At 72.4% G+C, this 49112-nt stretch carries 45 protein-coding genes and 1 riboswitch (1 of these 46 running past the window's edge); of the genes, 16 read left to right on the forward strand and 29 right to left on the reverse strand.

The window, feature by feature from the left end; translation table 11 throughout:
- From ACFWW8_RS01520 to ACFWW8_RS01540, 5 genes are all read right to left on the reverse strand, one after another.
- Window positions 1-184, reverse strand: partial view of an ROK family glucokinase gene (locus ACFWW8_RS01520; protein WP_386522063.1) — the beginning only. Its footprint begins 758 nt before the window's first position; only the first 184 of its 942 coding nucleotides appear in the window; its start codon is at window positions 182-184; the stop codon falls past the left edge of the window.
- 61 nt (window positions 185-245) lie between these two features.
- Window positions 246-701 (reverse strand): DUF5304 domain-containing protein, encoded by a 456-nt coding sequence (locus ACFWW8_RS01525; protein WP_386522066.1) that lies wholly within the window; start codon window positions 699-701, stop codon window positions 246-248.
- A 75-nt stretch (window positions 702-776) separates the two neighbouring features.
- The gene (locus tag ACFWW8_RS01530) at window positions 777-1991 is read right to left on the reverse strand and encodes an ArsA-related P-loop ATPase (protein WP_386522069.1); all 1215 of its coding nucleotides are present in this window, start codon (window positions 1989-1991) and stop codon (window positions 777-779) included.
- Window positions 1992-2420: 429 nt separating this feature from the next.
- Window positions 2421-2861: an SRPBCC family protein gene (locus ACFWW8_RS01535; protein WP_386522072.1), complete on the reverse strand. Its 441-nt coding sequence runs from the start codon at window positions 2859-2861 to the stop codon at window positions 2421-2423.
- Window positions 2862-3016: 155 nt separating this feature from the next.
- Window positions 3017-3802 carry a metallophosphoesterase gene (locus tag ACFWW8_RS01540; RefSeq protein WP_386522075.1) on the reverse strand — a complete coding sequence of 262 codons (786 nt, stop codon included), beginning with the start codon at window positions 3800-3802 and terminating at the stop codon, window positions 3017-3019.
- Window positions 3803-4030: 228 nt separating this feature from the next.
- Between ACFWW8_RS01540 and ACFWW8_RS01545 the strand changes: the two genes are divergently transcribed.
- Entirely contained in the window at window positions 4031-5827 is a 1797-nt protein-coding gene (locus tag ACFWW8_RS01545) for an AMP-dependent synthetase/ligase (protein ID WP_386522077.1), read from the forward strand.
- Between the two features lie 416 nt (window positions 5828-6243).
- Here the strand turns inward: ACFWW8_RS01545 and ACFWW8_RS01550 are convergent, their stop codons facing one another.
- The 6 genes from ACFWW8_RS01550 to ACFWW8_RS01575 all read right to left on the reverse strand — a co-directional run bounded on the left by ACFWW8_RS01550 (window position 6244) and on the right by ACFWW8_RS01575 (window position 12813).
- Window positions 6244-7386, reverse strand: coding sequence for a glycosyltransferase family 4 protein (locus tag ACFWW8_RS01550; protein ID WP_386522078.1), 1143 nt, complete (start codon window positions 7384-7386; stop codon window positions 6244-6246).
- An 11-nt stretch (window positions 7387-7397) separates the two neighbouring features.
- Entirely contained in the window at window positions 7398-8549 is a 1152-nt protein-coding gene (locus ACFWW8_RS01555; RefSeq protein ID WP_386522081.1) for a hypothetical protein, read from the reverse strand.
- Window positions 8550-8600: 51 nt separating this feature from the next.
- A complete protein-coding gene (locus ACFWW8_RS01560; RefSeq protein ID WP_386522084.1) occupies window positions 8601-9653 on the reverse strand; it encodes an NlpC/P60 family protein in 1053 nt (350 codons plus the stop codon).
- A 237-nt stretch (window positions 9654-9890) separates the two neighbouring features.
- Complete coding sequence (locus ACFWW8_RS01565) at window positions 9891-10916, reverse strand: NlpC/P60 family protein (RefSeq protein ID WP_386522085.1); 1026 nt, start codon at window positions 10914-10916, stop codon at window positions 9891-9893.
- A 252-nt stretch (window positions 10917-11168) separates the two neighbouring features.
- Window positions 11169-12533, reverse strand: coding sequence for an NYN domain-containing protein (locus tag ACFWW8_RS01570; protein WP_386522238.1), 1365 nt, complete (start codon window positions 12531-12533; stop codon window positions 11169-11171).
- Window positions 12534-12573: 40 nt separating this feature from the next.
- On the reverse strand, window positions 12574-12813 hold the full coding sequence (locus ACFWW8_RS01575; protein WP_008738811.1) for a hypothetical protein: 240 nt from the start codon (window positions 12811-12813) through the stop codon (window positions 12574-12576).
- A gap of 124 nt (window positions 12814-12937) precedes the next feature.
- Here ACFWW8_RS01575 and ACFWW8_RS01580 point away from each other — a divergent pair, with 124 nt between their 5' ends.
- Window positions 12938-13672, forward strand: a complete 735-nt coding sequence (locus ACFWW8_RS01580; RefSeq protein ID WP_386522088.1) for a rhomboid family intramembrane serine protease — start codon at window positions 12938-12940, stop codon at window positions 13670-13672.
- Window positions 13669-13950, forward strand: coding sequence for an Lrp/AsnC family transcriptional regulator (locus ACFWW8_RS01585; protein ID WP_267720853.1), 282 nt, complete (start codon window positions 13669-13671; stop codon window positions 13948-13950). Before ACFWW8_RS01580 ends, ACFWW8_RS01585 begins: the two co-directional genes overlap by 4 nt.
- Before the next feature lie 398 nt (window positions 13951-14348).
- Here ACFWW8_RS01585 and ACFWW8_RS01590 read toward each other — a convergent pair whose 3' ends face one another.
- The 6 genes from ACFWW8_RS01590 to ACFWW8_RS01615 form a co-directional block, all read right to left on the reverse strand.
- Entirely contained in the window at window positions 14349-15761 is a 1413-nt protein-coding gene (locus tag ACFWW8_RS01590; protein WP_386522091.1) for an aminotransferase class V-fold PLP-dependent enzyme, read from the reverse strand.
- Window positions 15762-15977: 216 nt separating this feature from the next.
- A riboswitch (SAM riboswitch) is annotated at window positions 15978-16094 on the reverse strand.
- Window positions 16095-16200: 106 nt separating this feature from the next.
- Window positions 16201-17265 carry an anthranilate phosphoribosyltransferase gene (gene trpD / locus ACFWW8_RS01595; protein WP_386522094.1) on the reverse strand — a complete coding sequence of 355 codons (1065 nt, stop codon included), beginning with the start codon at window positions 17263-17265 and terminating at the stop codon, window positions 16201-16203.
- A 162-nt stretch (window positions 17266-17427) separates the two neighbouring features.
- Complete coding sequence (locus ACFWW8_RS01600; RefSeq protein ID WP_386522096.1) at window positions 17428-19083, reverse strand: cytochrome bc complex cytochrome b subunit; 1656 nt, start codon at window positions 19081-19083, stop codon at window positions 17428-17430.
- Window positions 19080-20138 carry a Rieske 2Fe-2S domain-containing protein gene (locus ACFWW8_RS01605; protein WP_386522098.1) on the reverse strand — a complete coding sequence of 353 codons (1059 nt, stop codon included), beginning with the start codon at window positions 20136-20138 and terminating at the stop codon, window positions 19080-19082. Before ACFWW8_RS01605 ends, ACFWW8_RS01600 begins: the two co-directional genes overlap by 4 nt.
- Window positions 20135-20944: a c-type cytochrome gene (locus tag ACFWW8_RS01610; RefSeq protein WP_383922182.1), complete on the reverse strand. Its 810-nt coding sequence runs from the start codon at window positions 20942-20944 to the stop codon at window positions 20135-20137. The genes ACFWW8_RS01605 and ACFWW8_RS01610 overlap by 4 nt, the downstream gene beginning before the upstream one ends.
- Window positions 20945-21020: 76 nt before the next feature.
- Window positions 21021-21641 carry a heme-copper oxidase subunit III gene (locus ACFWW8_RS01615; RefSeq protein ID WP_386522100.1) on the reverse strand — a complete coding sequence of 207 codons (621 nt, stop codon included), beginning with the start codon at window positions 21639-21641 and terminating at the stop codon, window positions 21021-21023.
- Window positions 21642-21866: 225 nt separating this feature from the next.
- Here ACFWW8_RS01615 and ACFWW8_RS01620 point away from each other — a divergent pair, with 225 nt between their 5' ends.
- Complete coding sequence (locus ACFWW8_RS01620; RefSeq protein ID WP_386522102.1) at window positions 21867-22271, forward strand: hypothetical protein; 405 nt, start codon at window positions 21867-21869, stop codon at window positions 22269-22271.
- A 112-nt stretch (window positions 22272-22383) separates the two neighbouring features.
- On the opposite strand, the gene ACFWW8_RS01625 is transcribed toward ACFWW8_RS01620, so the two are convergent.
- From ACFWW8_RS01625 to coxB, 4 genes are all read right to left on the reverse strand, one after another.
- Window positions 22384-23631: an Ig-like domain-containing protein gene (locus tag ACFWW8_RS01625; protein ID WP_386522105.1), complete on the reverse strand. Its 1248-nt coding sequence runs from the start codon at window positions 23629-23631 to the stop codon at window positions 22384-22386.
- A 123-nt stretch (window positions 23632-23754) separates the two neighbouring features.
- Window positions 23755-24153 carry a cytochrome c oxidase subunit 4 gene (locus tag ACFWW8_RS01630; protein ID WP_267720843.1) on the reverse strand — a complete coding sequence of 133 codons (399 nt, stop codon included), beginning with the start codon at window positions 24151-24153 and terminating at the stop codon, window positions 23755-23757.
- Entirely contained in the window at window positions 24150-25886 is a 1737-nt protein-coding gene (gene ctaD / locus ACFWW8_RS01635) for a cytochrome c oxidase subunit I (protein WP_383922173.1), read from the reverse strand. Before ctaD ends, ACFWW8_RS01630 begins: the two co-directional genes overlap by 4 nt.
- Window positions 25883-26908, reverse strand: coding sequence for a cytochrome c oxidase subunit II (gene coxB, locus ACFWW8_RS01640; RefSeq protein ID WP_386522109.1), 1026 nt, complete (start codon window positions 26906-26908; stop codon window positions 25883-25885). The genes ctaD and coxB overlap by 4 nt, the downstream gene beginning before the upstream one ends.
- 283 nt (window positions 26909-27191) lie before the next feature.
- Between coxB and ACFWW8_RS01645 the strand changes: the two genes are divergently transcribed.
- Entirely contained in the window at window positions 27192-28571 is a 1380-nt protein-coding gene (locus ACFWW8_RS01645; protein ID WP_386522112.1) for a cysteine desulfurase/sulfurtransferase TusA family protein, read from the forward strand.
- Between the two features lie 78 nt (window positions 28572-28649).
- On the opposite strand, the gene ACFWW8_RS01650 is transcribed toward ACFWW8_RS01645, so the two are convergent.
- Window positions 28650-29624 (reverse strand): carbohydrate kinase family protein, encoded by a 975-nt coding sequence (locus ACFWW8_RS01650; protein WP_386522114.1) that lies wholly within the window; start codon window positions 29622-29624, stop codon window positions 28650-28652.
- Window positions 29625-29755: 131 nt separating this feature from the next.
- Here ACFWW8_RS01650 and ACFWW8_RS01655 point away from each other — a divergent pair, with 131 nt between their 5' ends.
- Window positions 29756-29995 carry a hypothetical protein gene (locus ACFWW8_RS01655; protein WP_386522116.1) on the forward strand — a complete coding sequence of 80 codons (240 nt, stop codon included), beginning with the start codon at window positions 29756-29758 and terminating at the stop codon, window positions 29993-29995.
- Window positions 29996-30077: 82 nt separating this feature from the next.
- Window positions 30078-31538: a hypothetical protein gene (locus ACFWW8_RS01660; RefSeq protein ID WP_386522119.1), complete on the forward strand. Its 1461-nt coding sequence runs from the start codon at window positions 30078-30080 to the stop codon at window positions 31536-31538.
- An 83-nt stretch (window positions 31539-31621) separates the two neighbouring features.
- Here ACFWW8_RS01660 and ACFWW8_RS01665 read toward each other — a convergent pair whose 3' ends face one another.
- The gene (locus tag ACFWW8_RS01665; RefSeq protein WP_267720836.1) at window positions 31622-31978 is read right to left on the reverse strand and encodes an iron-sulfur cluster assembly accessory protein; all 357 of its coding nucleotides are present in this window, start codon (window positions 31976-31978) and stop codon (window positions 31622-31624) included.
- A 301-nt stretch (window positions 31979-32279) separates the two neighbouring features.
- Between ACFWW8_RS01665 and nadA the strand changes: the two genes are divergently transcribed.
- On the forward strand, window positions 32280-33467 hold the full coding sequence (gene nadA / locus ACFWW8_RS01670; RefSeq protein WP_386522122.1) for a quinolinate synthase NadA: 1188 nt from the start codon (window positions 32280-32282) through the stop codon (window positions 33465-33467).
- Between the two features lie 93 nt (window positions 33468-33560).
- Here the strand turns inward: nadA and ACFWW8_RS01675 are convergent, their stop codons facing one another.
- The 3 genes from ACFWW8_RS01675 to ACFWW8_RS01685 all read right to left on the reverse strand — a co-directional run bounded on the left by ACFWW8_RS01675 (window position 33561) and on the right by ACFWW8_RS01685 (window position 38434).
- Complete coding sequence (locus tag ACFWW8_RS01675; RefSeq protein ID WP_386522125.1) at window positions 33561-36692, reverse strand: efflux RND transporter permease subunit; 3132 nt, start codon at window positions 36690-36692, stop codon at window positions 33561-33563.
- A 142-nt stretch (window positions 36693-36834) separates the two neighbouring features.
- Window positions 36835-37554, reverse strand: a complete 720-nt coding sequence (locus tag ACFWW8_RS01680) for a response regulator (protein WP_386522128.1) — start codon at window positions 37552-37554, stop codon at window positions 36835-36837.
- Window positions 37555-37612: 58 nt separating this feature from the next.
- Window positions 37613-38434 carry an adenosylcobinamide-GDP ribazoletransferase gene (locus ACFWW8_RS01685; protein ID WP_386522130.1) on the reverse strand — a complete coding sequence of 274 codons (822 nt, stop codon included), beginning with the start codon at window positions 38432-38434 and terminating at the stop codon, window positions 37613-37615.
- A gap of 101 nt (window positions 38435-38535) precedes the next feature.
- On the opposite strand from ACFWW8_RS01685, the gene ACFWW8_RS01690 reads away from it, so the two are divergent.
- Window positions 38536-39315 carry a hypothetical protein gene (locus ACFWW8_RS01690; RefSeq protein ID WP_386522133.1) on the forward strand — a complete coding sequence of 260 codons (780 nt, stop codon included), beginning with the start codon at window positions 38536-38538 and terminating at the stop codon, window positions 39313-39315.
- A 92-nt stretch (window positions 39316-39407) separates the two neighbouring features.
- Here the strand turns inward: ACFWW8_RS01690 and ACFWW8_RS01695 are convergent, their stop codons facing one another.
- The gene (locus ACFWW8_RS01695) at window positions 39408-39686 is read right to left on the reverse strand and encodes a hypothetical protein (RefSeq protein WP_386522135.1); all 279 of its coding nucleotides are present in this window, start codon (window positions 39684-39686) and stop codon (window positions 39408-39410) included.
- A 13-nt stretch (window positions 39687-39699) separates the two neighbouring features.
- Entirely contained in the window at window positions 39700-40494 is a 795-nt protein-coding gene (locus tag ACFWW8_RS01700; RefSeq protein ID WP_386522137.1) for a PspA/IM30 family protein, read from the reverse strand.
- 269 nt (window positions 40495-40763) lie between these two features.
- Between ACFWW8_RS01700 and ACFWW8_RS01705 the strand changes: the two genes are divergently transcribed.
- Window positions 40764-41363, forward strand: coding sequence for a DUF3043 domain-containing protein (locus ACFWW8_RS01705; RefSeq protein ID WP_386522140.1), 600 nt, complete (start codon window positions 40764-40766; stop codon window positions 41361-41363).
- A 107-nt stretch (window positions 41364-41470) separates the two neighbouring features.
- Window positions 41471-42178 carry a class I SAM-dependent methyltransferase gene (locus ACFWW8_RS01710; RefSeq protein ID WP_386522241.1) on the forward strand — a complete coding sequence of 236 codons (708 nt, stop codon included), beginning with the start codon at window positions 41471-41473 and terminating at the stop codon, window positions 42176-42178.
- Window positions 42179-42263: 85 nt separating this feature from the next.
- Here ACFWW8_RS01710 and ACFWW8_RS01715 read toward each other — a convergent pair whose 3' ends face one another.
- The gene (locus tag ACFWW8_RS01715; RefSeq protein WP_267720825.1) at window positions 42264-42476 is read right to left on the reverse strand and encodes a hypothetical protein; all 213 of its coding nucleotides are present in this window, start codon (window positions 42474-42476) and stop codon (window positions 42264-42266) included.
- A gap of 109 nt (window positions 42477-42585) precedes the next feature.
- Between ACFWW8_RS01715 and ACFWW8_RS01720 the strand changes: the two genes are divergently transcribed.
- The 5 genes from ACFWW8_RS01720 (at window position 42586) to ACFWW8_RS01740 (ending at window position 48911) form a co-directional block, all read left to right on the forward strand.
- Window positions 42586-43791 (forward strand): bifunctional adenosylcobinamide kinase/adenosylcobinamide-phosphate guanylyltransferase, encoded by a 1206-nt coding sequence (locus ACFWW8_RS01720; protein ID WP_386522143.1) that lies wholly within the window; start codon window positions 42586-42588, stop codon window positions 43789-43791.
- 73 nt (window positions 43792-43864) lie between these two features.
- Entirely contained in the window at window positions 43865-44929 is a 1065-nt protein-coding gene (gene cobT / locus ACFWW8_RS01725) for a nicotinate-nucleotide--dimethylbenzimidazole phosphoribosyltransferase (protein ID WP_386522146.1), read from the forward strand.
- Between the two features lie 84 nt (window positions 44930-45013).
- Window positions 45014-46909, forward strand: a complete 1896-nt coding sequence (locus ACFWW8_RS01730) for a phosphatidylglycerol lysyltransferase domain-containing protein (RefSeq protein WP_386522149.1) — start codon at window positions 45014-45016, stop codon at window positions 46907-46909.
- 53 nt (window positions 46910-46962) lie between these two features.
- Window positions 46963-47619, forward strand: coding sequence for a hypothetical protein (locus ACFWW8_RS01735; protein WP_386522152.1), 657 nt, complete (start codon window positions 46963-46965; stop codon window positions 47617-47619).
- A gap of 59 nt (window positions 47620-47678) precedes the next feature.
- Entirely contained in the window at window positions 47679-48911 is a 1233-nt protein-coding gene (locus tag ACFWW8_RS01740; protein ID WP_386522155.1) for a sensor histidine kinase, read from the forward strand.
- Window positions 48912-49112 lie beyond the last annotated feature (201 nt).

Here is a 49112-nt window from a genome sequence, read left to right on the forward strand (position 1 = left end):
TGCCGACGGCGTCGATGGTGTGACTGCTGCTGACCTCGGAGACGGCGGCACAGATCGCGTCCGTCACCCCGTCCGCGGTCGGCGGGGTGGGCACCTTGTACGTCTCAAGGATGGTGCCCTCTTCGTCGACCACGCCCGCCGCGATCTTCGTGCCGCCGATGTCGACGCCGATGGTGAGTCCCATTAGTCCCTCGGTTTCCGGTCAAACCCCGCCACGGGCAACCGTACCCGAGGGTGGCGGAGGTTCAGTCGAGATCGATCCGCTCGGCCGGGCCCGCGTCGGGGCCGTCGTCGCGGGGGTCGGACTCCCGGCGCGGCGCCGGGGGCTCGTTCCGCGTCCAGCGGGCCTCGTGGCCCCCGACCGCGGAACGGTAGGCGGCGAGCAGCTCGGAGCCGGCGGCCGCGAGGTGGTCGAAGACCTCGGGGTTGCGCTCGATGACGGGCTGGGCGGCGGTCTTGGCCTGGTTGACGAACTGGCGCACGGCGCCCTGCGCGGCGACGCCGAGGAGCGGGTTGTTCAGCCCGGACACCTTGTCGGCGACGGCGTCGAAGAGTTTGAACAGCTCTTCGGCGGCGGTCCCGGTGGTCCCCGCGCGGGTGCCGTCCTGCCCGCGCAGGCGCTCCTTCTCCGCGGCGAGGTCCTCGGCGCAGGCCTTGGCCCAGGCGTCGTCGTCGGTGGGGCGGTCGGTGGCCTCGCTCATGGCGGACTCTCCTGCTGCGACTGCGGGGCGGCGGTACTGGTCACCTTCGACGTTACCCGAACGGCGGTACGGGTTTCAGGACGTACGCGGCCACTGGCCCGGATCCGGGGTGAACCGGATGCGGAGCACGTCCTCGGCCAGGGCGGCGCCGGAGACGGTGCAGCGGCGCAGCGCGGACGGCAGCGGAACGATCCTGCGGTACGGGCCCACGGTGAGCAGCAGCTCGTCGCCGCGGCGGATCAGGTCGAGGTCGTCCTTGCGGGCGTGGGGCAGCCGTACGGCCCAGACGAGTACGCCGTCCTCGGCGAGCCGGTCCTCCACGGGCCAGGCCCGGTGCTCCCGGCCCGGCCGCCCCGGGGCGAGGCCTCCGCCGCCGGCCCGGGCGCTGAGCTCCGCCAGGTCGTCCGGGCCCTGCGGGTCGCGGCCCAGGTGGGGCAGCTCCCGGAGCGGGACGGCCGGGTCCCGCTCGCGCAGGAACGCCTGCTGCTGGGCGGCGACGGACGCCGCCCACGGGTCGGCGGAGTCCGCCGGGGCGAGCCGGTTGGCGACGAGGTCGTCGGTGCCCAGCTGGTGCAGGGCGAGGCCGAGGGCTCCGGTGCGCAGGGCGGCGCCGGCGGCCGGACCCGGCTCGGCGACCAGCCGGACGGAGGTGGTGCCGGCCTCGACGACGGCCTGGACGGCGGCCAGCTCCTCGTCCCAGCGGGCGGCGGCCTCGTAGAGCCACTGGGCGGGCATGGGGACGCCGGCCAGCTGGGCCAGTACGGGGCGCAGGGCGCGGGCCGCCTGCCGCTCGGCGGGGAGCAGCCGGGCGAGGTAGCGGCGCAGCTGGGCGGGGAGGGCGAGGGTGGCGACCGTCTGGTGCAGCGGCGGCATGTCGACGACGACGAGGTCGGTGCCGGGAGCGGCGGCGGCCCGGCGCAGGGCGCGGAGCAGGGCGAACTGTTCGGCGCCGGGCAGTTCGGTGAGCTCCTCGGCCCCGAGGGGGCGGGCACCGACCATGCCGAGCAGGGCGGAGCCGCGGTCCTGGAGGGCGACGAGTTCGTCGCGGAACTCCTCGCCGGAGTCCACCCGGGCCACGCGGAACCCGGCGGCCACGGGGACCGCCCGCAGTCCGGGCACGACCTCGGCGGACGGTCCGGCCGGTGCGCCGACCAGGGCGGCCACCGGGTCGCCGGGGTCCCCGGACAGCAGCAGCACCCGCTGCCCCTGCCGGGCGGCGGCGAGGGCGGTGGCCGCGGCCACGGTGGTACGCCCGGCCCCGCCGGGGCCGGTGATCAGCAGGGTGCGCATGGTGCGGCTACTCCGGTTCGGTGGTCATCGGCGGCGCCGCGGCTTCCCGGGGCTCCGCCCCGTACCCCGCGCCTCAAACGCCGGCGAGGTGTCATTCCCCCACCGCCGGCCACATCCAGCCCCGCCGGCGGCCGAGGCGCGGGGCCCGGGGCACGGAATCCGCGGCGAAGCCCGAGAGCCTGCGCCGGCCACATCCAGCCCCGCCGGCGGCCGAGGCGCGGGGCCTGGGACACGGAATCCGCGGCGAAGCCCGAGAGCCTGCGCCGGCCACATCGAGCCCCGCCGGCGTTTGAGGCGCGGGGTCTGGGGCGGAGCCCCAGGGCGCGGTACCCCCGCCGCGCAGGGCGCAGGGCCCGGGGCGGAGCCCCGGCTGCGCGGAGCCCCGGGCCCGGGGGCGGTACCCCCCGGCGGACGCGTCCCCGCAGGGGGTCAGGTGGACTCGACCCGCTTCTTCAGCCCCGCCAGCGCGCGGTCGATGATGACCTTCTCGGCCTTCCGCTTGATCATGCCCAGCATCGGGATCTTGACGTCCACGGTCAGCTGGTAAGTGACCTCGGTGCGCGTGCCGCCGTCCACCGGGGCCAGCCGGTAGGAGCCGTCGAGCTGGCGCAGCATCTGCGACTTGTCGAGGGTCCAGCTGACTTCGTCCGCGCCCTTCCAGGTGTAGGCGAGGGTGTGGTCGTCCTTGATCGCGCCGGCGTCCAGCAGCAGCCGGACCCTCTCGGCGCGGCCCTCGGCGTCGGTGGCCAGCACCTCGGCCTCCTTCACCTCGCCGGTCCACTCGGGGTAGCGGGCGAAGTCGGCGATCACGGCCATCACGGCGGCCGGCGAGGCCTCGATCGTGATGCTTGAGCTGGTGTGTTCCGCCATCGCGGTCGCTCCTCCGGGGAGTGTTCGAGGAAGTGTGCGGCCTCGGGCCGCCGCTCGAAGGCTACCGCGCGTGCGGGCGCCGCCACTCCAGCACCTCCCCTACCGGCCACCCGCCGCGGCGCACACCGTGCGGCCCCGCCACCCGCGCGCCCCGCTCACCACTCCAGGGCCCAGGGCCGCCCGGTCGCGGCGAAGTGGCCGACGTTCACGCACTCCGTGCCCCCGATCCGCATCCGCCGCGCCAGGGGCTGGTGCACGTGCCCGAAGAGCGCGTACCGGGGGCGGGTGCGGCGGATGGCGGCCAACAGGGCCTCGCTGCCGCGCTCGAAGCGCCGCGCGACGGTGTCGTAGCAGAGCTCCGGCACCTCGGGCGGGATGTGCGAGCACAGCACGTCCACCTCGCCCAGCGCCTCCACCTTGGCCGCGTACTCCTCGACGTCCACCTCGTACGGGGTCCGCAGCGGCGAGGGGAGCCCGCCGCCCACGAAGCCGAAGACGCGGCCGCCGATCTCGACCCGCTGCCCGTCCAGCACGGTGAGGCCGGGGCGGTCGGCGTACTCCGGCCACAGACCGGGGATGTCGACATTGCCGTAGGTGGCGTACGTGGGGGTGGGGAACGCGGCGAACATTGCTGCGTACTGGCGGCGCACCGCGTCCTCGATCAGTTGTTCGCGGTCCAGCCCGGCCCACAGCTCACGGCCGAACGCCCGGGCCTCCTCGAAGCGGCGTGCGGTGCGCAGCTCGACGATCCGGTCGGCGCTCTCGACGCCGAAGAGGTCGGGGAGGATGCCGCGCGAGTGGTCGGCGTAGTCGAGGAAGAGCACGAGGTCACCGAGGCAGATCAGCGCGTCGGCGCCGTCCCCCGCCCGGGCGAGGGCCTCGGTGTTGCCGTGGACGTCACTGACGACGTGGACTCGTGTACCGCTTTTCCTGCCACCCATGCCGCCACCCTAGGGGCGCCCGGGGGTGCGGGGCAGGGGAACCGGCGGAGGGGCCGGACCTGCGGTTACTTCCGAGTCCTCAGGGGGGTCGACTACTGTCGGCAGGGCACGTGCGCGTCATGTGACGCAGGGAACATCTGGCCGGTTCCCTCTATCCGGAACCCACTACCGGTGGGTAACGTCCGGTCGGTCCACACGGTGGCGATGGCGCCCAGAGGAGCAGCAGTCTTGCGCGAGTTCAGTCTTCCGGCCCTGTACGAGGTCCCGTCGGACGGGAACCTGACGGATCTCATCCGCCGCAACGCCGCTCAGCATCCCGACACCGCCGTCATGAGCCGCAAGGTCGACGGCCGGTGGCAGGACGTGACCGCGACCGAGTTCCTCGCCGAGGTCCGGGCGACGGCCAAGGGCCTGATGGCGGCCGGCATCCGCCCGGGCGACCGGGTCGCCCTGATCTCCCGCACCCGCTACGAGTGGGTGCTGATCGACTTCGCGATCTGGAGCGCGGGCGGCGTGACCGTCCCCGTGTACGAGACCAGCTCCGCCGAGCAGATCCAGTGGATCCTCGGCGACTCCGGCGCCGTCGCGGCGGTCGTCGAGAGCCCCGGGCACAGCGACGCCGTGGCCTCCCTGCGGGACCGGCTCCCGGAGCTGCGCGAGGTCTGGGAGATCGAGCGGGGCGACCTGGACGCGCTGAAGGCCGCGGGGACCGAGGTCTCCGACGCCGAGGCCGACGAGCGCAGCAGTCTCGCGAACGCCGACGACCCGGCCACCATCGTCTACACCTCGGGCACCACCGGCCGTCCCAAGGGCTGCGTGCTGTCCCACCGGAACTTCTTCGCCGAGTGCGGCAACGCGGTGGAGCGGCTGAGCCCGCTGTTCAAGACCGGCGAGTGCTCGGTGCTGCTCTTCCTCCCGGCCGCGCACGTCTTCGGGCGCCTGGTGGAGGTGGCGGCCGTGCTGGCGCCGATCCGGCTGGGCTGCGTACCGGACATCAAGAACCTGACCGACGAGCTGCAGTCCTTCCGGCCCACGCTGATCCTCGGCGTGCCGCGCGTCTTCGAGAAGGTCTACAACTCGGCGCGTGCCAAGGCCCAGGCCGACGGCAAGGGCAAGATCTTCGACGCGGCCGCCGAGACGGCGATCGCGTACAGCCGGGCGCTGGACACCCCGCGCGGGCCGTCGTTCGGGCTGAAGCTCAAGCACAAGCTCTTCTCCAAGCTCGTCTACAGCAAGCTGCACGCGGTCCTCGGCGGGCGCGGCGAGTTCGCGATCTCCGGCGGCGCCCCGCTCGGCGAGCGGCTCGGCCACTTCTTCCGCGGCATCGGCTTCACGGTGCTGGAGGGCTACGGCCTGACCGAGTCCTGCGCGGCCACCACCTTCAACCCGTGGGACAAGCAGAAGATCGGCACGGTGGGGCAGCCCCTGCCGGGCTCGGTGGTGCGCATCGCGGACGACGGCGAGGTGCTGCTGCACGGCGAGCACATCTTCACCGGCTACTGGAAGAACGAGACGGCGACCGCCGAGGCGCTGACCGACGGCTGGTTCCACACCGGCGACGTCGGCACCCTCGACGAGGACGGCTACCTCGCGATCACCGGCCGCAAGAAGGAGCTCATCGTCACGGCGGGCGGCAAGAACGTCGCCCCCGCGGTGATCGAGGACCGGATCCGGGCGCACGCCCTGGTCGCGGAGTGCATGGTGGTCGGCGACGCGAGGCCGTTCGTGGCCGCGCTCGTCACCATCGACGAGGAGTTCCTCGGCCGGTGGGCCGCCGAGCACGGCAAGCCGGCCGGCGTGACGGCCGCGGACCTGCGCGAGGACGCGGACCTGCTCGCCGCCGTCCAGCAGGCCGTGGACGACGGCAACGCGGCGGTTTCCAAGGCGGAATCGGTGCGGAAGTTCCGCATTCTGCCCTCCCAGTTCACGGAGGAGTCGGGCCACATCACGCCGTCGCTGAAGCTCAAGCGGAACGTGGTGGCGAAGGACTTCGCGGACGAGATCGAGGCGCTGTACCGGGGCTGAGGCCTCCTCGCCGGCGCGGGTCCTCGGCGAGGATCCGCGCCGTGTTCCGCTCCGCGGGGGCGCTGACGGTCACGAAGCGGCTGACCCCCGGCGGGCCGGGGATCGGGGAGCCGTCGGCGACGTACGGCCCCTGACGGCCCTTGGCGCGCCCGATGGGGTGTCACGGCCGCATGACGAGCGGATTCCGGCCGCCCGGCCATACGCGGCGCCGCCACCCGTCCGACAGACGGTCAGCCGTGGCTCCGGCCGCCAACCCCACACCGCTCCAGCGACAACTCCAGCCCCGCCGAAGCATCCGGCCCCGCCGGCGTTTGAGGCGCGGGGGTCCGGGGGCGGAGCCCCCGCAGCGGCGCCGCGGACGCGCCCGCCCACCCGCCGGAGCACCAACCCCGCCGAGCCCAGCGGCAGCGCAACGGCTACAGCAGCTCGCGCAACCGCTGCGCCAGCAGGTCCCAGCGCCACTTCTCCTCGACCCAGGCCCGGCCCGCCGCGCCCATCCGGCTCCGCAGCTCCGGATCCAGCAGCAGGGCCGTGATCCGGTCGGCCGCGTCCGCGGCGGAGCCGCCCCGGACCACCCAGCCGGTCTCGCCGTCCAGCACCGCGTCCGGGGCCCCGCCGGAGTCGCCCGCGACCACCGGCAGACCCGTCGCCGAGGCCTCCAGGTAGACGATGCCGAGCCCCTCCACGTCCAGCCCGCCCCGCCGGGTGCGGCACGGCATCGCGAAGACGTCCCCCGCCCCGTAGTGGGCCGGGAGCTCCGACCAGGGGACGGCCCCGGTGAAGACCACCGAGTCCGCGACCCCGGTGGAGGCGGCCAGCTTCCGCAGGTCGGCCTCGTACGGTCCGCCGCCCACGATCAGCAGGACCGCGTCCGGCACCGCCGCGAGGATCCGCGGCATCGCCTCGATCAGCGTGTCCTGTCCCTTGCGCGGCACCAGCCGGGACACGCACACCACCACCGGTCGCTCCGACAGCCCGAGCCGGGCCCGTACGGCCGCGCCGCCCGAGCCGGGGTGGAAGGTCTTCTCGTCGACCCCCGGCGGGAGTTGCACCATCCGGGCCGCCGCCCGGTCCGTCACCGCCGAGGCGATCCGCGAGCGCGTGTACTCCCCCAGGTAGGTCAGCGTGTCCGTGCCCTCGCCGATCCGCCGCAGCAGGTGCCGCGCCGCCGGCAGCTGGGCCCAGCCCGCCTCGTGCCCGTGGGTGGTCGCGACCAGCCGCCGCGCGCCCGCCCGGCGCAGCGCCGGGCCCATCAGCCCGAGCGGCGCCGCCGCCCCGAACCACACGGACTCGCAGCCGTGTTCGCGCAGCAGGCCGACGGCCCGCCGCGTCACGCGCGGGGTCGGCAGCAGCATCGTCGTCCGGTCCCGGACCACCCGGAACGGCTGCTCGGCGTCGAAGGCGGCCGTGGCCTCGCGACCCTCGGCTCCGTGCTTCCAGGTCGAGGCGTAGACGACGATCCGGTCGGGATCCAGCCGCAGCGCCATGTTGTGCAGGAAGGCCTGGATGCCGCCCGGTCGCGGCGGGAAGTCGTTGGTCACGATCAGCGTCTTGTGCATCGCCAGCGACCCTACCGGACCCTCTCCGGGGCCCCGCCGAGCTCGCTGTCCAGGGCCTCCCGCCAGGCCTTGAGCAGGCCCTCGCGATCGGTTCCGAGCACCTCCTCCAGAGCCGTCCCCAGCGGCTCGCGTCCCGCGCGCTCGTACAGGGCGACCAGCGCCGCGTCGCCCCAGCGCCGGGCGATCAGGCGGCAGGCCAGCCAGGCGCCCTCGTACCCGCGGGCCACCGCCTGCGGTTCGCCGCCGAAGGCGAAGGCCCCGTCCGGCGGGAGCTCCCCCGGCGGCCCGCCCCGGCGCACCTCCCGGGCCAGCGCCGGAGCCCCCTGCTCCGGGGTGGTGTCGCCGCCCCGGTACGCCGCCCAGTCCGCGAAGCCCTCCGAGAGCCACAGCGGGGTCGCGGCCGAGGTCGCCGCCCGGGTGGCGACGTGCGTGACCTCGTGGGTCAGCACGATCCGCCGGCCGGCCGCGCTCAGCTGCGCGTACCCCTCCGGGTTGACCACCACCCGGTCGGCGGGGGCCGCTCCCCCGCCCACCCGCCCGGTGGTGACGGCGCCGAGCCCGCGGTACGCGTCGGCCGGCCGGCCCAGCAGCTCCCCCATCCGCTCCAGCGAGCCGGGGACCAGCACCACCACCCGCCCCGCCCACGGCCGGGGCCAGGCCGCGCTCGCCGCGGGCACGGCCCGGTCGGCCTCGGCGGCGATCCCCCGCAGGGCGTCCGCGTCCTGCCCGGCGCCGCCCAGGACCAGCGCGTGCGCGCCCCGGACCACCGACACCGGCCCCTGGTCCCACAGCTGCCGCGGCGCGCCGGGGGCGGGCCGGTCGGCCAGCACCCGCCAGGTACCGCCGTCCCCGGCGAGTTCCAGTTCGCGGGCCGAGCCGTCCGGAGCCGGGTCGTAGCCGGCGATCCGGTAGCGCAGCTCCGCCCGTACCACGGCCCGGGCGCCGGCCGACCGCACCGAGCGGACCTCGTACGACCAGTCCTCCAGCGGGATCCCGGCCAGCCGCTCCGGCGGCACCCGCGACCAGTCGGCCACGGCCCGCAGGACGTCCCGCTCGGCGCCGCCGGCCGGCGGCCGACCGCCGCACCCGGCCGCCGGCGGAAGGCACAGCAGCAGGCACAGCAGGAGCGGCAGCACGCGGACGGCGCGGGGACCCGGGGACACCAGCCGATCGTACGCAGGGACCGCCCGCGCCCCCGGGCCGCCCGGGGCCGGTCAGGGGCGGGTCACCGAGGACACCGGCATCATGCCGACCGGGTCGTAGCGCACCCGGGCCCCGGGGTACGGGGCGTGCACCACCTGGCCGTTGCCCACGTACATGCCGACGTGGCTGGCGTCGGAGCGGTACGTCACCAGGTCGCCCGGCTGCGCCTGCGACAGCGGCACCTGCCGGCCGGCGTGCCGCTGGGCCTGCGAGGTGCGCGGCAGGGAGATCCCGGCCTGCCGGTACGACCACACCATCAGTCCGGAGCAGTCGAAGCCGGAGGGGCCGGTGGAACCCCACACGTACGGCCGGCCGACCGCCGCCCGGGCCGCCATCACGGCGGTCGCGGCGCGGCCCGAGGAGGGGCCGGCCGAGGACGGGTCGGGCAGCCCGTCGGCGCGCCCGCCCGAGCGCGAGGCCCGGTCGAAGTCGGCGCGCTCCCCGGAGGGCATGGCTTCGAGCAGCCGTCGGGCGGCCGCGAGCTTCGCCGTGACGGACCGCTTGTGCCGGGCCACGTCGGCCCGCAGCCCTTCGAGCTCGCCGAGCTTGCGCGAGGCCTCCCGGCGTTCCTGGCCGAGCCGGCGCTGCTCCTCGCGGAGTTCGTCGAGCTGGCGGGCCTGACGCCCGGTCAGCCGGTCCAGTACGGCGGCGCGGGCGAGGTAGTCGTCGGGGTCCTCGGAGAGCATCAGCCCGAGGGCGGGGTCGATGGAGCCGCCGCGGTACTGGGCCCCGGCGAAGGTGCCGAGGACGCCCCGCATGGTGTTGATGCGGTCCTGGCCGCGGGCGATCGCGTCCTGGGCCCGGCTGACCTCGGAGCGCAGCCGGTCGGCCTTCTCCCCGGCCTCGTTGAAGCGCTCGGTGGCCTGCTCGGCCTCCTCGAAGAGCCGGTCGAGTTGGGCGCGGCTGCCGGACGGGGGTTCGTGCGGGAGGCCCGGGGCCGCGCCGGCGGGGGCTCCGGTCAGGGCGACCGCGGCCGTCGCCGCGGCGGCGGTCAGGACGGTGGCCTTCGTGTTCCGTTCGAGGCCGGTGAGGCCGCTGGGGCCGGGCCGGCGATGGGACGCCACGTGAAACCGCTCCCTTCCGCTGAGCGGGGCCCGGGTCCGCCCCCCGTGGGCGGCCGCGTACCGGGTTCCGCGCTGGCAGACAGTAGCGGCGCGACCACGCACCGGCCAACGACCTCCGGAGGCCGCACATGGCGACGCCCCGCAGGAGACGCAGGTCACCGGCGGGGCGCGCGGTCGGGGCGGGACGTGGGAATTCGCCCGGATGGGCGGTCCGCGGCGCGTCCCCGGCCGGGAGGGTCAGATGCGGACGCCGAACTGGAACGGCATGTTGTCCATCGACTCGTACTTGATGCCGCCGCGCGGGTTGGAGGCGTGCAGCGTCATGTTGTTGCCCGCGTAGAGGCCCACGTGGTGCAGGTCTCCGTAGAAGAAGACCAGGTCACCGGGCTGGAGCTGGCTGCGGCTGACGCGCGTGCCGTCGTTGGCCTGGGTGTACGTGGTGCGGCTGATGCTGACGCCGGCCTGCTTGTAGGCCCACTGCGTCAACCCGGAGCAGTCGTACGCGCTCGGGCCGGTGGCGCCCATGACGTACGCGGTGCCCAGCTTGGTCTTCGCGGCGGCGAGGGCGGCCCCGGCCCGGCCGGAGGCCTTCACGTCGCCGAGCTCCACGCGCTCGCCGGCGCTGCGGCTGGCCTTGGTCTCCTCCTCCTTGAGCTGCGTGCGCTCCTGCGCCGTCAGCGTGTTGAGGAGGGCCTGCGCCTCGGCGAGCTTGTCCGTCGAGACCTTCTTCTTCTCGCCGAGCTCCTTGCGGGTGGCGTCGAGGTCGGCCAGCTTGCCGGAGGCCTCCTGGCGCTGCTGCGCGAGGCTGCGCTGCTTGGCCTGGATCTTCTGGACGGCTTCGACCTGCTTGCCGCTCAGGTGGTCGAGGGAGGCCGCCTTGTCGAGGTAGCTGTCCGGGTCGGCGGAGAGGAAGAGCGCGAGGGAGGGGTCGATGCCGCCGCCCCGGTACTGGGCGCTGGCCATCGAACCGAGCGTGCTGCGCAGCTCGTTGAGGTCGCCCTGGCCCCGCGCGACCTGGTCCTGGAGCTGCCCGATCTCCTTTTCGAGCTTCTCCTGGCGTTCCTTGGCCCCGTTGAACTTCTCGGTGGCCTGCTCCGCCTCTTCGTAGAGCGCGTCGACCTGGGACTTGACCTCGTCCTTGCCCGGCTTCGCCGGGGCGGCCGAGGCGCCCTGGGCGGAAAGCGCGACGGCGGCGGCAGCCGTGGCGGTCAGTACGGTCACACGAGCGCGGGTCGGCTGCTTGGGTCGACGGTGGGACGCCACGAAGGCGAGCTCCTTCTTCCTCGAGCCGCCGAATAACGCAACTCGGCAGCGCCTCCGCCGTCACCCCGGATGAGTGACCTACCGCACGGAGGTTTGAACAGACCTTAGTGACCTCGCTGTGATCAGTTCAAATCCCGAAGGGAAAAAACTTACTCCCCGACCAGCTTCTTTACCTACAGCGCACGCTGTGTGCCGGGGACTTGACGGTACGTTCCCCCGGCACCGCGCCAATTCCGGCATTACGGCCAGGGGTTACGAAACGCGCGAAAGCCGCTTCAGCAACAAGGCGGACGTCACGGGCCGCGCCCCGGCCTTGGCCACCCCGTCGGCGACCTCCCGGTCCGTGGAAACCACCACGACCGGCCGGCCCGTCGGTTCCGCCCGCACCAGCTGGCGGATCAGCTCGTCCGCCGTCACCCCGGCCTTGGAGAACAGCACCCGCACGCCGCGCGGCGGGGCGAGCAGCACCGGGGCCGCCAGTTCCGCCCCGTCGAACACACAGGTCATCTCCGCGCCGGTCTGCGCGGCGAGCATCGACAGCCCGCCCAGCAGCCGCAGCCGCTGCTTCTCCAGCGGCATCGTCGGGTAGCCCGTCTTGGTCACGTTGTAGCCGTCGACCACCAGATGTGCCTGGGGCAGCGCCAACAGCTGGTCCAGCAGCGCCGGATCGGTCTCCGACAGTGCGCGCGCCGCGATGTCCTTCGGCGTCATCCGGCCCGGCTCCACCGCGTCCACGGTGTCCGCCGGGCGGGTGCTGACCGGCGGCAGCGCCAGCTCGCGGCGCAGCCCGGCCGCCGCCTCCAGCACGGTGTCCAGCAGCAGCCGCAGCCGCATGTCCTCGATGCTGCGCCCCTCGCGCGTGGCCCGGCGCGAGGTCTCCAGCGCCGCCTCCACCTCCGCCAGACGGGACTTGAGCCGCCGGGTCTCGCTCTCGGCGGCGGCCACCCGGGCGGCCGCCTCGCCGCGGATCCCGTCGACCTCCGCGTTCACCTTGCGCAGGGCCGCCTCGCCGCGCTTGACGTCGCTCAGCGCGCTGCGCAGCTTGCGGTGAAGCGATTCCGCTTCCTTGCGCGAGGCCTCCAGCTCGGTCCGCACCTGCTCGCCGCCCGAGCGCTGCAGCTCGCGTACGTGGGACAGCTCCTCGCGGAGCCGGTCCAGTTCGCGCCGGGTCTCCTCGTCCGCCCGCTCGGCGTCGGCGCGCTGCGCCTCCTCGCCCGCGGCGGCCACCAGCTTGACCCAGCCGGCCGGCCGCAAAACGTACGCGGCCGCCGCCACGTCCAGCGGATCGGCGGCGGCGGGCGGCGCGCCGGACTCCAGCGCCCCGGCCAGGTCCGCCTGGGCCTCGCGCAGCTTCTCGGCGACCCTGCCGCGGAACACGCCGTCGGTCTCGACCGCCGCCGCCATGGCGTTGCCCGCGAACTTGGCGCGCCGGGTCGGGGTGAAGCGGGCGTACTGGCGCAGCTGCGCCGGGAGGTCCGCGACCGTCAGTCCGCCGAAGGCGTCCGAGACGAGCGCGACGACCCGGCGCCGCACGCCTTCCGGCAGCGGGCGGTCGAGCACCTCGGCGGCGTCGCCGGCCGCGTCGGCCGGCTCAGCGCCGCTTGCTGGCTCCACAATCCGTCACCCCTACCGTGATCTACCTGTGGGCGGGGCTCCGTCAGGAGTCCGCGCCCGGCCTGTCCACGAGCTCGATCTGGTCCACCGCGTTGCACCAGCGGCAGCGGACCGACTCGATGGTCTCATTGACCACCTCGCGTTCCTCGACCTTGGGCTCCCCGGCGAGGTCCAGGTGGACGTACTCCACGACCTTCGACGAGCGGGTGACGTCGAACCGCGTGAGGTTGCCGCACAGGGTGCAGCGCCACCGGGTGGTGTCGGTCGGCAGGGGAACCGTCATCAGGCCGCTCTCTCCTTCGTAGCTGTTTCAATTAAAGCGGTCCGCGCGGCCGTCTGCGCGGGCCGCCGGACCGCAGCTCGTAACCCTACGGCCTGCCACCGCCTCAGGTGGGGCTCCTTGCGTCATGCTCTGCCACATGATCGTAAGGTGGCGGACCCTGCGCGAGGCTGCCCGGGGACCGGTGGTCACCCACGCGCTGATCGCGGGCTGCGGTGTGGTGTTCGTACTGAGCCCGGCCTCCGGGCTGAACCCCTCCTACGGGACGGGCGACGGGCTCCTGGCGGCCGGGACGGACTACTTCCAACGCTGGGGCGTGGTCCCGGACGAGCTCTTCACGAGCACGCCCCGCGCCTGGCTGACCCCGCTGACGGCCCTCTTCGTCCACGGCAGCTGGCTGCACCTGCTGGGGAACATGCTCTTCCTCTACGTGTTCGGCGCGATGGCGGAGGAGCGGATGGGCCGCCCCGCCTTCCTCGCCTTCTACGTCTGTACGGGGTACGTGGCCCTGGCGGCGTACGCGGCGGCGAACGCGGAGTCCTCCCAGACGCTGGTCGGCGCCTCGGGCGCCATCTCCGCCGTCCTGGGGGCCTTCCTGTACCTGCTGCCGCGCGCCCGGGTGACGAGCCTGTTCCCGTTCCTGTTCTTCCTGCCGCTGCGCTTCCCCGCCTGGATCGTGCTGCTGTTCTGGTTCGCCCTCCAGTGGGTCGCGGCGCACCGCGCGGGCAGCGGCCCCGGGGTCGCCTACCTGGCCCACCTGGTGGGCTTCTCGCTCGGCTTCCTCTACGCGTGGGTCCGCTATCGGGGTACGACTAGAGTGAGGCGACCAGCGACGGCCACCGAGGGAGACAGCCAGCCGTGATCACCGCGATCGTGCTCATCAAGACCAGCGTGGACCGCATCCCCGAGATCGCCGAGTCCATCGCCGCGCTGGACAGCGTCAGCGAGGTCTACTCCGTCACCGGTACGTACGACCTGATCGCACTGGTCCGCGTGGCCCGCCACGAGAACCTGGCGGACATCATCCCGGGCCGCATCAGCAAGATCCCGGGCGTCGAGGGAACGGACACGCACGTCGCGTTCCGCACGTACTCCCAGCACGACCTGGAAGCCGCCTTCGCCATCGGCCTGGACGCGTAACGCCTCCGGCGCGGCTACCGGGAAGCGTTCCCTGACGGGAGCCGAACCGAACGGGCCGTCCGCGGGGGCCCGGCGGGGCGTCTCCTCGGCTCGCGCACCGAGGTACCGCTTCGTCCGTGCGGGCCGGTTGCGCGCTCGTCCCGCGGGGACGCCCCGCCGGGCCCCCGCTCCCCCACCTCGGACGGCCGCACGGTGCGGCGGTGGGGCGGGGACACTCCGGAGGGTCCCCGCAGGACGAGCGCGCAACCACGCCGCGCGAACGCAGCACTGCCTCCGTGCGCGAGCCGAGGAGATCCTCCGGAGGGGCCCCGCCCCACCGCCGCACCCCGCCGGGCCCCACCCCGCCGGGCCCCGATCAGCCGGCCCCGTCAGCGGCCGGCCCGGCCCGGGCCGGCCGGTCAGACCGCCGGGACGCAGCGGCCCTCTTCCGTGCGGTACTGCCACTTGGCGCCGTCCGCGACCAGTTCCCGCACCGCCCGCACGAAGCGCTCGACGTGCTCGTCGGGGGTGCCCGCGCCGAAGCTGACGCGGATGGCGTTCAGCGAGCGCTCCCCCGGCGCCGCTTCCGGCGCACCGCACTCGCCCGGCTCCTGCGGCTCGCTGCCCAGCAGGGTGCGGACCAGCGGGTGGGCGCAGAACAGACCGTCGCGCACGCCGATCCCGTACTCGGCCGACAGCGCGGCGGCGAAGTGCGAGCTGTTCCAGCCGTCGACCACGAACGAGATGACGCCGACGCGCGGGGCGTCGTCGCCGAAGAGGGACAGGACGCGCACCGCGGGCACCCCGGCCAGGCCCTCGCGGACGCGGGCGATGAGGTGGCGCTCGCGGGCGACCAGGCTGTCGAAGCCGGCCTCCGTCAGGGCCTTGCAGGCGGAGGCGATGGAGTAGACGCCGATGACGTTCGGGGAGCCGGCCTCGTGGCGGGCGGCGGTCGTGTGCCACTCGACGTCCACGCCGCCGTCCTCGCGGCGGGCCACCTTGCGGGAGGCGCCGCCGCCCGCGAGGTACGGCTCGGCCTCCTGCAGCCAGTCCGCACGGCCGGCGAGCACGCCCGAGCCGAAGGGGGCGTACAGCTTGTGCCCGGAGAAGGCGACCCAGTCCACGTCCAGCTCCTGCACGGACACCGGGTGGTGCGGGGCCAGTTGGGCGGCGTCCAGGACGATCCGCGCGCCGTGGGCGTGCGCGGCGGCGGCGAGCTCCTTGACCGGCCACAGCTCGCCGGTGACGTTGGAGGCGCCGGTGACGCAGACCAGCGCGGGACCCTTGGCATCCCCCCGGCTCGAAGAGCTGGCGGACGGGTCGCGTCCGGCGAGCGCCCGCTCCAGGGTGGCGACGGCCTCGCCGGGGGTGCGGGGGGCGTCGAGGTAGGTGACGCGGGCGTTCGTCCACGGCAGCAGCGAGGCGTGGTGCTCGGTCTCGAAGACGAAGACCTGGCAGTCGGCCGGGAGCGCGGCGGCCAGCAGGTTCAGGGAGTCGGTGGTGGACCGGGTGAAGATCACCTGGTCGGTGGGGCGGCAGTCGAGGAACTCGGCGACGGTGACCCGGCTCTGCTCGAACAGGTCGGTGGAGAGCTGGGAGAGGTACCCGGCGCCGCGGTGCACGCTGCCGTAGTAGGGGGCGTAGGCCGCCACGTCGTCCCAGACCCGCTGCAGGGCGGGGGCGCTGGCCGCGTAGTCGAGGGCCGCGTAGGTCACCTCGCCGCCGGTGACGAGCGGGACGGTGACGTCCCGGCCGAGGACCTGCAACGGCTCGGCACACGCGGGGTCGACGGCGGTGGTGGTGGCGGCAGCGGCGTTCAGGGATGCGGACATGGCGGTATCTCCCGGCAGGCAGGGGTGAATGGCTTCGGCGTGCCCGTACGCGGGTACGGCGCTGCGGCCGTCCGGGGTACGGGAAGGCCCTCGGAGCGAAGGGGGTACACGGAGGCGACCCTGTTCCGAGGGGTGAAGAAGGGGCGGATCCGCCCTATCGCATTCGCTTGCTCACGGAAAACGCTCCTCGAGAGACCAGGACCCCTGGTGTCGAGGGATCCGCGCTTGCCGTAGACCTCGCTGCCTACGACCTGGTCATCACCCGGGGCACCCCGCCACGGAAGGAGGGTTGCCGGACAGCAAGCCGGGGCCTAAACGCTGTCACTCGTGACCTGGTCAGCATCCTGCCACATGATCTCCCGCGCGCAAGACCCCGGTCCGCATGCTGGACCGGGGTCTTGGCTCGAAACGATCAACCGGACGGGGAGGTTCCCGCCCGCTACGCGTTGCTCGCCGCCACCCAGCGCTCCAGGGCCGCCCGGGCCGCGCCCGAGTCGACACCCTCCGCCGCACGGGCGATGCCGGCCCGGATCTGCTCCTCCAGCGGTCCCGTCCCCGGGTCGAGGGCCACCAGGGCGGCCGCCGCGTTCAGCAGGACCGCGTCGCGCACCGGGCCCGGCTCGCCCGCCAGCAGGCGGCGGGCGACGTCCGCGTTGTACGAGGCGTCCTCGCCGCGCAGCGCGGACACGTCCACCAGGTCGATGCCCACGTCGCGCGGGTCGAACGCCTGCTCGGCGACCTTCCCGTCACGGACCCACCAGACGCGCGAGGTCGCGGTCGTGGTCAGCTCGTCGAGGCCGTCGTCGCCGCGGAAGACCAGGGCGGACGAGCCGCGTTCGGCCAGGACGCCGGCGACGATCGGCGCCATGCGGGCGTCGGCGACGCCCGTGGCCTGCGCCCGGACCCTGGCCGGGTTGGTCAGCGGGCCGAGGAAGTTGAAGGTGGTGCGGATGCCCAGCTCCTTGCGGGCGGCCGCCACGTGCCGCAGCGCCGGGTGGAACTTCACCGCGAAGCAGAAGGTGATGCCGGCCTGCTCCGCGACCTCCGCCACCCGGGCCGGGGTGAGGTCGAGGTTGACGCCGAGCTTCTCCAGGACGTCCGAGGAGCCGCTCGCGGAGGACGCGGCCCGGTTCCCGTGCTTGACCACCTTGGCGCCCGTTCCGGCCACCACGATCGCCGACATCGTCGAGATGTTCACGGTCTTCGCCCCGTCGCCGCCGGTGCCGACGATGTCGACCGTCCGGCCCGGCACCTCGATCAGGTTGGCGTGCTCGTACATGGTCCGCACGAGGCCGGTGATCTCGGCGACCGTCTCGCCCTTCGCCCGCAGCGCGACGGCGAAGCCGGCGATCTGGGCGTCGGTGGCCTCGCCGCGCATGATCCGGTCCATGGCCCAGGCGGTGTCGTCGGCGCGCAGGTCCTGGCCGGTCAGCAGGGCGTCGAGAACGCCCGGCCAGCCACGGGCCGCCGCGCTGTCGCCGCCTGCCGGGGTCACCACGTTCATGGTCCGCTCCTGCTGCTGGTGGGATTCCACGTCGATCGGAAGGGCTCCAGCCTATCCAGCCCCGGTTACGGCAAAGAGCCCCGTCCGGACAATGGACGGGGCTCTCACCGTGGCGACACCAGGACTGACCGAAATCAGTCCCTCACAACGTGGTACGGGGAATCAGTGGTGGCCGTGGCCGCTCTGGATCTCCTTGTACTCCTCCACCGTGGGCTTCGGAATCTGGCTGTCCTCGGCGTAGTACCCCTTGCTGAGCTTGACGCGCAGCTTCTCCAGGGCACCCACCTTGCGCTGGACACCGTTCTCGTCGACCGTCGGGCCGATCTCGGCCGGCTTGTACTGCGTGTGCGAGGTGAGCTTGTGCAGCTGACCCTGCGAGAGCGGCTCGTGGATCTCGACGAACTCACCGTGCGGGAGCCGCTTGATGATGCCGGTCTCGCGACCGTGCAGCACCTTGTCGCGGTCCCGGCGCTGGAGGCCGAGGCAGATGCGCTTGGTGATCACGAAGGCGATGACCGGTCCGACGAAGAAGCCGATCCGCGCGAACCAGGTGATCGAGTTGATCGACAGGTGGAAGTACTGCGCGAACATGTCGTTTCCACCGGCGATCAGCAGGATCACGTACCACGTGAGCCAGGCGACACCGAAGGCCGTACGGGTCGGGACGTTGCGCGGGCGGTCCAGGATGTGGTGCTCGCGGTCGTCCTTGGTGACCCAGGACTCGATGAACGGGTACACCGCGATCGCGGCCAGCACCAGGGGGAAGATCACCAGCGGGATGAACACGCCCAGGACGAGCGTGTGGCCCCACAGGTTGACCTCCCAGCCCGGCATGGCACGGATCAGCCCCTCGGAGAAGCCCATGTACCAGTCCGGCTGCGCACCGGTGGACACGTGGTCCGGGCGGTACGGGCCGAGCGCCCAGATCGGGTTGATCGACGCGATGCCCGAGATGGCCGCGATCACACCGAAGACCAGGAAGAAGAAGCCTCCGGCCTTCGCCATGTAGACGGGCAGCAGCGGCATGCCCACGACGTTGTTGTTCGTCTTGCCGGGGCCCGCGAACTGGGTGTGCTTGTGGTAGAAGACCAGGATCAGGTGGGCCACCAGCAGGCCCATCATGATGCCGGGCAGCAGCAGGATGTGCACCGAGTAGAACCGCGCGACGAAGTCGCCGCCCGGGAACTCCCCGCCGAACAGGAACATCGACAGGTACGTGCCGACGACCGGGACGGACAGGATGGCGCCCTGCATGAAGCGGACACCGGTACCCGACAGCAGGTCGTCCGGCAGCGAGTAGCCGGTGAACCCGGTGAACATGCCGAGGACCAGCAGCAGGAAGCCGAAGACCCAGTTGACCTCGCGCGGCTTGCGGAACGCGCCGGTGAAGAACACGCGCATCATGTGCACGAGCATCGCCGCGACGAAGATCAGCGCGGCCCAGTGGTGGATCTGGCGGATCAGCAGGCCACCGCGGACGTCGAAGCTGATGTCCAGCGTCGAGGCGAAGGCCTCGGACATCAGGACGCCCTGCATCGGCACGTACGAGCCGTGGTACTCGACTTCGTTCATGCTCGGGTGGAAGAACAGCGTCAGGTACACACCCGTGAGGATGATGATGATGAAGCTGTAGAGGCAGATCTCACCCAGCATGAAGGACCAGTGGTCCGGGAAGATCTTGCGCATGTTGGCCTTGGCGAGGCCGTAGATGCCCAGGCGGCCGTCCGCCCAGTCGGCCACGCGCTCGCCGGCCGGGGCTTTGCGCCCCGGCTTGCCCGCCGCGCCCGCGGGTGATGAATTCGTAGTGGCAGTGCTCATCCGCGCTCCCAGAAGGCAGGACCGACGGGCTCTTCGAAGTCGCCGAGCGCTTCGAGGAAGCCTTCGTCATTCACGCCGATCCGCAGCTGCGGAAGCGCGTGACCGGCCGGGCCGAAGATGACACGGGCGCCGTCGGAGAGGTCGAAGGTGGACTGGTGGCACGGGCAGAGCACGTGGTGCGTCTGCTGCTCGTACAGGCTGATCGGGCAGCCGACGTGGGTGCAGATCTTGGAGTAGGCCACGATCCCGTCGTGGGACCACTCCAGCTCCTGCTTGTCCTTGATGTCGTCCGGCTGGATGCGGACGATCATCAGGGCGGCCTTGGCGATCTGCGTCTGGAAGTCGTGCGCGTGCTCGTCCAGGCCTTCCGGCCGGGCGAACGTCAGCGAACCGACCAGGACGTCCTCGGGACGCAGCGGCTCGTCCGTGTTGTCGTTGATCAGCAGCTTGCCCTTGGCCCAGATGGTCTTGCGCAGCTTGTCCTCGGGCAGGGGCCCCAGGTCGCGCATGATCACGAGGGCGGAGAGCGGCAGCATGGCCAGCGCGCCGATCATCGTGTTGCGGATCAGCGGGCGGCGGCCGATGCCGGACTCGCGGGCGCCGTCGGCGAAGTCCTGCAGGACCTGCGCCTTGACCTCCGGCGGAGCCGCGATCTCGTGGCGCTCGGCGGCGACCTCGACGTCGGACATCAGGGTGCGGGCCCAGTGGACCGCGCCCGCGCCGATGCAGAAGAGCGCCGTGCCCAGCGTCATGCCCAGGGAGAAGTTGAGCGCGCTCACCTTCCCGATGGGGAAGATGTAGACGATCTTGTCTACCGGGAAGATCACGTAGGACGCGATGAAGCCGATCGTGGCCAGCATCGAGAGCGTGAACAGGAACGCGACGGTGCGCTCGGAGCGCCTCGCCGCCCGCTCGTCGATGTCCTGGATACGGGGCTTGTGGACCGGAAGGCCCGGGTCGGCGAACGGGTCGTCCGCGACCGCGACGCCACCGTGGTGCACGTCGCCCTGCTCGCTCGGCAGGTGCTTCTCTTCGGGAATCTCTTGGCTACTCATGACTTCTTGGCCTTAGCGGTGTGGGCCGCGACCCAGACGGCGACAGCGATCAGCGCACCCAGACCGAAGATCCAGCCGAACAGACCCTCGGAGACGGGGCCGAGGCCACCGAGCTTGAGCCCGCCGGGGTTCGTCGACTTGTCGCCGTTCACGTTCTGGAGGTACGCGATGATGTCCTTCTTCTGCTTCTCCGGCATGGTGCTGTCCGGGAAGGAGGGCATGTTCTGCGGGCCGGTGAGCATGGCCTCGTAGATGTGCTTCGGCGAGACGTCCTCGAGGTTCGGGGCGTACTTGCCGTTCGTCAGCGCGCCGCCCTCGCCGGTGAAGTTGTGGCACTGCGCGCAGTTGTTGCGGAAGAGCACACCACCGTTGGCGATGTCGGCGCCCGCCGGGTCGTACTGCTTGCCGGTCGGCGTGATGGGGCCGGCACCGAGGGACGCGATGTACGCGGCCAGCTGGTCGATCTGCTCCTGGGAGTAGATCGCGGGCTTCTTCGGCACCTGGGCGCCGGGCTGCTGCGCGGGCATGCGGCCCGTGCTCACCTGGAAGTCGACGGCTGCGGAGCCGACGCCGACCAGGCTCGGGCCGTCAGAGGAACCCTGACCGCCGGTTCCGTGGCAGCTTGCGCAGCCGACGGCGTAGAGCTTCTTGCCCTCCTCGATGGCGAGGGACTGGGCGGTTTCATCGGCCTGCGCCTTGCCCGCGGGGGCGAAGGCGGCGTACAGCCCCCCGGTGGCCGCCAGCGCGAAGAGTAGAACGACAACCGCCGCCAGCGGATGGCGTCGTCGTGCGGAGAGCTTTTTCACGGATTACCCCGGTGTCAGGATCTTCTGCGTCGGTGTGTCTGGATGGAGTGCCGGGTCGCGCCCGGTGACGTTCTCGCTACTTGATCAGGTAGATCGTGGCGAAGAGGCCGATCCAGACGACATCGACGAAGTGCCAGTAGTAGGACACGACGATGGCCGACGTGGCCTGTTCGTGGGTGAACCTCTTGGCCGCGTACGTCCGGCCGAGGACCAGCAGGAAGGCGATGAGACCGCCCGTCACGTGCAGCCCGTGGAAGCCGGTGGTCAGGTAGAAGACCGAGCCGTACGGACCGGACGAGAGGCTCATGCCCTCGTGCATGACCAGCTCGGTGTACTCGAACACCTGGCCGCCAATGAAGATCGCACCCATGACGAACGTGATGATGAACCACGTCCGGAGCTTCTTCACGTCACCGCGCTCGGCTGCGAATACGCCGAGCTGGCAGGTGAGCGAGGAAAGCACCAGGATCGTCGTGTTCGTCGCCGAGAAGGGCAGATTCAAGGCCGAAGCCTGCTCTGTCCAGTACTCGGCGCCTGTCACGGATCGCAGGGTGAAGTACATCGCGAAGAGGGCCGCGAAGAACATCAGCTCGGAACTCAACCAGATGATGGTTCCGACGCTGACGAGGTTCGGCCTGTTGACCGTCGGGTGCGCGTGCCCGGTATCTACTGTCGTTGCTGTCGCCACGACCGACATTATGTCGGTCGCTTATCCCGCCCTCACCCCGGGGGGTGCCGTTCGGAGTGTCCGGGGGGTGTGCAAGGCCCGAACGGCCCATCAGATCACCCTCCGGACGCCGCTCGCCAGCCTGTGCGAACCGATGTTGACAGCGCATCGGGAGGAGTAGCATCCGTTCCCCTGGCTCCGCCGGGGATACCCCATGAACATGAACGTGATTCACGTGACACGTGGAGGAACGAAATGCGGGCGACTGCGCGGGTTCTGGTCTACAGCGACAACTCGGGCACCCGGGAGCAGGTGCGGCTGGCAGCGGGGCGCAGGCCGGCCGCGGACCTGCCGCCGGTCGAGTTCCTGGAGTGCGCGACGCTTCCGGCGGTCCTGTCGGCGCTGGACGCGGGCGGCATCGACGTGTGCGTGCTGGACGGCGAGGCGGTTCCGGCCGGCGGCATGGGCGTGTGCCGGCAGATCAAGGACGAGATCTTCCGGTGTCCCCCGGTGCTGCTGCTCATGGGGCGCCCCCAGGACGCCTGGCTGGCCACCTGGAGTCGCGCGGACGCCGCGGTGACCCTTCCGGTTGATCCGGTCGCGTTCGCGGACTCCCTGGCGGGCCTGCTGCGGGCCCGGCTGGCCTCGTCCGCCGCCTGACTGAGGTCAACCGCCGCGGGCAGGCCTGCGGCTCACCCGTCCGTGGGAATCCGCGGCCCTGTCGGGTCCGGGGTCCACACGTGCGGGTGAGCCGGTCGGGGGCCCGGGGGGCCTAGACGGTCGGCCGCAGGCGGGTCTGGTCGACCGGGGAGCGGCCCTCCTGGGTGTCCTTCAGGAGCGCGCTGCCCTGGCGCCAGTCCTTCCAGTCCATGTTCCAGTCGCCGAAGCCGTTGCCGAAGATGTCCATGTCGTCGCCGATGCTGTTGATCACCTTGACGATGTCGCCCTCGGTGATGTTCTCGTAGAACCAGGCGGCGTTGCCGGTGCTCATGCCCGTGCACCCGTGGCTGACGTTCGCGTAGCCCTGGGACCCGACGGACCACGGCGCGGCGTGGACGTATTCACCACTCCAGGTGACGCGCGTGGCGTAGTAGACGGGCAGGTTGTAGTACTCGCTGCCGCCGATGCCGACGGTGTCCCCGCGCATCTGGACGAAGTACTGCTTGCCGAGCACCACCTTCACCCCGTTGCGGGTGGAGAAGCCGGGCTTGCCGGTGGTGACCGGAATGCTGTTGATCACTTCTCCGTTGCGCCGGAACGTGAGGTAGTGCGAGGAGGCGTCGGTGGTGACCTCGACCCGGTCGCCGATCTCCAGCTTCAGCGGCTTCGCCGCGGCCCCGTAGAGGTGGTCGGAGATCCTGACGCCCTCCAGGTTGCTCCGTACGGAGACGGTCGAGTTGGCGGGCCAGTACTCCTTCGGCCGGTAGTGGAGCTTCTTGTCGTCGACCCAGTGCCAGGCGCCCTCGACGCCGGAGGGTACGTCGACCGCGAGGCCCCGCTCGACGACGGCGCGGGCGGCCTTGTCCTTGACGGGTTCGCTGAGCTCGGCCGTGAGGGGCTGCCCGACGCCGTACTTGCCCTCCTCCGGGCCGAATTCCACCGTGAGGACGCCTTTGGCCGGGGTGGTCTCGAAAGCGGCCGTGCGCTGCCCCGGAGCGCCCTTGGCGTTCTCGGTGCTCACGGTGACCGTGTAGCGGACGCCGGCGGCCATCGGGACGGTGTTGTGCCAGCGGTCCCCCTTGGCGGACAGCTCGCCCGCCAGGCGGCGGCCGTGGGTGTCGACGACCGTCACGTCGGTGATCCGCCCCTCACCCGCCTTCGCGGTGACCTCGAGGGGTTTGTCGGGGTCCACGGGGCGGCCGCCGGGGGCCTGGTTGAAGGCGATCTGGTCGCCCGCGTCGTACGGGCGGGCGGACAGCGGATCGTCGCCGCCCGACCCGCACGCGGTGGCCCCGGCCCCGAGGGACGCGACCAGCAGGGAGCAGCCGACTACCGTCCAAAGACGCGGTGAGTGGTTCATGGAGCTAACGCTATGAAGATATGACAATTACGGCGCGCGGGGTGACTGCAAACGAGGGGCCCGGACCCCTCAGAAGAGGTGTCCGGGCCCCAGGTGCCTCACGACGCCGTCGCGAGGGTGCTGCTACTGGTTCTGGTTCTCACCGCGGTAGTACTCGTACACCCAGCCCCACAGGCCGATCAGGATGACCGGTGCCGAGAAGTACATGAGCCACCAGCCGAAGATGACGCCGCAGAAGGCCAGCGCGCCACCGATGGCCAGCGAGAGCGGCTGCCAGCTGTGCGGGGCGAAGAACCCCAGCTCGCCGGCCTCGTCGGCGACGTCGGCCTCCAGGTTGTCCTGGGCCATCTCGTCGACGCGCTTGGCCGTGAAGGCCAGGTAGTAGCCGATCATCACGCTCAGGCCGAAGGCCAGGAAGAGCGCGGTGGTGCCTACGGGCTCCTTCGACCACACGCCGTACACGACGGCCATGATCAGGATGAAGAAGGAGAGCCAGAGGAACATCTTGCCCTGGATCTTCACTTGCCGGCCTCCTTGCCACCGGTGACGGCAGCGGCACCGACGCCGTGGTGGTCCTCGAGGTGGTCGAGGGCCGCGATTTCCGGGTGGTGCAGGTCGAACGCCGGGGACTCGGAACGGATCCGCGGCAGGGTGAGGAAGTTGTGCCGCGGGGGCGGGCAGGACGTGGCCCACTCCAGCGAACGGCCGTAGCCCCAGGGGTCGTCGACCTCGATCTTCTTCCCGTACTTCGCCGTCTTCCAGACGTTGTACATGAAGGGCAGCATCGACAGGCCGAGCAGGAACGAGCTGATCGTGGAGATCGTGTTCAGCGCGGTGAAGCCGTCGGCGTCGAGGTAGTCCGCGTAACGACGCGCCATGCCCTCGGTGCCGAGCCAGTGCTGCACCAGGAAGGTGCCGTGGAAGCCCACGAACAGCGTCCAGAAGGTGATCTTGCCGAGGCGCTCGTCCAGCATCTTGCCCGTGAACTTCGGCCACCAGAAGTGGAAGCCGGAGAACATCGCGAAGACCACGGTGCCGAAGATGACGTAGTGGAAGTGCGCGACGACGAAGTACGAGTCGGAGACGTGGAAGTCCATCGGGGGCGAGGCCAGGATGACGCCGGTCAGACCACCGAAGGTGAAGGTGATCAGGAAGCCGACGGCCCAGAGCATCGGTGTCTCGAAGGACAGCGAGCCCTTCCACATCGTGCCGATCCAGTTGAAGAACTTCACACCGGTCGGTACCGCGATCAGGAAGGTCATGAAGGAGAAGAACGGCAGCAGCACACCGCCGGTGACGTACATGTGGTGGGCCCACACGGTCACCGAGAGGCCGGCGATCGCGATCGTCGCACCGATCAGACCGATGTAGCCGAACATCGGCTTGCGGGAGAAGACCGGGATGACCTCGGAGATGATGCCGAAGAACGGCAGCGCGATGATGTACACCTCTGGGTGTCCGAAGAACCAGAAGAGGTGTTGCCACAGCAGGGCGCCGCCGTTGGCCGCGTCGAAGACGTGCGCACCGAACTTGCGGTCCGCCTCCAGCGCGAAGAGCGCGGCGGCGAGCACCGGGAAGGCCAGCAGGACCAGGACACCGGTCAGCAGGACGTTCCAGGTGAAGATCGGCATGCGGAACATCGTCATGCCGGGCGCGCGCATGCAGATGATCGTGGTGATGAAGTTGACCGAGCCGAGGATCGTGCCGAAGCCCGAGAAGGCCAGACCCATGATCCACATGTCGGCGCCGATGCCCGGCGAGCGGACGGCGTCCGACAGCGGGGAGTAGGCGAACCAGCCGAAGTCGGCGGCGCCGTTCGGCGTCGCGAAGCCGGCCACCGCGATGGTCGAGCCGAAGAGGTACAGCCAGTACGCGAACATGTTCAGCCGCGGGAACGCCACGTCGGGCGCACCGATCTGCAGCGGCATGATCCAGTTCGCGAATCCGGCGAACAGCGGCGTCGCGAACATCAGCAGCATGATCGTGCCGTGCATCGTGAACGCCTGGTTGAACTGTTCGTTCGACATGATCTGCGTGCCCGGACGGGCCAGCTCGGCGCGCATGACGAGCGCCATGATCCCGCCGATGATGAAGAACACGAACGACGTGACCAGGTACATCGTGCCGATGGTCTTGTGGTCGGTGGTGGTGAGCCACTTGATGACCACGTTGCCCGGCTGCTTGCGCCGTACCGGCAGCTCGTTCTCGTACGAGTCAGCTGCGGCGGCACCCTGGGATTCGTTGAGGATGCTCACAGTTTATTCGTCTCCGCGTTCCGGGCCGGGTCGGTCTGCTTGATGCCGGCCGGGAGGAAACCGGTCTGCCCCTTCTCCGCAAGCTCCTTCAGGTGCGCCCGGTACTTCTCGGGCGAGACCACCTTGACGTTGAAGAGCATCCGGGAGTGGTCGACGCCGCAGAGCTCGGCACACTTGCCCATGAAGGTGCCTTCTTGGGTCGGGGTGACCTCGAAGACGTTGGTGTGGCCCGGAATGACGTCCTGCTTGAACAGGAAGGGGACCACCCAGAAGGAGTGGATGACGTCGTTGGACGACAGGATGAAGCGGACCTTCTCGCCCTTGGGCAGGAAGAGGGTCGGCCCCGGGTTCCCCGTCTGCGGGTTGCGGTCGCCGGGGACACCCTTCTGGTAGACGCCCTCGGCGCCGGCCGGGAAGTCCTTGGTGAAGCGGTCCGGGATGGAGTCGAGCTCCTTGGGGACCTGCGTCATCGTCTGCGGCTCGGACTCGTTCGCACCCTCGGCCCTGGGCAGCGCCCTCGGCTTGGGGGTGTTCGCGTCGCCGTCCACGTTCTCGACGTAGTTGAAGCCCCAGCTCCACTGGAAGCCGACCACGTTGATCGTGTGCGCCGGCTTCGGGGTGAGGGCGAGCAGCTTCGACTCGTCACGCGCGGTGAAGTAGAAGAGCACGGAGACGATGATCAGCGGGACCACGGTGTACAGCGCCTCGATGGGCATGTTGTACCGGGTCTGCGCCGGGACCTCGATCTTCGTCCGGCTGCGCCGGTGGAAGATGACGCTCCAGATGATCAGGCCCCACACCAGGACGCCCGTGATGAGCGCGGCCGCCCAGGATCCCTGCCACAGGGAGAGGATGCGCGGTGCCTCCTCGGTTACCGGAGTCGGCATTCCGAGGCGGGGGAAGTCTTTCCATGTATACGAGCAACCAGTGGCGGTCGCCAGGACCACGCCCGCAGTCAGCGCCTGCAGCAGCTTCCGCCGCATCGGGCGCCGCGGCGAGCGGTCGGAGCCGTAGGGACTCACGTAGCGCCTTCCCGAGAGTCTCGGCCCGCGCGGCCGGCCGCGGCCGTGTTCGGGTCGGTCGCCGGCCCTGACGCAGGCAGGGGTTTGGATGTTTATGCGGACCAAACCCTACTGGACGCTATTTGGGGTCGCGCGGGGAGGGTGCCCAACGCGCCGCTACTGACCCCGAAGGGGTGGTTCCGCCGTCCGGGGGACGGTGCGAATGGCCCTGAGGGGGCGCCTGCGGACGGCATCTGACGGCCCCTGACCTCGGCGCCCCCCGCCCTCCGGTTAGCGTGGCCGGATGCCGTACTTCGACAGCGCGTCCGCCGCCCCCCTGCACCCCGTGGCCCGGCAGGCGCTGCAGGCCTCCCTGGACGAGGGCTGGGCCGATCCGGCCCGGCTGTACCGGGAGGGCAGGCGCGCCGCGCTGCTGCTCGACGCGGCGCGGGAGGCGGCGGCGGAGGCCGTGGGGTGCCGGGCGGACGAGCTCGTGTTCACTCCTTCGGGGACGCACGCGGTTCACACCGGCGTCGCCGGGGTCCTCGCGGGCCGCCGGCGCGTCGGGGGCCACCTGGTCGTGTCGGCGGTCGAACACAGTTCTGTACTCCACGCGGCGGCGGCGCACGAGGCGGCGGGCGGCTCCGTCACCGAGGTCCCGGTGGACCGGCTGGGTGCGGTGACGGCGGCGGGCTACCGCGAGGCGCTGGGCGCCTCCACCGCGCTGGCCTGTCTCCAGTCGGCCAACCACGAGGTCGGCACGGTCCAGCCGGTGGCCGAGGTGGCCGGGGTGTGTGCGGCGGCCGGGGTGCCGCTGCTCGTGGACGCGGCGCAGTCGCTGGGCTGGGGGCCGGTGGAGGGCGCCTGGTCGGTGCTCGCGGCCAGCGCGCACAAGTGGGGCGGCCCGCCGGGGGTCGGGCTGCTGGCCGTGCGCAAGGGGGTCCGGTTCTCCCCGCAACACCCCGCGGACGAGCGGGAGTCGGGCCGGTCCCCCGGCTTCGCCAACCTCCCCGCGATCGTGGCGGCGGCGGCGTCGCTGCGGGCGGTGCGGGCGGAGGCCGAGGCGGAGGCCGCCCGGCTGCGGGTGCTGGTCGACCGCCTCCGGCGGCGGGTGGTGCGGCTGGTGCCGGACGTGGAGGTGGTCGGCGACGCGGACCGCCGGCTCCCCCACCTGGTCACGTTCTCCTGCCTGTACGTCGACGGCGAGAGCCTGCTGCACGAGCTGGACCGGGCCGGCTACTCGGTCTCCTCGGGCTCCTCGTGCACCAGCTCCACGCTGACCCCCAGTCACGTGCTGCGGGCGATGGGGGTGCTGTCGGAGGGCAACGTACGGGTGTCCCTGCCCCGGGGGACCACGGCCGAGGAGGTCAACGGCTTCCTGGAGGTGCTGCCGGGCGCGGTGGCGGGCGTACGGGAGAAGCTGGGCGTGCGCGAGACCCCGGCGGCGGCTCCGGTGGCGGACTCCGTGGAGCTCGACGCGCTCGGGCTGCGGTGCCCCCAGCCGGTGATCGAGCTGGCGCGGGCCATCGGCACGGTTCCGGTGGGCGGGACCGTGACGGTGCTGTCGGACGACGAGGTGGCCCGGCTGGACATCCCGGCGTGGTGCGGGATGCGGGGGCACGCCTACCTGGGCGAGGCGGAGCGCCCCGCGGGCGTGGCGTACACGGTCCGGCGCCTGGTCTGATCCCGGCACCGGACGCGGCCGGACCCCGCCGCGCTCCCGCGGCGGGGTCCGGTCGGGTACGCCGGTGGTGCCGACGGCCTAGGCCAGGTGCGCCCGGACCTCGGCGGCGGCCTCGTCGCCGTAGGCCTTGGTGAAGCGCTCCATGAAGTGCGCCCGGGCCAGGGTGTACTCCTGGGTGCCGAGGGTCTCGATGACCAGCGTCGCCAGCATGCAGCCGACCTGGGCGGCCCGCTCCAGGCCGACGCCCCAGCCGAGCCCGGTCAGGAAGCCGGCGCGGAACGCGTCGCCGACGCCCGTCGGGTCGACCTTGGCGTTCTCCTCCGGGCAGCCGACCACGATCGGGTCCTCGCCGGCGCGCTCGATGCGCACGCCGTTGGAGCCGAGGGTGGTGACGCGGGTGCCGACCTTGGCGAGGATCTCGTCGGCGGTCCAGCCCGACTTCGACTCGATGAGGCCCTTCTCGTACTCGTTGGAGAAGAGGAAGGTCGCGCCCTCCATGAGGGTGCGGATGTTGTCGCCGTCCATGCGGGCGATCTGCTGCGAGAAGTCGGCGGCGAACGGGATCCCACGCGTCCGGCACTCCTCGGTGTGGCGCAGCATCGCCTCGGGGTCGTCCGCGCCGATCAGGACGAGGTCGAGGCCGCCCACGCGGTCGGCGACGGCCTTCAGCTCGATCAGGCGGGCCTCGCTCATCGCGCCCGTGTAGAAGGAGCCGATCTGGTTGTGGTCGGCGTCCGTGGTGCACACGAAGCGCGCGGTGTGCAGCACCTCGGAGATGCGGACGGACTCGGTGTCGACGCCGTGCCGGTCCAGCCAGGCCCGGTACTCGTCGAAGTCGTAGCCGGCGGCGCCGACCAGGACCGGGCGGCTGCCGAGCTGTCCCATGCCGAAGCAGATGTTCGGGCCGACACCGCCCCGCCGGACGTCGAGGTTGTCGACGAGGAAGGAGAGGGAGACCGTGTGCAGCTGGTCCGCGACCAGCTGGTCGGCGAAACGGCCGGGGAAGGTCATGAGGTGGTCAGTGGCGATGGAGCCGGTGACTGCGATGCGCACGGCGTGGACGCTCCTGCGGAGGACGGCAAGGGACAGCCAAAACTACCCGGTCGGGGGCGCTGGGCCGACCAGTCGAAACTACCCCGTAGTAGCTCTTTCTTCACGAGAGGCGTGGTGCCTACGGTGCCCTCATGACCTACACCGACGGTTTCGCCTCCCCCGAGTACACCGCCGACGCGCGCGGCGCGGAAGGTTCGCGGCAGCCCGGTTTCGCCGGACTGCTGGGCGACTGCGCCCGGATGGCGCCGCACTGGGCGGTTCCGGCGGGCCCTCGGCCGGTCCGGGTGGAGCCCTCGGAGCTGCACGGGATCAGCGTCCCGACGTCCTCGGCCCGCCTGATCGCCTCCACGGCGGCGTACGGGGACCAGTAGGCACCCGGAGGCGGGGGAACCGCTTCCGCGTCTGTTCCGTCACACCCGTATCAGTACGACGGACAGGTGAAGGAGCGATGCGGTGACCAGCGAAGAACCCGACACATCACGCGGCACACGACGGCGGCCGGCCTGGGCCATCGGCTCGATCGCGGCCGCCGTCCTGCTCGCGGGCGGCGGTACGGCGTACTGGGCGTCCACCGCCCACGGCGACGGCACCGCGGGCGGCCGTACGGGCGACGCGGCGGCCTCCGCGCCCCGCGAGGCCGGGGCCCCCTCGGGTCCGGGCATCGCGCCCGGTGAGCCCGACCCGTCCGGCGGCGGGGTGGTCTACCGGGCGGACGTGAAGCTCCCGGAGGCCCCGGCGACGGCGCCGGCGTTCGCCGCGTCCGGCGAGGTGACGGCCGAGGAGGTGTCCCGCCTCGCGGTGGCCCTCGGCATCACCGGCGCCCCGCGGCTGACGGGTGACTCCTGGCTGGCCGGGGAGGCCGCGGACGGCTCCGGGCCCCGGCTCACGGTGACCCGTACGGCTCCGGGTACGTGGAACTTCTCCCGCTTCCAGGGCCGGGACCCGGGCTCCGGCAGCGGCGTCGGGGACGACTGCGTGCGCGGCAGGGACACGTGCGGCCCCGCCACCCTCCCCGGGGCCGGCGGGAGCGGCGCCGAGGCCGGCGCCGGGGCTTCCGGGCAGCCCGTCCCGGAGGAGGCGGCCAAGGCCGCCGCGGCTCCGGTGCTGGCCGCCGCGGGTCAGGCGGGGGCGAAGCCGGACGCGCGCCTGACGCAGGGTTCGGTGCGGGTGGTCGCCGCGGACCCGGTGGTCGGCGGCCTGCCGACGCAGGGCTGGTCCACGCGGGTGGGCGTGGGCGGCGACGGCACGGTGGTGTCGGGCAGCGGTGAGCTGAAGGCTCCCGTACGGGCGTCCGAGCAGCCGGTGACGGGCGCCGTGGAGGCGCTGGCCCGGCTGAACGCGCGGTCGGGCGGTTCGGACGGCTTCGGCCCGGCGCCGAGCGCCTGTGCGACCGCCGTACCGCTCCGGCCGGACAGCGCGGCGGGGGCCACGGACACGCTGCCGTGCAAGCCGGAGCCGCGGCCCGCGAAGCCGCCGCGCACGGAGACGGTCAAGGGTGCGGTGCTCGGGCTGGCCCCCGGGACCGTGGACGGCGTGCGGGGCCTGGTCCCGGCCTGGCACTTCGAGGTGGCGGGCAAGGACGGCGGCCCCGGCCGCACGGTGACGGAGCCGGCGGCCGCCGCGGAGAGCGCGCCGGGCCCGAAGGACGGGCGGACGGTGCCCGGGTTCTCGTACGCGGAGGCGGACCGGAAGCTGACCGTGAACTTCTGGGGCAGCCCGTGCAGCACGTACGCCGTGGAAGCGCGGGAGCAGGCCGGTTCGGTCCTGGTGAAGATCACGGACACGCCGACCAAGCCGGGCCAGGCCTGCATCATGGTCGCGCAGGAGATGGCACTGACGGCCGCGCTCCAGCAGCCGCTGGGTGACCGGAAGGTGCTCGACGCGACGACGGGCAAGCCGCTGCCCCGCCAGTAGGGCCGCCGCGGTACGCGACGAGGGCCCGCCACCGGTCGGTGTGACCGGTGGCGGGCCCTCGTCGTATGCGGGGGCGTCCAGGCCTAGCTGAACGAGTCGCCGCAGGCGCAGGAGCCGGTGGCGTTCGGGTTGTCGATCGTGAAGCCCTGCTTCTCGATCGTGTCGACGAAGTCGATGGAGGCGCCGTGCAGGTACGGGGAGCTCATCCGGTCGGTGACGACCTTCACTCCGTCGAAGTCCTTGACCACGTCGCCGTCGAGCGAGCGCTCGTCGAAGAAGAGCTGGTAGCGGAGGCCGGAGCAGCCGCCGGGCTGGACGGCGACGCGCAGCGCCAGGTCCTCGCGGCCTTCCTGGCCCAGGAGGGTCCTGACCTTTTCGGCGGCGGCGTCGGACAGGAGGATGCCGTCGCTCACGGTGGTCTTGTCGTCCTGTACGGACATCTGCATTCACTCCCGAAGTGGGCGGCTCCCCGCCTCAGGCAGGGAAACGTCGGACTCTTGCCGTCGGTGGCAACGAGCGGGGTCGCGGATTCATTCCGGACCCGACGCTTGTCTCAGACATTCATGCTCGCACACCGGGCGCGGAGGCGGGGTCCGCGGAGCCGCGGGCTAATTCGTCACATTGACACTATCGGCATCGTCAAACTGACATGAAGCGGCTATCATAGATAACGTCAAATAGACGAGAAGTCGAAGCGATGCCTCCGGAAGTCCCGCAGTCCTTCGTCGCAGAACAGAAAGGGTGCGTGTCGTGACCACCGCCCAGCCTTTGGACGTCCAGCCGACGCCGCTTGCCCTGCTGCTGCTCGGCCGCGAAGCCGACCCCAGGAGCGAGCGCGGGGTGGAATGCCCCGGTGACCTGCCCTCTCCGTCGGACCCGAACCTCGTGGCGCGCGCCCGCGCGGCCAAGGAGAAGCTCGGGGACAAGGTCTTCATCCTCGGCCACCACTACCAGCGTGACGAGGTCATCGAGTTCGCCGACGTCACCGGTGACTCCTTCAAGCTCGCCAAGGACGCGGCCGCCCGGCCCGAGGCCGAGTACATCGTCTTCTGCGGCGTCCACTTCATGGCCGAGTCGGCGGACATCCTGACCTCGGACGACCAGAAGGTGGTCCTGCCCGACCTGGCCGCCGGCTGCTCGATGGCCGACATGGCCACCGCCGAGCAGGTCGCGGAGTGCTGGGACGTGCTGACCGAGGCGGGCGTGGCCGAGCACACGGTCCCCGTCTCGTACATGAACTCCTCCGCCGACATCAAGGCCTTCACCGGCAAGCACGGCGGCACGATCTGCACCTCGTCCAACGCGAAGAAGGCCCTGGACTGGGCCTTCGAGCAGGGCGAGAAGGTCCTCTTCCTCCCGGACCAGCACCTGGGGCGCAACACGGCCGTCCGCGACATGGGCATGTCCCTGGACGACTGCGTGCTCTACAACCCGCACAAGCCGAACGGCGGCCTGACCGTCGAGCAGCTCCGCGACGCCAAGATGATCCTGTGGCGCGGGCACTGCTCGGTCCACGGCCGGTTCTCGGTCGACTCGGTCAACGACGTGCGCGCCCGCATCCCCGGCGTGAACGTCCTGGTCCACCCCGAGTGCAAGCACGAGGTCGTGGCGGCCGCGGACCAGGTCGGCTCGACGGAGTACATCATCAAGGCGCTGGAGGCGGCCCCGGCCGGCTCCAAGTGGGCCATCGGCACCGAGCTGAACCTGGTCCGGCGCCTGGCGAACCGTTTCGCCGCCGAGGACAAGGAAGTCGTCTTCCTCGACAAGACGGTCTGCTTCTGCTCGACGATGAACCGCATCGACCTCCCCCACCTCGTGTGGACCCTGGAGTCCCTGGCCGAGGGCAACCTCGTGAACCGGATCCAGGTCGACAAGGAGACGGAGAGCTTCGCGAAGCTCGCCCTGGAGCGGATGCTCGCGCTCGCGTAGGACGGAGCGGTACGGAGTCCGGCCCGCGGGCCGGACCGCGCACGACGAAGGGGCGGCCCCGCAGCGATGCTGCGGGGCCGCCCCTTCCGCCGGTCAGGCGTCGGCCGGAGACTCCTCCCGGGCCGGGGGGACCACCGTCGGCCTGGCCGCGCGGCGCTCGGCGCGCCTGGCGGCACGGCGCTCCTTGCGGAGCTCGACCATCGTGTAGAGCGTCGGCACCAGGAGCAGCGTCAGCAGGGTCGAGCTGACCAGGCCGCCGATCACCACGACCGCGAGCGGCTGCGAGATGAAGCCGCCCTCGCCGGTGACGCCGAGCGCCATCGGGAGCAGGGCGAAGATCGTCGCGAGGGCCGTCATCAGGATCGGGCGCAGGCGGTGACGCCCTCCCTCGACGACCGCCTCGACGACGCCCAGCCCCTGGGCGCGGTACTGGTTGACCAGGTCGATCAGGACGATCGCGTTCGTCACCACGATGCCGATGAGCATCAGCATGCCGATCATCGCCGGGACGCCCATGGGGGTGCCGGTGACGATCAGCAGGCCCAGCGCCCCGGTGGCCGCGAACGGGATGGAGACCAGCAGGATCAGCGGCTGGATCAGCGACCGGAAGGTCGCGACCAGCAGCATGAACACGATCGCGATGGCCGCGAACATGGCCAGGCCGAGCGAGGCGAACGCGTCGTCCTGGTCCTCGGAGACGCCGCCGATGGACGCCGTGGCGCCGTCGGGCAGGTCCAGGGCCTTGAGCTTGGCCTGGAGCTCGGTGCTGACCGCGCCCGTGTTGTCGCCGGTCGGCTTGGCGGTGACGGTGGCGGCGCGGGCGCCGTCGATCCGGGTCATGGCGACCGGACCGGGGACCACCTTGACCTCGGCGACGTCGCCGAGCCGGACCGGTCCGACCGGGAGCGCCTGGAGTTCGGCCAGGGTGGCGGCCGGTACCGCGGACTTGATGACGATGTCCCGCTCGGTGTCGTCCAGTACGGCCTTGCCCGCGGGGTTGCCCCGGACGGCCTGCGCGACGATCGCGCCCAGCGCGGCCTGGTTCAGGCCCGCGTCGGCGGCCTTCGCGGTGGCCGTCACCGAGATCCGGGGGACGGACTGGGACAGGTCGCTCTGCACGTCGGTGACGTCCTTGAGGGTGGCCACCTCCGCGCGGACCTGCTCGGCGGCCTTGGCGAGGACCTCGCCGTCGCCCGCCTTGACGACCACGCTGAGGTTCTGGCTGCCGAAGCCGTCGCCCGCCGTGATCCTGGTCTCGCCGATGCCGTCGAGCGCGGCGAGCGCGCCCTCGATGTCCTTCTTCACGGCGTCCGCGTCGCCGGCGTCCTTCAGGGAGACTTGGAAGGACGCCTGGTTGGAGCCGGTGCCGCCGCCGAAGGCGGCGAGGAAGCCGGAGGAGCCGACGGTGACCTGGTGGCTCTTGACGCCCTTGACCGAGGCCAGGGCCCTCTCCACCGTGCGGCTCGCCTCGTCGGAGGCGGCCAGCGAGGTGCCCGGGGGCAGCTCCTGCTTGATCGTCAGGACGTCCTGCTCGCCCTGGTCGAAGAAGTTGGTCTTCAGCAGGGGGGTCATCCCGAAGGTGGCGACGAGCACGACCACCGCGATGGCCACGCTGGTGAGCCGCCGCCGGGTGGCGAAGCCCAGGACGCGTACGTAGAACCGCTGGAGGCGGCTGCGCGCCTCCTTCTCCTCCGCCTCGCGGCGGGCCTTGGCGGCGCTCTCCGCGTCCCCGGCCGTCACGCCCTTCGGCGCGCTGAGGAACCAGTACGAGAGCACCGGCACGACGGTGAGGGAGACGACCAGCGAGGCCAGCAGGGCCGCGGTCACGGTGAGCGAGAAGGAGCCGAACAGCTCGCCGATCATGCCGCCGACCAGGCCGATCGGCAGGAAGACGGCGACGGTGGTGAGCGTGGAGGAGGTGACCGCGCCGGCCACCTCCTTCACCGCGGTGAGGATGGCGGCCTCGCGCTCCTCGCCGTAGCCGAGGTGGCGCTTGATGTTCTCCAGGACCACGATCGAGTCGTCGACGACCCGGCCGATGGCGATGGTGAGGGCGCCCAGGGTGAGCATGTTGAGCGACAGGTCGCGGGTCCACAGCACGATGAGCGCGAGGACGACGGAGAGCGGGATGGAGACCGCGGTGACCAGCGTCGAGCGCACGGAGGCCAGGAAGACCAGGATCACGATCACCGCGAAGAGCAGGCCGAGCAGGCCCTCGGTGGTGAGACTGGAGATCGACTTGGCGACGGCCGGGCCCTGGTCGCTGACGACGGTCAGCTCGGCTCCGGCCCCGAGGGTGGAGCGCAGCTCGGGCAGCTTGTCCTTGACGGCGTCCGAGATGGCGACGGCGCTGCCGTCCTTGTCCATGGTGAGGACGAGGGCGAGGCTGGGCTTGCCGTTGGTACGGGTGATCGAGACGGCCTTGGCGGGCTCCTGTCTCACCGTGGCCACGTCGGCGAGGCGGACGGCGGGCCTGCCCGGGCCGGGGCTGAGGCGCAGGTCCTCCAGCTGGGCGAGGGAGGTGTAGCCGGAGCCGACGCGCACGGTGCGGTTCTTGCCCTGCTCGTCGAAGGAGCCGGCGGGGACGGCCGCGCCGCCCGCCTGGAGGCCCTGGGCGAGGGCGGCGCCGTCGAGGCCCGCGGCGGCGAGCCTGGCGTCGTCGGGGGTGACGGTGACCTGGAGGTCCTGGACCCCGTCCACGGTGACCTGGCCGACGCCCTCGATGTCCGACAGGACGGGGACGACGGAGCCCTCCAGCTGGTCGGCGAGCGCCTGCTGGTCCTTGCCGGAGGTGACGGCGAGGATGACGGTCGGGATGTCGTCGGTGGAACCGGCGACCACCTGCGGGTCCACCTCGGCGGGCAGCCGGACGCGGGCCCGGTTGACGGCCTGCTGGACGTCGGCGACCAGTTGCTTGGTGCCGCTGTCGCCGTAGTCGAAGGTGGCCATGACGAGGGCGTTGCCCTCGCTGGCGGTGGACGTGATGCCGGTGATGCCGTCGACGCCCCCCAGCATGGCCTCGATCGGTTCGACGACCTGCTTCTCCACCACGTCGGGCGAGGCGCCCTGGTACGGCGCGAGCACGGACACCATCGGCAGTTCGATGGACGGCAGCAGCTGCTGCTTGAGCTGCGGGACGGCTATGGCGCCGAAGAGGAGCGCAACGAGCGACACGAGGCCGATCAGCGGCCTTTGGGCGAGGCTGAAGCGGGACAGCCAGGACATGGATGGGATCTCTCTGCAGTGGTGGAGGCGTGGCCCCCCAGCCTTTCCCATGCCCGGAGCGGGCTGCGTCGCTCGCAGGTGCCGTCCTTATGTGCGGCATACCGCGCCCGCAGTACGCCGTACTACTGCGGTCGGCCGCGCGCTACTCGGTGCGCGGGCGGACCAGGCCCGATTCGTACGCAATGACCACCAATTGGGCTCGGTCGCGGGCGCCGAGCTTGGCCATGGCCCGGTTCACGTGGGTCTTGACGGTGAGCGGGCTGACCTCCAGCCGGCCGGCGATCCCGTCATTGGACAGCCCCGAGGCGACGAGGACGAGGACCTCGCGCTCGCGGCCCGTGAGCGCGGCGAGGCGCTCGGAGTGCGCGGAGCCGGTGGCGGGGGCGTCGGCGCCGCCGCCCTGCGCGAGGAAGGTGGCGATGAGCCCCCGGGTGGCGGCCGGCGAGAGCAGCGCGTCACCGGCGGCGGCGACGCGGATGGCGTTGAGCAGTTCGTCGGGCTCGGCGCCCTTGCCGAGGAACCCGGAGGCTCCGGCGCGCAGGGCCGCGACCACGTACTCGTCGACCTCGAAGGTCGTCAGCATGACGACGCGCACGGCGGCCAGTTCCGGATCCGCGCTGATCATGCGGGTGGCGGCGAGCCCGTCGGTGCCGGGCATCCGGATGTCCATGAGGACGACGTCGGGGCGCTCCCGCCGGGTGGTCTCGAAGGCCTCGGCGCCGTCCGCGGCCTCGCCGACGACCTCCATGTCGGACTCGGAGTCCACGAGCACCCTGAAGGCGCTGCGCAGCAGGGCCTGGTCGTCGGCGAGCAGGACGCGGATGGGCGCGTCGGCGGTCGGTTCCGTCGGAGTGTGGTCCACGGGGTGAGCGTACGTCCGGGCCGGCGGGCGCCCGCCCCGCGGGCCGGGGTCCGGCCGGTCAGCCCAGGGCGAGCACCACCAGGGCCGTGGTCGCCGCGACCTCGGCCAGGGCGCCGAAGACGTCCCCGGTGACCCCGTCGAAGCGCCGCACGCAGCGCCGCAGGAGCAGTTCCGCCGCGCCGAGGGCGGCCAGTACCGCGGCCGCGTGCGCGGCGGCGGACGGCAGCCCGAGCGGGAGGGCGCAGGCCCCGGCGAGCAGCACGGTGAGCACGGCGAGCGCGGCGGCCGCGTCGCGCGGGACCACCCCGGCGACGGCGGCGCCGAGGCCTCCGGGGCGGGCGGGCGGGACGCCGTCGCGGGCGGCCAGGGTCATGGCGAGCCGGGCGGCCACCGCGGCGGTCACGGCGGCGAGGGCGCCGCGGACCCAGCTGTCGGCGTACGCGTCGGCCAGGGCGGCGACCTGGACGAGCAGCACGAGCACCAGGGCCACGACGCCGAAGGGGCCGATGTCGGACTGCTTCATGATGCGCAGCGCGTCCTCGGCCGGTTTCGCGCTGCCCAGCCCGTCCGCGGTGTCGGCGAGCCCGTCGAGGTGGAGCCCCCGGGTGAGTGCGGCCGGCACGGCGACGGTCACGGCCGCGGCCAGCAGCGGTCCCCCGCCGGCCGCCAGCAGCAGCGCCCCGGGGACGGCGGCGAGCAGGCCGACGGCCAGTCCGGCGAGCGGTGCGCAGGCCATGCCGGTCCGGGCGGCGGGCCGGTCCCAGCGGGTGATGCGGGCGGGCAGCACGGTGAGGGTGCCGAACGCGAAGCGGACGCCGTCGCGCAGCGAGGCGCGTTCCGGCGGCGGCGCCATGGGCGGGTCATCGAACGAATCTTTCATCGTCGCGAACGCTACCGGTCGGCGCCGGGCGGTAAGTTACCCATTACGGGCAAAATCGGTATTCGGCCGCCTCGTATCCGGCCGGAGAGGGAGCGGATGCGATGGGTCAGTGGTGGTACCGCAACATCGTGGAACCGGGGAAGCTGCCGCTGTTGCTCGCGCTGCTCTCGTTCGTCATGTCGTTCCTGATCACCCGCGTGATCACCCGGCTGATCAGGGCGGGTAGAGGGCCGTTCAAGAACGTCACCCCGGGCGGCATGCACATCCACCACGTGGTGCCCGGCGTCATCCTGGTGATCATCGGCGGCTTCGGTGCGGTCGCCAGTGCCCGGCACAGCTTCGGCGCCGCCCTCTCGGCCGTCGTCTTCGGCCTGGGGGCGGGCCTGGTCCTGGACGAGTTCGCCCTGATCCTGCACCTCGACGACGTCTACTGGAGCGAACAGGGCCGCAAGAGCGTGGAGATCGTGGTGCTGACGGCCGCCCTCGTGGCGCTGGTCCTCGGCGGGTTCGTGCCGTTCGGGGTGAACGGCCTCACCCCCGAGGAGCGGCAGAGCCGCGGACTCGTGGTCATGAACACCGCCGCGAACTTCTTCCTGGCGCTGATCGCCCTGTGGAAGGGCAAGGCCCGCACCGCGTTCTTCGGCACGGTCATCCCCTTCGTCGGGCTCATCGGCGCGGTCCGCCTCGCCCGGCCGGAGTCCCCGTACGCGAAGCGGTTCTACGGGAAGCGCCCCCGCGCCCGCGCCAAGGCGGCGCTGCGCGCCTTCCACCACGACCGGCGCTGGTCCACGCCGCGCCGGAGGTTCGAGAACTTCATCGGCGGCACCCCCGACGAGGAGCGGCCCGTCGCCACGGCGCCGGAGAAGCCGCCGGGGACCTGAGCCGGCGGAACCCGGCGGAACCCGGAATGAACGGCGGCGGGCCCGCCCCCGTTGCGGGGGGCGGGCCCGTGGTGCCGGTCGGTCGCCGGGGCTCAGCCCGGGATCAGGCCGTCGTCGGCGAGCATGTCCCTGACCTCGTCCAGGCCGGCGTCCGGCCCGGGCAGGATCAGCTCGGACGGCTCCAGCGCCTCGTCCGGAAGCGGGTCGCCGAGGCGCCGTACCGCTTCGAGCAGCGCGCCCAGCGTGCGCCGGAAGCCCTCCTCGTCGCCGCCCTGCACTTCGGCGAGCAGCTCGTCGTCCAGCTTGTTGAGCTCGGTGAGGTGGCTGTCGGCCAGCTCCACCTGGCCCTCCCCCATGATGCGGACAATCATGACGGGCCCCGTCCTACTGCTTGTCGAACCGGTGCTGGGTCTGCGGCGGCTGGGCGGAGCCCGGGGCGCCACCCTCGATGGCCGACTGCTGCGCGGACGAACCGCCCGCCAGTTCGGCCTTCATCCGCTGGAGTTCGAGCTCCACGTCCGTACCGCCCGAGAGGCGGTCCAGCTCGGCCTGGATGTCGTCCTTGGAACCGAGGCCGCTGCGGTCGTCGAGCGCACCGGAGGCCAGCAGTTCGTCGATCGCTCCGGCGCGGGCCTGGAGCTGGGCGGTCTTGTCCTCGGCCCGCTGGATGGCCAGGCCGACGTCGCTCATCTCCTCGGAGATCCCGGAGAAGGACTCCGCGATCCGGGTCTGCGCCTGGGCCGCGGTGTAGGTGGCCTTGATGGTCTCCTTCTTCGTCCGGAAAGCGTCCACCTTGGCCTGAAGGCGCTGCGCGGCGAGGGTCAGCTTCTCCTCCTCGCCCTGGAGGGTCTGGTGCTGCACCTCCAGGTCACTGACCTGCTGCTGCAGGGAGGAGCGGCGGGCCAGGGCCTCGCGGGCCAGGTCCTCGCGGCCCAGGGCGAGGGCTTTGCGGCCCTGGTCCTCCAGCTTGGCCGACTGGCCCTGCAGCTGGTTCAGCTGCAGCTCCAGGCGCTTGCGGGAGGTCGCCACGTCGGCGACTCCGCGGCGCACCTTCTGAAGCAGCTCCAGCTGCTTCTGGTACGAGTAGTCGAGGGTTTCGCGCGGGTCCTCGGCCCGGTCAAGGGCCTTGTTCGCCTTCGCGCGGAAGATCATCCCCATACGCTTCATGACACCGCTCATGGGCTTCGCGCGCCCCCTTCTGACGGACTTCGCTCCAGGTCACCAACAAGACCCACAGTACGGGCCCTGTCTCCATTACCGCACTGTTCGAGCACGGATGCGCTCCTCCTCCAGGACGACTACGCCCGCGCCCTGTCAGGCGTGAGGAGTAGGTGATCCCAGGAGAGGGGCCCTCCGGACGGACCGTGCACCTGGAAGACGCCCGCCGTTGCCGGATCGTTCCCCACCGGGGTGGGGCACGTGCCCGCAACCACGTAGGCTTGGGTTTTGTGTTTGGTAGCCGCTCCTCCAAGGAAGAGAAGGCCGCCGCCACCGACAAGGTGAGCGCCGACCTCTCGCAGCCCCGTCATCCGCAGGCCCCGAAGGGCCGCCCTACGCCGAAGCGCGCTGTGGCCCAGTCGCAGCGCAAGACCGTGGTGGCCTCGACCGGCAACCGCAAGGAGGATGCCAAGCGGGCCCGTGAGCGCCGCCGTGTAGAGATGGCGAAGCAGCGCGAGGCTCTGGCCAACGGCGACGAGCGTTACCTGCCCGTCCGTGACAAGGGCCCGGTGCGCCGGTTCGTACGCGACTACGTGGACTCCCGCTTCTCGGTCGCCGAGATGTTCCTGCCGCTGGCAGTGATCATCCTGGTGCTGAGCATGGTGCGGGTCCCCTCGATCCAGAACATCGCGCTGATGCTGTGGCTCGGCGTGATCGCGCTGATCATCGTCGACTCCGTCGGCCTCGTCCTGCGCCTCCGCAAGGCGCTGAACCAGCGCTTCCCGGACGAGCCCCGCCGCGGCGCCGTCGCGTACGGCCTCATGCGCACCCTCCAGATGCGCCGGCTCCGCCTGCCCAAGCCGCAGGTCAAGCGCGGGGAACGGCCCTGAGTTCAGTGGCGCCCGGAGCCACGGCTCCGGGCGAGGACTTCTCGGGCGGTGCCCGGATCTGGCTCGAAGGCCTCGGCGGGCTGCGCAACGCGGTCCGCCAGGAACTCGTGGGCCGCCAGGTGGACGAGCAGATCGCGCACCGCTTCCCGGTCGGGCAGCGGCTGCGCGTGCTCGACGTCGGCATGGGCCAGGGCACGCAGGCCCTGCGGCTGGCCCGCGCCGGGCACAAGGTGACCGGCCTGGAACAGGACCCCGGCATGCTGGCCGTGGCCCGCGAGGCGCTGGCCCGGGAACCCGCCGGGATCCGCGACCGGGTCCGCCTCATGGAGGGCGACGGCCGCGAGACCGGCGCCCACTTCCTGCCCGGCAGCTTCGACGTGGTGCTGTGCCACGGGGTGCTGATGTACCTGCCCGAGGCGGACGCCATGCTCGCCGGACTGGCCCGGATGCTGGCCTCCGGCGGGCTGCTGTCCCTGCTGGTGCGCAACGGCGACGCGCTCGCCATGCGGCCCGGGCTGGGCGGCGACTGGGCGGGGGCGCTGGCCGCCTTCGAAAGCCTGGACTACACGAACCGCCTCGGCCTCGACGTGCGCGCCGACCGGCTGGCGGGGCTGACGGCCACGCTGTCGGGCATCGGGGCACCCCTCCAGGCCTGGTACGGGGTGCGTGTCTTCACCGACGGGACCGAGGCCGGCGAGACCCTCCCGCCCGACGAGGAACTGGAGCGGCTGCTCGCCGCCGAGGACCGTGCCGGGCGCACCGATCCGTACCGCGCGGTCGCGGCGCTGCTGCACCTGTGCGGCGTACGGGGCTGACCCGCCGGGCTCCGGCACGACGGACCCGGGCCGACGGACTTCAGGGCCCTCCGGGAGCGGGCGACCGCTCCCGGAGGCGAACCGCTCAGGCGTCGAGCGCCGCGCGCAGGCTCATCGTGTAGAGCTCGGTCCCGCTGTCGTCGGACAGCTTCACCTGCTCGGTGCCGCCCTCCAGCAGGTCCTTCCAGTACTCCCCGATCCAGGACTCCGCGTCGCCCTGCGTGGTGAACTCCTCCGGCACCACCGACGGGCTCGCCTCGCTGCCGTCGGCCGTCTCGAACCGCCACGTCCACGCCATGTCCGCCTCCGTTGCTCGTCCGCTGTCCGCTGTTCGCGCTTCTCGCCTTGAGTGTGCCCGCAGAGTAACCGGGCGCGCAGCTCTCCCGGCGACGCGGGAGGATCATCCTGTGGAACTCACTCTGCTCGGCACCGGCACACCCGAGGGGCTGCCCCGCCCCGGCTGTCCCTGCGCGGCCTGCGCGCTCTCCTTCGGCACCCGGTCCCGCGCGGCCACCGCCGTCCTCGTGGACGGCGCCCTGCTGCTGGACCTGACGCCCGGGGCGGTCCTGGCGGGCGCCCGGGCCGGGCATTCCCTGGCCGGCGTACGGCAGGTCCTGCTGACCCACCCGCACGACGGCCCCCCGGTGGAGCTGCCGCCCGGGCTGCCGGCCGCCGGGCGGGTACCGGACGGCCGGGAGCTGGCGGTGATCTCGGGGCACCGGGTACGGGCGGTGCCGATGGACGCGCCGGGCACCGGGTACGAGGTGACGGGCCCGGACGGCAGCCGGCTGCTGTACCTGCCGCCCGGCGGGGCCCCGGCCGGTACCAACGGGACGACCGGGCAGCGCCCGTACGACATGGTCCTCGCGGACGTGCTCGGCCGGCCCGAGGCGCTGGCGAGGCTGCGGGCGAGCGACGCGATCGGCCCGGCCACGGACGTGATCGCCGTGCACCTGGACCACGACACCCCGCCGGGCCGGGAACTGGAGCGGCGCTGCGCGGCCGCCGGGGCGAGGGCGGTGCCGGACGGCACCACGGTGATCGCCGGGGAGTACCACGCGGTACCGGACCTGCCGCGGCGGACGCTGGTGCTGGGCGGGGCCCGCTCGGGCAAGTCCTTCGAGGCGGAGCGGCGCCTCGCGGCGTTCCCCGAGGTGCTCTACGCGGCCACCGGCGGCACCCGGGACGGGGACACGGAGTGGGCCCGGCGCGTCGGCCTGCACCGGGAGCGCCGCCCGGCGACCTGGCGGACGGTGGAGACCTGCGACCTGGTCCCGCTGCTGGCCGAGACCGGGCCGCCGTTGCTCGTGGACTGCCTGGCGCTGTGGCTCACCGACGCCATGGACCGGGTCGGGGCCTGGGACGACGAGGTGTGGGCCAAGGGCGGCCACCAGCAACTGGAGGAACGCTCGGCCGAGTTGGCGCGGGCGGTCCGCACCGCCCGGCGGCCGGTGGTGCTGGTCAGCAACGAGGTGGGCTCCGGGGTCGTCCCGGCGACGGCCTCGGGGCGGCGCTTCCGCGACGAGCTGGGCCGCCTCAACACCGCGGTCGCCGCCGAGTGCGAGCACGTCCTGCTGGTGGTCGCCGGACAGGCGCTGGTCCTCAAGGACTGAGCCGGCCGGCGGCACCTGATTGATCCTCACCGCGCCCCCAGGGGAGGGCCTCACCGGCTGTACGCTCTGCCAGATGAGCACGCTGAATCTCGACGACTTCTCCGATCTGATCGAGCGCCCCGACGGGGGCGTCCGGCGTGATGCCGAGGAACGCCGTGAACGGCTGGCCGTGCCGCCCGGCGCGCTGGGCCGGCTCGACGAGCTCGCCGAGTGGCTCGCCGCCGCGCAGGGGCAGGTGCCGGTCAAGCCGATCGAGCACCCCCGCGTCGTGCTGTTCGCCGCCGACCACGGGATCGCCGCCGAGGGCGTCTCCGCCCGGCCCGCCGGGAGCGCCCACGCGCTGGTGCGGGCCGTGCTCGACGGGGCGAGCCCCGTCGCCGTCCTGGCCCGCCGGTCCGGGGCGACCGTACGGATCGTCGACGCCGGGCTCGACTGCGACCCGGGCCTGCTCCCCGACGAGGTGGTCAAGCACCGCGTACGGCGCGGCAGCGGCCGGATCGACGTGGAGGACGCCCTCACCGTCGAGGAGGCGCGCGACGCGCTGCGCCTCGGGATGCGCATCGCCGACGAGGAGGCGGACTCGGGAACGGACCTGGTGGTCCTCGGGGACCTCAGCGTCGGCGGCACCACGGTGGCCGCCACCCTCGTCGCCGCCCTGTGCGGGACGGACGCCTCGGTGGTCACCGGACGCGGCGGCGCGCCGATCGACGACCTCGCCTGGATGCGCAAGTGCGCGGCGATCCGCGACGCGCTGCGCCGGGCCCGCCCGGTCCTCGGCGACCAGGTCGCGCTGCTGGCGGCCGTCGGCGGCGCCGACGTGGCAGCGATCACCGGCTTCCTGCTCCAGTGCGCGGTGCGCCGCACCCCCGTGATCCTCGACGGCGTCGTCTCGGCGGCCTGCGGACTGGTGGCCCAGCGGGCCGCGTTCCGGGCTCCGGACTGGTGGCTGGCCGGTCAGGCGAGCGGCGAGCCGGGCCAGGCGAAGGCACTGGACCGCATGGCACTCAACCCTGTACTCGACCACGGCGTCACAGTGGGCGAGGGAACCGGGGCGCTGCTGGCCCTCCCCCTGGTCCAGGCGGCCGCCGCGCTCGCGGCGGAACTCCCGGAACGGGCGGCGCAGGAACCGACGGAATGAGCCGCCGGGGCCCGCGGCCCTGACCAGGCCGTGGCTCCGGAACGGCCCACCCCTGGCCAGTGGCGCCCCATATGATCGCTTTTTATGGGAGAGGTCCGTTTGACCAGCGTAGAGACCGACCGCGGTGCGGCACAGGCACCGGGCTCGGCATCCGGAAGGAAAGAAGCCGGCGGCGATCCCGCCGGCAAGGGGGCGGGCGGCGGCCGGGAGACCGGCCGGGGGACCGCGCGCTCACGACGGGGCGCGGCGTTCGCCGTCTGGTACCTGCGCGTCGTCACCTTCGTCAACTTCCTCAGCGCGGTGTGGCTTTCCCTCGGGCAGGACCTGCGCCGGCACAACACCGAGGACTTCTACACCCCGTACCTCCTCACGGCGGGCTTCGCCTCCGGGCTGTTCTCGCTGCTGCTGGCGGTCACGATGGGCCGCCGCAAACGGGCGGCCTGGATCCTGAACCTGGTGCTGGGCGGAGCGCTGCTGCTGGCCTTCGCCACCGCGGCCTTCGCGCCCTGCACCGGCGGAGACCTCAGCCTCTGCTACCCGGAGTTCCGGGGCCACGCGCAGAACTGGGTGTCCCTCGGCCTGACCGCCGCCTTCGTCGGCTCCCTGCTGCTGGGACGCCGGGAGTTCTACGCGCGCGGCGACCGCTCCAACCCGGCGCTGGCCACCGTCGTCGCCGCCCTCGGACTGCTGGTGACCTCGCTGGTCGCGGCGCTGCTCGTCGGCGCCACGAACACCGACCCGGACAGCTCCGAGGCCACTTTCCTGGCCCGCTGGCGGTACGGGGTGATGCGGCTGATCACCCTGGCGCCCGACGCCCAGGCCTCGCGCGCGATCACCACGCCCGGCTGGGTGGACGTCGTCGTCAACGTGATGTCGATGCTGCTGCTTCTCGCCGTGCTGTTCGCGGCGTTCCGCTCGTGCCGCGTCGTCGACCCCCTCTCCGAGGAGGACGAGGAGCGGCTGCGGGCGCTGCTCGCCCGGCAGGGCGACCGCGACTCGCTCGGCTACTTCGCACTGCGCCGCGAGAAGTCCGTCATCTGGTCCCCGACGGGCAAGGCCGCCGTCACCTACCGCGTCGTCGGCGGCGTCTCGCTGGCCTCGGGCGACCCGATCGGCGACCCGGAGGCGTGGCCCGGGGCGATCGACCCGTGGCTGGCCGAGGCCCGTGAGCACGGCTGGGTCCCGGCCGTGATGGGCGCCAGCGAGGAGGCGGGCCAGATCTACGCCCGGCACGGCCTCGACGCGCTGGAGCTGGGCGACGAGGCGATCGTCGAGACCGCCGAGTTCACCCTGGACGGCCGCGCCATGCGGACCGTCCGGCAGGCGTACAACCGCGTGAAGCGGGCCGGGTACACGGTCCGCATCCGCCGCCACGCCGACATCCCGGCGGACGAGATGGACGTCCTGCTGCTGCGCGCCGACGACTGGCGCGACGGCGCGACCGAGCGCGGCTTCTCGATGGCGCTGGGCCGGCTGGGTGATCCCGGCGACGGGCAGTGCGTGATGCTGGAGTGCACCGACGGCAACGGCGACCTGCGGGCGGTGCTGTCCTTCGTACCGTGGGGGCCGAAGGGTCTGTCGCTGGACCTGATGCGCCGCGACCGGGACTCCGAGAACGGCCTGATGGAGTTCATGGTGATCGAACTCCTGGAGCGCTCCAAGGAGATCGGGGTCACCCAGGTCTCGCTGAACTTCGCGATGTTCCGGTCCGTCTTCGAGCGCGGGTCCCGCCTCGGCGCCGGTCCGGTGCTGCGGATGTGGCGCTCGCTGCTGAGCTTCTTCTCCCGCTGGTGGCAGATCGAGTCCCTCTACCGGGCCAACGCCAAATACCGGCCGATCTGGGAACCGCGGTTCATGCTCTTCGAGAAGAGTTCGGACCTGTTGCGGATCGGTATCGCGGCGGGCCGGGCCGAGGGCTTCCTGGAGGCTCCCGGCCTGCCGAAGTGGCTGCACCGCAGACACCTGGAGACCCGCCGTTGACAGCGCGGACCCCGTCCCCCTCGCGCCGGTTCGCCCGGCGCGAGTGGGGGCCCATGTTCTGGACCGTCCGGGACGCCCTCGTCCACGAGAAGTGGCGCGCGGTCCCGATGACGCTCGGCGCGGTCTGCCTGACCTCGGTCTTCCAGATCGTGCAGAACACCTCCTGGGGCTTCCAGGCCGTCCAGAACCTCGGGTCCGTCAAGGCCGTCGACCCGCTGGGGCTCGCCCTGCTGCGCACTCCCCTGTCGCTGTTCGTCCCCGCCCTCGACCTGCCGGTGTGGGGCGCGCTCGCGCAGGTCCTGCTCGTCTTCGGGATCTCGGAGATCTGCATCGGCTGGTGGCGCACCCTGCTGATCGGCTACGTGGCCACCCTCGCCGGCACCACGTACGCCCGGATCGGGCTCTCCCTGAGCCCGGACCACCCCTTCGGCCTGCCGGCCTCCGACCGCGTCGTCAACGACACCGGGCCCTCGGCGGCGGTGGTCGGGCTGGCCCTCTACGTGTGCTGGCGCTACCGGGCCTACCTGACCGGGGCCCTGGTGGTCCTGGTGATGATCGGCGAAGTCCTGGTCAAGGACAACCTGGCGGGCAAGGAGCACCTCGCGGCCATCGCGGCCGTCATGGCGGTGTGCGTCCTGCGGGCCGCCTGGAGCGCGGAGCGCTCCGGGTCGCCCCTCGGCCGGCGCCCGCCGCCCGTGGACACCCGCTAGTCCGGGAGCCGGGAGCCGGGTCCGGTCCGGTCCGGTCCGGGAAGCCGTACCGTATCGGGGTGACGACACCCCCCGGGCCGTTCGGGTCCACCCGGCTGTGGATGCGGGACCATCCGCTCGCCACGGACGCCGTGCTGGCGTTCGGGGCGTTCGTCGCCATGGTCGTCGGCTCCTACGCCGATCCGCACGGCCCCCACGGACCCACCTTCGGGACCCGCGATCCCGAGCCGATGTCCCTGCTCCTGATGCTGCTCGGCGCGGCCGCCCTGGTGCTGCGGCGCGGGCGGCCGCGCACCGTGCTCGCCGTGACCTGCGCGCTGTCGCTGCTGGAGCTGACCACCGGGGATCCGCGGGCCCCCGTCGTCATGTGCACGGTGATCGCGCTGTTCACGGTGGCCGCCCGCACCGACCGGCCCACGACCTGGCGGGTCGGCCTGCTCACCATGGCGGGCCTGACGGGCGTGGCCATGCTGGCCGGGCCGCTGCCCTGGTACGCGCAGGAGAACCTCGGCATCTTCGCCTGGACCGGCATGGCCGCCGCCGCCGGGGACGCCGTCCGCAGCCGGCGGGCCTTCGTCGACGCCATACGGGAACGGGCGGAACGGGCCGAACGCACCCGCGAGGAGGAGGCCCGGCGCCGGGTCGCCGAGGAGCGGCTGCGGATCGCCCGGGACCTGCACGACGTCGTGGCCCACCACATCGCCCTGGTCAACGTGCAGGCGGGGGTGGCCGCCCACGTCATGGACAAGCGTCCCGACCAGGCCAAGGAGGCCCTGGCCCACGTACGGGACGCCAGCCGCTCGGCGCTGAACGAGCTGCGGGCGACGGTCGGGCTGCTGCGCCAGTCCGGCGACCCGGAGGCGCCCACCGAGCCGGCGCCCGGACTCGCCGTCCTGGACGCGCTGGTGGACACCTTCCGCAACGCCGGCCTGCCGGTCGAGGTGTTCGTCCAGCTCGGGCCGGAGGCCGTCGGCCCGGCCCCGGGTGCCCTGCCGGCCGCGGTGGACCTGGCGGCGTACCGGGTCATCCAGGAGGCGCTGACCAACGTCCGCAAGCACGCCGGCCCGGAGGCCCGCGCCGAGGTGAGCGTGGTGCGGATCGGCCCCTCGGTGGAGGTGACCGTGCTGGACGACGGCGGCTCCCCGGACGCCTCCGCCCCGGAGCCGTCCGACCCCGGCGGCGGCCACGGGCTGCTCGGCATGCGCGAGCGGACGGGCGCCCTGGGCGGCTCCTGCTTCGCCGGCCCCCGCTTCGGCGGCGGCTACCGGGTGCACGCCGTCCTCCCCCTCTGACCGGCGAGTGAGCCGAAGGGGCGCGCCCGGGGAACGGGGCCGAGCGCGCGGAGGAAACCCGAGGGACGAGGGTTTTCGAGCACGCACGGCCCCGTGAGCCGGGCTTCGGCGCCCCGGAGGCGAACCGAGCCGCCAACAAGAGGGCCGCGCGCGGAGGAAACCCGAGGGACGAGGGTTTTCGAGCACGCACGGCCCCGTGAG

This window comes from Streptomyces sp. NPDC058701, from assembly GCF_042715295.1.
GTDB lineage: Bacteria > Actinomycetota > Actinomycetes > Streptomycetales > Streptomycetaceae > Streptomyces.

Coding starts and splice junctions, on each gene's coding strand:
- ACFWW8_RS01525 (WP_386522066.1), bottom strand. CDS start 701: ATGAGCGAGGCCACCGACCGCCCCACCGACGACGACGCCTGGGCCAAG.
- ACFWW8_RS01530 (WP_386522069.1), bottom strand. CDS start 1,991: ATGCGCACCCTGCTGATCACCGGCCCCGGCGGGGCCGGGCGTACCACC.
- ACFWW8_RS01535 (WP_386522072.1), bottom strand. CDS start 2,861: ATGGCGGAACACACCAGCTCAAGCATCACGATCGAGGCCTCGCCGGCC.
- ACFWW8_RS01540 (WP_386522075.1), bottom strand. CDS start 3,802: ATGGGTGGCAGGAAAAGCGGTACACGAGTCCACGTCGTCAGTGACGTC.
- ACFWW8_RS01550 (WP_386522078.1), bottom strand. CDS start 7,386: ATGCACAAGACGCTGATCGTGACCAACGACTTCCCGCCGCGACCGGGC.
- ACFWW8_RS01575 (WP_008738811.1), bottom strand. CDS start 12,813: ATGACGGTTCCCCTGCCGACCGACACCACCCGGTGGCGCTGCACCCTG.
- ACFWW8_RS01580 (WP_386522088.1), top strand. CDS start 12,938: ATGCTCTGCCACATGATCGTAAGGTGGCGGACCCTGCGCGAGGCTGCC.
- ACFWW8_RS01590 (WP_386522091.1), bottom strand. CDS start 15,761: ATGTCCGCATCCCTGAACGCCGCTGCCGCCACCACCACCGCCGTCGAC.
- trpD (WP_386522094.1), bottom strand. CDS start 17,265: ATGAACGTGGTGACCCCGGCAGGCGGCGACAGCGCGGCGGCCCGTGGC.
- ACFWW8_RS01600 (WP_386522096.1), bottom strand. CDS start 19,083: ATGAGCACTGCCACTACGAATTCATCACCCGCGGGCGCGGCGGGCAAG.
- ACFWW8_RS01605 (WP_386522098.1), bottom strand. CDS start 20,138: ATGAGTAGCCAAGAGATTCCCGAAGAGAAGCACCTGCCGAGCGAGCAG.
- ACFWW8_RS01615 (WP_386522100.1), bottom strand. CDS start 21,641: ATGTCGGTCGTGGCGACAGCAACGACAGTAGATACCGGGCACGCGCAC.
- ACFWW8_RS01620 (WP_386522102.1), top strand. CDS start 21,867: ATGCGGGCGACTGCGCGGGTTCTGGTCTACAGCGACAACTCGGGCACC.
- ACFWW8_RS01625 (WP_386522105.1), bottom strand. CDS start 23,631: ATGAACCACTCACCGCGTCTTTGGACGGTAGTCGGCTGCTCCCTGCTG.
- ACFWW8_RS01645 (WP_386522112.1), top strand. CDS start 27,192: ATGCCGTACTTCGACAGCGCGTCCGCCGCCCCCCTGCACCCCGTGGCC.
- ACFWW8_RS01655 (WP_386522116.1), top strand. CDS start 29,756: ATGACCTACACCGACGGTTTCGCCTCCCCCGAGTACACCGCCGACGCG.
- ACFWW8_RS01665 (WP_267720836.1), bottom strand. CDS start 31,978: ATGTCCGTACAGGACGACAAGACCACCGTGAGCGACGGCATCCTCCTG.
- ACFWW8_RS01675 (WP_386522125.1), bottom strand. CDS start 36,692: ATGTCCTGGCTGTCCCGCTTCAGCCTCGCCCAAAGGCCGCTGATCGGC.
- ACFWW8_RS01685 (WP_386522130.1), bottom strand. CDS start 38,434: ATGAAAGATTCGTTCGATGACCCGCCCATGGCGCCGCCGCCGGAACGC.
- ACFWW8_RS01690 (WP_386522133.1), top strand. CDS start 38,536: ATGGGTCAGTGGTGGTACCGCAACATCGTGGAACCGGGGAAGCTGCCG.
- ACFWW8_RS01695 (WP_386522135.1), bottom strand. CDS start 39,686: ATGATTGTCCGCATCATGGGGGAGGGCCAGGTGGAGCTGGCCGACAGC.
- ACFWW8_RS01700 (WP_386522137.1), bottom strand. CDS start 40,494: ATGAGCGGTGTCATGAAGCGTATGGGGATGATCTTCCGCGCGAAGGCG.
- ACFWW8_RS01715 (WP_267720825.1), bottom strand. CDS start 42,476: ATGGCGTGGACGTGGCGGTTCGAGACGGCCGACGGCAGCGAGGCGAGC.
- cobT (WP_386522146.1), top strand. CDS start 43,865: ATGAGCACGCTGAATCTCGACGACTTCTCCGATCTGATCGAGCGCCCC.
- ACFWW8_RS01730 (WP_386522149.1), top strand. CDS start 45,014: ATGGGAGAGGTCCGTTTGACCAGCGTAGAGACCGACCGCGGTGCGGCA.
- ACFWW8_RS01735 (WP_386522152.1), top strand. CDS start 46,963: ATGTTCTGGACCGTCCGGGACGCCCTCGTCCACGAGAAGTGGCGCGCG.